We start from the raw sequence: 57,671 nt of genomic DNA, 5'->3' as shown, positions 1-57,671 counted from the left end.
AACCATATTTCTTTGTATAAATATTCGTTTTATCATTTCCGGTGGAAGCACAAGGATACTTTGCAATAGAAGCCAGTGTAGCATAAGTCAGTGCAAATCCTCCGGTTCCTTTTCCGGCAAAAGCATGAGTCAGGATCCGCAAAGCATTCGCATTCCCCTCAAAATTGATCAGATCCTGCCATTCGGCCTTACTTACCCTATCCTGATAAACCTTTCCATCCCCTGTTGTAAAATAATGAGAGATAGCAGACTCTCCGGAATGTCCGAAGGCTGGATTTCCAAGATCATGCGCCAGACAAGCTGAAGCGATGATATTACCAATTTCAGCAAGCAGTGGAATAGTCTCATCCACATTCGGATCAATTTCTTTAATCCTGTTGTAAAAGATAGTTCCTAATGAACGCCCTACACTCGCAACTTCTAAACTATGAGTCAACCTGTTATGCACAAATACACTTCCCGGCAAAGGGAATACCTGTGTTTTGTTTTGCAGCCTTCTGAAAGGAGAAGAAAAGATAATCCTGTCATAATCACGTTGAAACTCAGATCTGGCTTCTTTTTCATTGCCGGCAAAGCGATCTTCATTTCCCCACCTTTTGGCAGACAATAATTTTTTCCAATTCATAAATTGATCAAATGATTAGCTGCAATATTACAGCAAATTATATCGCAAAAAAAAGAGAGACTGTTAAAAAAAGTCCCTCTTTTATATAGTTAATGCAAAAATTGCATAATTATTATTCAATAATAGCCGATTACATTCTTTCAGGAACTTCAATTCCTAAAATACGCATACCAGATTTAAGAACATTTGCAGTTACCCAGCTTAGATTTAATCTGTGTTGTTTAAGCGCTTCATCTTCTTCCTTCACAATTGGCGGGATCTCATGATAAAACTTATTAAACATCTTAGCCACCTCATAAATATAGTTGGCTAAAGTAGCCGGACTAAACGCTTTAGCGGAAGAAGCAATTTCAGCAGGATACCTTGATAACAAAATGATCATTTCCAGTTCAGTCGCTGATAATGCAATATCTTTGGAAACATGCTGTCCATTCTTATATTCAGCTTTGCTTAACAGCGATTTAATCCTTGCATGCGTATATTGAATGAAAGGACCAGTATTTCCCTGGAAATCGATAGACTCAGCAGGATCAAATAACAAACGCTTCTTAGGCTCAACCTTTAACAGGAAGTATTTTAAAGCACCCATTCCAATCTTATAGTAAAGGCTTTCTTTCTCTTCCTCACTGAAATGATCTACTTTACCCAGTGCTTCAGTTTTCTGCTTGGCTGTAGCGATCATTTCCGCTATCAAATCATCCGCGTCTACGACAGTACCTTCACGTGATTTCATTTTACCACTTGGCAGATCTACCATTCCATAAGATAAATGATATAATCCTTTCGCCCAGCTCTTACCTAACTTATCTAAAATCAGGAATAAAACCTTAAAATGATAATCCTGCTCATTACCTACTACATAAATAGACTCATCCATTTTGAAATCATCATATTTCATTTGTGCAGTACCCAGATCCTGAGTAATATAAACTGAAGTTCCATCTGCACGAAGTACCAGTTTCTGATCCAGTCCGTCTTCCGTCAGATCGATCCAGACGGAACCGTCAGGCTTTTTAAAGAAAACTCCTTTAGCCAGACCTTCCTCAACCGTATCTTTTCCTAATAAATAGGTATTACTTTCATAATAATACTGATCAAAATCAACACCCAGGTTTTTATAACTTACAGCGAAGCCATCATAAACCCATCCGTTCATTTTCTTCCATAAAGATATAACCTCCTCATCACCAGCTTCCCAGGCTAATAACATCGCCTGAGCTTCTTTGATTAAAGGCGCATTCTTTTTGCCTTCATCCTCAGTCTGACCAGCTTCCTTCAGTGCTTCGATTTCCTTTTTATATTCTTTATCGAAAATCACATAATACTTACCAACCAGGTGATCGCCCTTTAAACCAGAGCTTTCAGGTGTTTCGCCATTGCCCCATTTCTGCCAGGCCAGCATAGACTTACAGATATGTATCCCTCTGTCATTCACTAAATTAACCTTATACACCTCTGATCCGCTTGCCTTTAACAGCTCAGAAACAGAATAACCTAATAAGTTGTTACGAACGTGTCCAAGGTGAAGTGGTTTATTAGTATTTGGCGAAGAATATTCGACCATTACTTTTTTACCATTCGATGGAATAGTACCAAAACTCTCTTTCAGCAGGTCAGTCTGGAAAAGATCAATCCAGTAAGAGCTGACGATGCTCAGGTTTAAAAACCCTTTAACTACATTAAAAGCTGTTATTTCTTCAATATGTTCCTTCAGGTATTCCCCAAGATCATTTGCAGTTGCTTCAGGTGATTTTTTAGAAAAGCGGACTACAGGAAACACAACGATGGTAATTTCGCCTTCAAACTCGCTGCGCGTATCCTGGAGGTTAATTTGTGCTTCAGGTAAATCCTGATTGTATAGTTCTTTGACCGCATTGATGGTCGCAGTAATAATATGTTGTTGGATATTCATAATTCTATTCGTTTCTAAAGGCATTCGTTGCCTTAATTAAAATTTCAAATGCGTGCTCAGCCATTTGATTCTCCCTGTCAAGGGTCGGGTTAACTTCTACTATCTCAAAACAACATACCTTTTGATAAGCAAGAAATCTGGACATCAGCCCACCAGCCTCACGCTCAGTAAGCCCCTGAGCTACGGGAGTTCCTGTACCTCTTGAAGCCGTCGGGTCCATAGAATCCACATCAAATGATACATAAATCAAATCGCACTGATCCAGATATTGCATCGTTTCAATCACGATCCTCTCTACCCCTCTTTTCCGGACTTCAGCAGTGCTGTATAACTTTACCTTATTTTTCTTTAGTAAATTCTCTTCCGGTTTCTCCATATCCCGCGCAGAAATCAGCACAAGATCGCTATAACTAATCTTCGGTGCAATTTTACCGACATTTTTTAACTGATACCAGTAATTAAGAGTTTCCTGATCAAGTTCATTAACCTTAGCGTCAAGATTGTCTTCATCAAGTACCATTGCAAGCGGCATTCCGTGCATATTTCCAGAGGGAGTAGTGTAAGGAGAGTGCATATCTGAGTGTGCATCGATCCAAATTACCCCTAATTTTGATTTAGGGAAAGCTTTTTTTATTCCTGTGATTGTTCCCGCAGCCGTACTGTGGTCACCTGCCAGCACAATTGGAAATTCATTTCTGCCTAAGGTTTCAGTCACTTCATCCGCAACTCTTTCTACCATCGTTAAAATACCAGAAATCCGCTTAGCGAATGGACTACCCGTGTTTTCAAGTAATAAATGGTTCTCATTCGGAACCTCAACAGACTTATGTTTTTTAAAAAATCTACTACCAAAATCTAGGGCGGCAATCTTTATCGCGTCTACGCCCAGGCTGGCACCGCGTGTACCTGCGCCCAACTCCGACTTAACTTCTATAATCTTTAAGCTCTTCGTCATAAAAAAAAATTACCAGTGTATTTTAAAGTGTTTATCTTTGGCACCAAAATTAACTCATTTTAATTTGTCAACCCTTTAAATAATTGTTCAAAAATATAAAAAATGCAGAGTTACTCCGAATTTCTTGATCTAAGTGTAGGTTTCCCTCAAGAAGGATACAGTGTCATCGATGACGAACTATACTTTCAGGATCTGAATTTAATGGAAATGATTGAAACTTATGGTACGCCATTACGTTTTACTTATCTTCCGATGATCACTAAAAAAATACAGCAGGCAAAACTGTTGTTTCAGACCGCGATCATCAAGAACAATTACCGTGGGGATTACAAGTATTGCTATTGTACAAAAAGCTCGCACTTCAGACACATCGTCGAAGAAGCTTTAAAAAATGGCATTCACTTAGAGACTTCGTCCGCGTTCGATATGCCGATGATTGAGGCCCTTGAGAAAAAAGGCGCACTTACCAAAGACATTACCGTTATCTGTAACGGTTTTAAGACCTATCAGTACAAACAATATATCATTGATATGTTGCACGATGGGTACAAAAACATCATCCCTGTATTAGACAACAAAGAGGAATTTAACCTTTTTGATGACGAAGTAGAGTTGGAAACACCTTGTAATTTAGGTATCCGCATTGCAGCGGAAGAGCAGCCGGACTCACAATTCTATACTTCACGTTTAGGCGTACGTATGGAGGATGTAATCGACTTCTATAACAACAAAATTTCTGCTAATCCTAACTTCAGGGTTAAACTACTGCATTTCTTTATCAATTCAGGAATCACGGATTCTCCGTACTACTGGAATGAGCTGGAGAAATACGTAACCTTATACTGTAAATTCAAGAAAATTAATCCTGAGCTGGATACTTTAGACATCGGTGGTGGTATGCCATTCAAAGATTCTTTAGTATTTGATTTCGATTATGAATATATGGTGAACGAAATCGTTAAACGTATCAAAGAAATTTGTGCTGAGCACGATGTAGTAGAACCAGATATTATTACTGAATTCGGTAAATACACAGTAGCAGAAGCTTCGGGTATCCTTTATAAAGTACTGGGACGTAAACAACAAAACGACCGTGAAAAATGGTTAATGCTGGATGGTTCTTTCATTACGAACCTTCCTGATGTATGGGCGCTAAACCAAAAATACATCCTTTTACCAATCAATAACTGGGATGCAGAATACGAAAGAGTGAATCTTGGCGGTATTACCTGCGATGGTCAGGATTACTATAACCAGGAAGCGCATATGAACTCCGTATTTATGCCGAAAACGCGTAAAGTACAATATCTTGGTTTCTTCAATACCGGAGCTTATCAGGAAGTATTGAGCGGATACGGTGGAATTCATCACTGTCTGTTACCAAGTCCTAAACATGTAATTATCCGTCGCAACCGTGATGAGACATTCAACTTTGAGGTATTTGGAGAAGAACAAAACAGTAAGCAAGTATTAAAGATCCTGGGTTACACCTAGCCCCGGATTACGATAAGAAATACCAAATCCCGTTCGCAAGAGCGGGATTTTTTTATGAGTAATTTTCACATACCGTTACAAAAAAGAATTATCAGAAACAAAATGCACGTATTTTAAAGAAATAAATTAACTTAGGAAAATATTCATTTAATAATAAAAGCCATAAACATGAAACTAACCTATTCTCTGTTAATCTTTACTTTATTTAGTTTTTATTCTTGTAAAAAAGACCCTGCCCTTCCAGCACCGTCCATACCTAAAGCCAGTTTTACAGTTAACGGAGATACAACATCCAATCTAACCCTTAAAGCAGCTATCGATTACACCCTGGATGATGCCTCTAAAGATGGGGCTACTTTTGCATGGGACCTGGGAGCAGGCACCTTCTCCACCAAAAAAAATACTTTATTTTCGATCAGCAAAGCTGGAGATTATACGCTTTCGCTCACTGTTAAAAGCACGAAAGGACAGACTGCTGTAACCAATAAAAAAATAAAAGTAATTTCTCCCTTTCTCAAGACAGTTACTTTAACTAATATAAACTGGACTACCGATCAAAACATTCCGAAATCAGATAAAGCCGATGTCTGGATGGAAATTACCAAAAGAGAAAAAGGCAAGGAATACCCAGTATTGCCAGGTGGTTCTTTTGACGCTCTTTTAATTTACAAAAGCCCCGTTTATAAAGATGCCTTGCCTAATGATAATTTCATCACTTATACTCTATCAGAAAAACTCGGGATTGATGAAGCTGCAGTGGTTGACGGAAGGTACGACATTCGGGTATTGATAAAAACCACCTCAGGAGTTTACACCCTTTTTAGCAGTAACTATGGGGGCAATGGCGCATTATTTAACGGGAAAACGACCACTAAAAAATTCAGCTGGTCTTTAAATGTTCACGAATACAGTTTAGAAATGTTTGGATATTATGAATAATTGCAACGCAACCTAAACTTCGGTGTCTTTTAGAAAACCCCGAACCAAATGAAACATGCTTTACTCCTGACAATGGTGGTCTTTACCACCATTAACTTGTTTGCGCAAAATACATTCCTACCGACAAAAACCTATCTAAACCACAACCAAAGAGCCATAAAATACAAAGACCAGAAACAATACCTAAAATCCGCCTTATCCTTTGACTCCCTTTTCAAAGAAAACAACGGCAACGGCGTAAACCGAGATAAGTACATTGCTGCAAGCTCATGGGCCTTAGCCAACAATCCCGACAAAGCTTTCCACTACTTAGCACAATACATACAAGAAATCCAAACCTTCCACCTTGAATTCCTGGAGCAGGATGAAGAATTAAAAAACCTTCATGCAGATCCCCGCTGGCAGCCTCTAATCAACCAGAGCAAAGCAAAAATCCAGCAAGCATTTCTAAAATACAAACCGCTGGACACCCTTGTCGATGTAAACACACATCAACTATTCTTCAACATCATTAAAGGCTCATCAACCGTTATCCTGTTTGAAACCGGCGGTATGGATAACTCTACCGTTTGGTCAGACATCCTGATCCCCATATACGATGCGACCGGAGCAACCCTGATCACCTACGACAGAGCTGGTTATGGCCACAGTACCCGCGATTCTATAAACTCTGATATTACAAATGAAATCAAAGGATTAGAACTTGGACTTTCAAAATTAGGCTATGCCGATGCAAACAAAATTTTAGTGTGTCACTCTTTAGGAGGCTTCTACGTCACCATGTATGCCGCAAGAAACCCGTCCAAAATAAAAGCTGCCGTTTTTATAGATGCGAGTCTTGGTAGCTTCTATACAGATGAGGCTATCAAAAGAGTACTTACAAACCCAAACGGCACACTGGAAGAGATCAAAAAGAAAAATACGAGTATATATTACATCGCCGTAGATCTTCATAAAAATGCAGCAACCCTGAGGGCTACCCCCTTCCCTGCACAAATACCAATAACAGATATTTATGCAGAAACTCCACCATGGGATGATCAAATAGATATTGAAGGATGGAAAGATGGGCATAAAAAATTCATCGCCGCCCGCCCCAACAGTAAATTAATCCTTGCAGAAGGTACTACACATTATGTCGGCGCAGACAATCCGCAATTGGTTATCAACGAGATTATCAAGTCTTATAAAGCTGCAAAAAACAAATAGCGATCTAAAAAGCACCCTAACATTAATCCAACAAGTAACCCTAATAGCAATCCAACAAGCAATCCTAATAGCAATCCAACAAGTAACCCTAATAGCAATCCAACAAGTAACCCTAATAGCAATCCAACAAGTAACCCCAATAACAATCCAACAAGTAATCCAAATAACAATCTAACAAGTAATCCTAATAGCGATCCAACAAGTAATCCTAATAGCAATCCAACAAGCAACCCTAATAGCAATCCAAATAGCAATCCAACAAGTAACCCCAATAACAATCCAACAAGCAACCCTAATAACAATCCAACAAGTAATCCAAATAACGATCCAACAAGCAAACTAATAACAATCCCAGTTTTTTACATTTCCAAGGTAAGGATTGCTCTGTGAAAAAATAAACGCCTGCGTAACAGTTTCCGGACATTGTTCATTCTTCATGAACGTCGACCGGAAACTGTTACCAGGCGTTTATTTTCTAATAACCAAGGCGTTTATATTCCAATAAAAAAAGGGGATACCTCCCGATACCCCCTTTTTCTAAACCAAAAACCAAAACTTACAATACTTTAATCTCTTTATTCTCTTCCTTCACCTCAACCTTTTTACCAATCCCAATAGTCAATATCCCATTCACATACTCAGCAGAAATCTTTTCCGCATCCACACTCTCAGGTAACGTAAACGACCTTGCAAAAGACAAATAATCAAACTCTTTTCTGCTGTAATTTTTCTTTACCTCACCATCAGCAACTTTTTTCTCTGCCCAAACAGAAAGCGTGTCTTTTTTCAAATTGATCTGAAAATCGCTTTTCTCTAAACCAGGTGCAGCCAGTTCGATCGTATATTCAGTTTCCGATTCTATAATATTTACACCGGGAACTTTACTTATTGTATAATTTTTATTTAGCGCTTCACTGAACAAAGAGTCAAAAACATTGTTAAAGTAAGGTGCGTGGCTTCTTGTACGATTGTTAAAATTTACTAATGTCATAGCTATAATCTCCTTTAATTTTTTATTTTTAAATTATATAAGCACCTATTCAACTCTCATACCAACCCAATAATCTATGATATTTAAGACATTTTGGCGTACAAAAACAAAACAGACAGACAAAAAGTCAGTAACACTGGGAACTTTAGACAGTTTTAAGTATAAAACCCAGATTGAAACCCGATTCGCAGACTTCGACATGCTTGGCCACGTAAATAACGCAGTCTACTTTACCTATCTTGAAATTGCCCGTACAAAATACTGGAATAACGCTATATCCTGGAACTGGAAAGAAACAGGCGTAGTGATTGCACAGGCCTCCATGGACTATATCAGTCCAATATTTATAGAAGATAAAGTAAGTATTTACGTGCGTACCTCCAGAATTGGAAATACCAGTTTCGACCTTGAATATACGATCGTAAAACACATCCATGGTAAAGAAGAAATTTGTACCAAAGGAAAAACCATTTGCGTATCCTTTTCACACTCCAGTAAAAAAGCCATTCCTATTCCTGAGAGCGAAAAAGCAAAAATGGTTGCCTTTGAACAACTATAAAAAAACTATTAAAAAACTATAAACGAACTATTAAAATCCTTAAATAAAGGATAGCCAGTAATCAATGACTATCCTTGTTTAAAATAACTAAAATATCTTTCCAGGATTCAATATCCCGTTCGGATCAAAAACCTGTTTAATCCCTCTCATTAAATTGAGATTGATCTCACTATATTTAATAGACATAAACTCTTTCTGAACAAGTCCGATACCATGCTCACCAGAAATCGTACCGCCTAAACCCGCCGTTAACTGGAACAACTCTACAATACCATCCTTCAGCTTATTCTTCCAATCCTCATCACTCATCCCCGCTTTGATAATATTGATATGTAAATTACCATCACCAGCATGGCCATAACACACACTTTCAAAACCATACCTGGAACCAATCTCTTTAATCCCATTAATTAATTTTGGAAGCGCTGCCCTTGGTACAACTGTATCCTCCTCCTTATAAACAGAATTGGACTTCACCGATTCAGCCATTGTTCTGCGCATACGCCACAACTCTTCCTTTTGTCCGGCAGTATCCGCAAAAAGTACTTCCGTACAGCCAAACTCCTCCAGCACAGCATTTACCTTTTCACAATCCTTAAAGATTCCATCCATATCATCCCCATCAAACTCTATCATCAGATAAGCATTTACCCCATCTTTAATATCAAATTTAATATCATCATACTGAACAACCCACTCTACCCCTCTGCGTTCCATAAACTCTAAAGCAGACGGTGTGATACCAGCTCTGAAAATCGCAGAAACCGCAGCACAAGCCTGCTCATTCTCCGCAAAAGAACCTAACATCAAAACACTATGCTGCACTTTGGGAATCAGTTTAGTTACAATTTTAGTTACTACCCCTAAAGTTCCTTCAGATCCGATCATGAGCTGTGTCAGATTATAACCCGAAGCATATTTAAGCGTATTTGCGCCAGTCCAGATCACTTCGCCAGTTGGCAAAACGATCTCCAGATTTAAGATATACTCCCTTATCGTTCCATACTTCACAACCCTTGGCCCACCAGAACCATGCGCCACATTTCCACCGATAAAGCAAGAACCCTTACTGGACGGATCAACAGGATATAACAACCCCTTTTCCGCCACCGCATGCATGAATTCTTCGGTAATTACTCCCGGTTCAACCGTAGCCTGCAGATTTTCAGTATCAATAGAGATAATAGCTTTAAAACGCTCCATAGACAGCAATACCCCACCATAAACAGGCAAAGCACCACCACTTAAACCAGTTCCACCACCTCTTGGCGTAACCGGAACATGGTGTTCATTACAAAATTTCAATAAAGCAGAAACAGCAGCCGTATCAACAGGTTTGACAACTACTTCTGGCGCATAATGAAGGTCTTCCGTTTCATCATGACTATAATCTAAAAGAGAAACATCATCAGTAAACACATTTTTCGCACCTAAAATGGTGACCAGCTGGGCTAAAAACCCCGAATCTATCTTTGTATAAGCAGGAATTGCAGACATATATATTTTATTAGTGTTTCTTATCCGATGTATAAGATAATTGAACAAAAGAATGATCAATTTCTCCTGGCATTGGCGGGTGCATTTTTTTTATTCCGGCAACAGCAGTCAAAATAAAAGGAAAAGATGAAATTGTCCTGTCCAAAATAAGTTTAACTACAGACTCCAGCATCTTTTTAGTATTTCTCATTTCTTCCAGAATAATCGTATTCAGTACTTCGTAATTAACGGTTCGCTGCAAATCTTCCGTATCGCCCGAAGGGATAAAAGTAACTTCAACGCTTACCAGAAACTCGGTTCCTGTAAGTTGCTCTTCCGGATAGTATCCATGCAGCGCAAAACACTTGACATCATTTAAAGCAACAGTTTGTAAATACATAATGATCTGATTAGTGCAACAAAATTAAATTTTTGATTGGTTTTAGCCAGCCATTAGACGAAATTATTACCTTTGAAAACAAGGCCCGGATAATAGTTATATAATAATACGAAAAGATTCGAAGCACAAAGCCAGCTCAACCAAATATAGTGTAAACCATGAACAAATCAGGAAAGAAAGACCTTTATGAAGCACCCGACTACTATCTGTTAGACGAATTATTGTCTGAAGAGCACAAACTGATCAGATCAACAGTGCGTGACTGGGTGAAGAAAGAAATCAGTCCGGTGATAGAAGATTACGCCCAAAAAGCTGAATTCCCTAAGCACTTAATTAAAGGATTGGGTGAAATTGGTGCTTTTGGCCCGACTATTCCGGTTGAATATGGTGGTGCAGGATTGGATTATACTGCTTACGGTATCATTATGCAGGAATTAGAGCGCGGAGATTCGGGTATTCGCTCTACGGCTTCAGTACAGGGATCTTTGGTGATGTACCCTATTTATGCGTATGGCACTGAGGAACAGCGCCATAAATACTTACCTAAGTTAGCTACGGGCGAAATGATGGGTTGTTTTGGTTTAACTGAACCGGATCATGGATCAAATCCAAGCGGCATGGTCACTACTATCAAAGATAAGGGTGATCATTACTTGTTAAATGGTGCTAAAATGTGGATTTCTAATGCTCCATTTGCCGACATTGCTGTAGTTTGGGCGAAGGATGAAGCTGGAAAAATCAGAGGAATGGTAGTTGAACGTGGAATGGAGGGTTTCTCAACTCCTGAAACGCATAATAAATGGAGCCTTCGTGCTTCGGCCACTGGTGAACTGGTATTTGACAATGTAAAAGTTCCTAAGGAAAATATATTCCCGGAAATCTCTGGTCTTAAAGGGCCGTTGGGCTGTTTAAATCAGGCGAGATATGGTATTGCCTGGGGAGCTTTAGGTGCGGCAATGGATTGTTATGATACTGCTTTGCGTTATGCTAAGGAGCGTATTCAGTTCGGAAAGCCTATTGGCGGATTTCAACTGCAGCAAAAAAAGCTTGCCGAAATGATTACTGAAATCACTAAGGGCCAGTTATTGGTTTGGAGACTGGGTGTGTTAAAGAGTGAGAACAGGGCGACGGCTGAACAGATTTCAATGGCGAAAAGAAATAGTGTTGAAATTGCACTGGATGTTGCCAGAAATGCAAGGCAAATGCTCGGCGGTATGGGAATTACTGGTGAGTATTCAATTATGCGCCATATGATGAACCTGGAATCGGTTGTTACTTACGAGGGTACACATGATATTCATTTGCTGATTACAGGAATGGATGTAACGGGCATCAATGCTTTTAAATAAGAAATTGGCCATGATTGTTTCATGGTCGTTATATAATAAACGATAGATTACGAATGAAGACTTTTAAAAAATACTACTATCTTCCTGCTCCGCCTGAAGAGGTTTATCTGGCAATGACCAAGGCACAAAGTATACAGTTATGGACTGGTGCTGAAGTTGAGTTTACGGATCAGCCGGATACAGAGTTCTCTTTATGGGAAGGGGATATTATCGGGAAGAACCTGGAGTTTGAGTATGGTAAAAAAATTGTACAGCAGTGGTACTTTGGTGAGGAGAATGAGCCTTCGATTGTGACGATTAAGTTTCATGCGGACAAAAAGGGGACTTCTCTGGAGTTTGTACAGACGAATATTCCTGAGGAGGATTATGAAGATTTTACAACTGGTTTGAATGAGTACTATATTGGGGGATTGCAGGATTTCTTCGAAGAAGAGTAGTTCCACTTAGAACTGTACTATAAAATAAATAAGGCATTATAAATTCCAGTCGACGTTCATGAAGAATGAACAATGTCTGGAATTTATAATGCCTTATTTATTTTACAACTTACAGATTTGCGTTACACAAGGTATTTGTTGGTGGTTAGATGTGGTCTTGGTTGGTGGTTAGAAGAGGTCTTGGTTGGTGGCTAGAAGAGGTCTTGGTTGGTGGCTAGAGGAAGTCTTGGTTGGTGGCTAGAAGAAGTCTTGGTTGGTGGCTAGAAGAGGTCTTGGTTGGTGGCTAGAGGAAGTCTTGGTTAGTGGCTAAATATAGTGAAATAGCTTTTAGGTGGAATGATTGAGAAACTGCCTGGGTCAGCTAATCAGATTATCATTTGCACATTATCATTCACGAATATTGATTGATAAATCGTTTCAATTATATCATTTATACAAAAAAAAGATATATTTTATTCAATTGAATTACAGGTAATTAACAACTATTGATTAAAATATATCTTTGTAATGGGGTAAAAGAAATAGTTTGCGGCTAATAGGCTCGAAAACGACATTATGAAAAGAATTTACTTTTGCCTGAGCCTGTTACTATGTTGCCATTGCTCTTTAAGTTATGGTTTTAGAAAAGAATTATTAACGCAGTCCGCTGCTGTCCCAGTTACGATACCGCTGACGGAAGCCCTGAAGAATTTAAGTGTTTTATATAAGGTGAATTTCTTATATGAGCAGGAAAGTATGAGTCAGAAGAAAGTGGCTTTTAATACGGCTGAATTTAAAGGGAAGAAAATCGGAGAGATTTTAAACGGATTATTAACGCCTTTGAAGTTAGGCTGGTATAAGATTGATGATAAAAACTATTCTGTTTATCCGCTGGACAAGCCGCAAAAAACTTCTGGTCTGAAAATTAGTGATCACGTTACGATTTCAAATCAATCGGCCTTAGATACTTTGATTACCAGCCAGATAACTGGCAGAGTGATAGATGAGCTACAAAAGCCGTTAGAATATGTAACCTTGACATTAAGGAGGGCAGCTGATTCGTCGTTTGTACTTAATGCACTCAGTGATTCAACAGGAAGATTTTTATTCCCGGGAATTAAATTGGGGGATTACAAGATTAAAGTAACAGCCATCGGTTATCAGCAATTCACAACACCCCTGCTGAGTTTGAATTCTCAAAATGGTTTACTTATAGAGTCAATCAGATTAAAAGCTTTAGCTGAAACCTTGCGTGAGGTTAAGATCATGGCGAGCCGCCCTTCAGTAGAGACTAAGAGCGATCGTTTTATCCTGAATGTAGAGAATAGTCCAATGGCTATTGGGAATTCATTACAGCTTTTAAAATCTGCTCCTTTTGTCAAGATTTCTGCTGATAATAGCGTAACGCTTCAGGGAAAGAAGACAATGATATTAATTGATAATAAGCCGGTGCCTGATGCTATTTTACAAAATATTCTGGAGACATTACCTTCGGGAAATATTTCAAAGGTGGAATTGATTACACAGCCGTCCTCAAAATATGATGCGAGTTATGGTGCTGTAATTAATATTACCACGAAAAAGAGTACGACTGATGGAGTAACTGCCTCGGTAAGAGCTGATGGTTCTATGGGTAGTTATGGCAGGTCTGAACTGAATGGTACGATAACTTATAAACACAAAGCGCTTACACTTTATGGAACTGCTGGAATAAACAGAAGTGATTATCTGTTTGCTGTTAGTTCGAACCGGGTACTGGGCGATCCGGAAGATCCTGATCTGTTGACTGATAACTGGAGAAGACTTTCGAACAATAAAGTTTTTAATTTCCAGTTAGGCGCTGATTTAGAGTTAACTAAGGATCAGACAATCGGAGTACTGATCAATGGTAACCCCATGAAGTTCGGTGGCCCATGGGGAACGGTTAATCAATTTGGAAAACAAGGTGCAGCAATTGATTCTACCTTATACACCAATGCTACTTTTGATCAGAAGGCATCATTTTATACTTATAATCTTAATTATCATTTGCTGACAGATTCATCGAAAAATGAATTGACTGTACTGGCTACGTTGACCCCTTTCAGACGCAATATGTTTCAATCTTTTCCTTCGGTATTGTTAAATACCTTGGGTGAAGTTATCAAAACGCCTCCTGTTTATCAAACCGTGAATATTACTAATATCAATATTTATAATGCACAGGTTGATTACAGGCGTGCGCTTAAGCAGCAGTGGACATTGGAGACTGGCATCAAGTATCAGCAAACAGATTCAAGAAGTAGCGTCGACTATGAAATCGCTAAGGATAATCAGTTTGTATCCGATCCGGCTTACTCCAACCAGAGTAAACTATCAGAGACTATAGCTGGTGCTTATCTTATTTTGAGTAAGGACTGGAAAAAAGACAAATTACAAATAGGCGTTCGGACTGAAAACACCAAAGTTGTATTTAAAGGGGTTTTCGATCAAAGTTATTTCAATGCTTTTCCTTCTTTTTTATATCAGCATAATTTCAACGAACACAATAATCTAGCTTTCTCTTTTAAAAGAACTATTTCCAGAGCAGCTTATTATGAGCTGGTTCCCTATACCGTTTTTATCAATAAGTATACTGTTGAGCAAGGTAATCCGGCCCTTAAACCTGAATACGATAATATCTATACCATAACCAGTAATATTCACAAACTAAACTTATCATTAAGTTATACTGCTGCAAGCGATGTAATTGTCTTACTCCCATCCAGTCAGGACTATATAACGAAAGTCACTTTCTTCTCCCGCCAGAACTTGAATAAATCTTCAGACTTATCACTTTTCCTTTTGTATCCCCTGCGCTTCAACAGCTGGTGGGAAACTCAAAACAGCGGTACAGTTTTAGGCTATACCAAAGCCCGCGGCCAGGTATTAGGTAATCCTTTTGAACTTAGCGCCTTCCATTCAGACTTTAAATCTTCTCATATATTCCAATTATCAAAAACCCTTAAATTACAAGTAGATGCCTATTACTGGACACGTTATAGCCAGGGATTAACCAAATACAGCGGTTATAAAAACATAGATGCTTCCTTTTTATTGGATGTCTTTTCGGGAAAAGGTCAGGTCAGACTGAGTGGTAATGAGATCGTTTTTAAAAGGAATGACTATCATCAGGACACTGATTTTGGCTCTTATCGTGCGCAGCAGATCATCAATTCTGACAGCCGGAGGATAAGCGTTGGTTTCACCTATAAATTCGGTAAAAACAAGATGAACTCACCGGAGAAAAAAGCAGGTAACGAAGAGGCACTTAAAAGACTTTAGAAATACGTAATTTAAGGGTTTCCTATTTAAATTACACGAAGTCCAATTATTACCTGATTATGAAACTTATATCCTTAAGAGAACACCCGGAATATCTAAAGAAAGCAATTCATTACCTTCAAACCTGCTGGTCTGAAGTAGAGCCAATTCTTTATGAAGATTGCTTAACAAATTGCATCAATGCAAAAGGGGCATTTCCTCAATGGTATCTGCTGGAAAAAGAGAATGAAATTATTGGCTGCGCAGGATTGGTTCCTAATGATTTTATCAGCAGAATGGATTTATACCCCTGGGTTTGCGCTTTATATGTGGATGAAAAACACCGGGGAAAAGCCTATAGCAAACTGCTGTTGGACAAAGCAAAAGAAGATACTATCCAGGCAGGATTTGATAATTTATACTTATGTACTGATCATATCGGATTATATGAAAAATATGGTTATCAATACATAGGAATGGGTTATCATCCCTGGGAAGAAGAGTCCCGGATTTATGAACTGAAACTCAAATAGCATAAAATTAATTTCTGTAAAGCGCAGAATTAGATTAACCTTGCAGATATGGCCACCAGAAATAACGAAATCTTCAGAAAGAAGCTTCACAAAATCATATTCGAATCAGACACCAAAGCAGGTAAACTATTTGATCTGATTTTGCTATGGGTTATTCTTTTAAGCATTCTGTCTGTTTTTCTGGAAAGCGTGGCTAGTTTCAGAGCTCAATATCTGCTTTACATCCGTATTGTGGAATGGATTTTCACAATATTCTTTACGGTGGAATATGCACTTCGGATTTACAGCAGTAATAAACCCTCCAAATATATTTTCAGCTTTTACGGGCTCATAGATATTATTGCTTTTTTACCGACTTATCTGAGCCTGTTTCTGGCAGGAGCGCACTACCTGGTTGTTATTCGTGCATTCAGATTACTTAGAGTTTTCCGGATCTTAAAACTGAGCCGTTTCACCAGTGAAGGAAATATATTAAGAAACGCGCTTAAAAACAGCCTGTATAAAATCACGGTATTCCTGGCAAGCGTCGTTACACTGGTCACCATTATCGGTACACTCATGTATATTATTGAAGGGGATGCAAGTGGTTTCACAAGCATCCCCGTTTCTATTTACTGGGCAATAGTTACAATTACCACCGTTGGCTACGGTGATATTTCACCACAAAGCCCTTTAGGCCAGCTTCTGGCAAGCATCCTGATGATTATCGGCTATGGTATTATTGCCGTACCTACTGGTATAGTATCTGTAGAAATGGCAAGGGCAACAGATGAAGCCAAGGAAAAATGTCCCGTATGTTATGCCCCGATTTATCCCGCAAATGCAAGGTTTTGTTCCAGATGCGGGAAAGAATTAAAAGAACCGGAGAAGGCTTAATATTTTCATATTTAAAGTATATCAAACTCCCACACCTTATTCCCGTTTAAACTCTCCACTCCATCTATCTTCCAAATCTGTCCCTTCTTCACCACCAAATATCTTTTCACAGGTGAAAAATTTTTAACCTTTTCCGTCTGAACCATCACTTCATTTTTAGACAACTCCGTACAACTTTCAATTGCCGTCCCCGCCATATAAGTACCGCCATAAAAATAGTATCCTGTACCATTCCGATGATACTGTCTATTCTTTGAAGTACAATACTTTTTATAAATCTCCTGTAAAGTTTGTCTTGCAATACTATTCTTTTGAGTTAGCTCATTCAGCTTCTCCCGATCAGCCACCACCATATTATGGCACTCCTTAGCCCATCTATTGTAAACAATTACAAATTCGGTCACCGTTTTCTCAGCTGTACGCTCAGCATCAGCAATGCTATCAAAAGTATACTTCTCTAAATCCATAATATCAGGTCAAATAATAACTAATCCTTAATTAGCTGTTGGATTATTCCCCCTGTCTACAACAACTTTGACATCACTTCCATCTAAATCAGTAGTATATATTTTGGAAACCTTAAACGGCTTCTCCATCCCACTATAAATAACCTTATCATTTCCAGTGACAAAAAGAGAAGGTATGCTCACCCCTTCCGGAGAAATTCTTTTCACCTGTTTTGAAGTAAGATCCAGCACATAAACCGCTTCACCCGGCCCGGTCAAACCCGGTAAAACATCCTTGTTACCCGCATTAAAAACCAACTTCCTTCCATCCTTACTATAAAAGAAACTATTATTGCTCGCAATTGAAAGATCCTTTCCAATCAGGTTAGAAATATTTACTGCCTCTACAACTTTTCCAGTCAAATCAAAAGTATAAAGCTTTTGAAGATCCTGAGCTACAAGCTGACTCTCATTCTTCCACGTCGGCGCATAAACATTAAGCTTCGATACACTATCCAGCATAACATAACCTGAATTATCTGTCTTAATTACCCCAACCTTCCAAAGTGCCTTTTTATTAAAAATGCTAAAAGCTATCCTATCTCCCGAAGAAGACCAAACAGCCCGGTAATAATTTTTACTACTCACATTTAACTTAGCCTGGCTTTTACTGATCATATCCGCCACCCAGATAGAGCGGTCACCCAAACTATCACTCACCGTGTAAGCTAACTTATTCCCATCCGGGGAGATTGCCGGATCAGTAGCCCCCCAAAAGAAATTTGTTTCGACGTATCCGCATTTGCCGCCACAATTTTCCCTTCCAGCTGATAAGCCAGCGAATATTTATTATCTATAACCTTAGGCGTTTCAACCTTATTGGAATTACTGTTAGAATTACAAGCCACTGCTAAAAGCGATAGCGCTGGAAATAAAAATTTAAACGATCTCATATATTGTATCTAATATTATTTATAGTGCTAAATCAAGTTTAGCACATATTTAAGTATTTAATGGATTCAAACAACCAGAAAACCCATTAACTTTCTATTGACTTTCAGCTATTGGAACCCCGGCTTCAAGATTACTGAATAATCCAATTATAGATGTAATAGAAAAAGCATTTTTATCCGGCACAAACTAAAGCCTGCCTCCCGAATATAGAGATAAGTTCGTCATCTGTTAGTTGTCGGAACAGTTCACAATATCAAACGCTTCACCTCAATGCCAATCCAATTTTTTTCTCCTCAACGCTAAACCAAACCTTTTCTCCTCAAAACAAACCAAACCCTTTCTCCTCAAAACAAACAACTCCCACTTCACAATTATTATGCTGACTTAAATGAAAGGGTGTCTTTTTAGTTATGTAAAAGTTACTCCTGAAAAATTAAGAAATAAAAAAAAGCAACAGGCCATATTTCTGACCTTGTTCCTACTTCAGGAACGTCGGCAGAAATATGGCCTGTTACTTTTTTTTTATCCTATATAGAGAAACTACTTACTAAAAACCACCCTTACATTTTCCCTCAGATTATAATGTGAACTCATCACCTCACCATACGCCCCAGTACTCCTGATCGCCACTAAATCGCCCCTCTGCGTCTCCTGTAACAGCACCTCTTTCCCAAAACAATCCGTACTCTCGCAAATCGGGCCAACCACATCATACTTCACCCCAGCATCCCCATCCTGCTTACTCAGATTCTCGATCTGGTGATAAGCCTGGTAAAGAGCCGGCCTCATTAACTCCGTCATTCCCGCGTCCAGAATGATAAAATTCTTGCTCTTCCCATTCTTCACATAAAGCACTCTGCTAACCAGCGAAGAACACTGACCAACAATCGCTCTGCCCAGTTCAAAATGAACCTCTTGATTAGGCCTTCTTTCTAAAAAGTCATTAAAAATCTTAAAATAAGCTGCAAAATCAGGGATCTGCTGCTCAGGATTCTGGTAATCAATACCCAATCCACCACCAACATTTAACACCTTTACCAAGAAACCACGCTCCTCGAACCATTTCGCAAACTCGTTGATCCTTACACAAAGATTCTTAAAAACATCTAAATTCGTGATCTGTGAACCAATATGGAAATGTATACCGATGAACTCTAAATTTGCAGAAGCCTTTAAAGCCTCCGCACAAGCAGGAAGGTCCCATGAATTTACACCGAACTTATTCTCATCCAGTCCCGTTGTAATATTATGGTGCGTATGCGCATCCACATTCGGATTGATACGGATTGCAACCTTAGCTACCTTACCCTTTTTTCCGGCAAGCTCATTGATCACCTCTAACTCCTGAACAGACTCTACATTAAAGCAGAAAATATCCAGATCCAGCGCCTCATTGATTTCCCTGTCTGACTTACCCACACCAGCAAATACGACCTGTTTCTTATCAAAACCTATTTCAATAGCCTTTTTCACCTCATTGCCACTTACACAATCAGCGCCCAAACCAGCCACTTTAATTTTGTTCAGCAGCGTATCATTAAAATTCGCTTTCATCGCATAATGTACGTGAAAATCATAAACCTTAGCCGCTTCAACACAAGCACTTAAGCTTAGTTGTAATAAACTCAGGTCATAATAATAAAAAGGCGTTTCTAAATCTGCAAACTGTGCTATATCTTTGTTCGAAAACATAATGTTTAAATATCTTATTGTATTTTGTCTAATTGGAATGCTGTTGATTTACCTGGGCAACTATTTCGATCTTCAACGTCAGAAAATCAACAAAAAAGAATACGACAGAAGAGTCAGGCTCTTTATCGTACTCATTTTTATTATTATAGCCGTCCTCACTTACCTCAAAAAGAGATAACCCGGTTTTTATTCAAAAATCCGGTTATGTAAACTTCTCAGTACCTCTGTTTTATCCCCTGTATTAACTAATAAAGAGATATTATAATTACTTCCCCCATAAGAGATCATTCTGATCGGGATATGCTTGATAGAATCCAGCACTCTTGATGCAAAACCATGTTTACTTGCTCCAAAATCACCCACTACACAAACAATCGTCTGCTCCCTGTCAATCTCTACAGAACCAAAAGCATGCAGCTCCTCTACAATTTTATCCAGGTTATCCGTGAAATCTATCGTTAAAGAAACAGCAACCTCCGAAGTTGTAATCATATCGATCGGCGTTTTATAACGCTCAAAAATCTCGAATACCCTTCTTAAGAAACCATAAGCCAAAAGCATACGGCTCGACTGCACTCGGATAGCAATCAAACCATCCTTAGCAGCGATAGACTTGATTTTACCCTTTTCACTCTCCGCAGAAATCAATGTACCCGCAGCAGAAGGCTCCATCGTATTTAATAACCTGACCGGGATTTTATATTTCTGTGCCGGGAATACCGACTGAGGATGAAGGATTTTGGCTCCGAAATAAGCAAGCTCCGCAGCCTCATCAAAAGAAAGATGAGAAATTGGTTTTGTACCCTTTACAATCCTTGGATCATTATTGTGCATTCCGTCAATATCCGTCCAGATCTGTACTTCCTCCGCTAAAATAGCAGCACCAATCAATGAAGCCGTATAATCACTTCCGCCACGGCGAAGATTATCTACCTCACCAAAGCTATTTCTGCAAATAAAACCCTGTGTAATAAATAACTTATTGCCCTTATGCTTCTCCAGTAAAGGCGTAAGGTTTGCCGTTGCAAAAGGAATATCAGGTTCATTATCCTCATCAATTTTCATGAAATCAAGCGCAGGTAATAACACCGAAGGCACGCCAATAGATTTCAAATAAATATGATAAAGCGTAGTGGACAATAATTCACCTTGCGCTAAAACTACTTTTTCTTCAACAGGAGTGAAAATATCATTGGCCAGAGAAGCTAAAAACTGAAAATGGTAATCCACCACTTCCTGCCCCTGCTCCCTGAAATCACCCTCAGGAAGAAGCTCAATAACAAATTCATTATATTTTTGATTTAGGGCGTTAATTAAAATTAACGCCCCCTGTTTATCTTCCTTTAAAAGTTTGCCCGAAATTTCTACTAAACCATTCGTTGTACCAGACACTGCTGATAAAACTACAATTTGCTCTTCAGCCGGATTGATAATATCCAGCAATTTGGTCATCCGCTCAGGGCTTCCGACAGAAGTTCCGCCAAACTTTAATATCTTCATGTTTCTAAATTGGGTTAATAATTAAACTAAAAACTCCATCCACAGTTAATTTATTTGTGGTAGATATTTTTAATTCAATTAATTTGGTATATAATTGCATTAGGGCGTGAAATTAATAAAACGCCCTTAATAATCATGCTATAAACAAAATTAAATTTGGAGGGTCAGGAATTAAAAAACAGTTCTTAAAAACATCCATACCCTTTCTTTTGTTTATAGACCAGAATAATCAAACATTAACGGAGAACATGCAATTAGAAGCAGCAATACAAAACACCATTAACGAGTGGCTTAATGGCAATTATGACCAACAAACAAAAGAAGAAATCCAAAAATTAATAGACAGTGAAGCGTCTACAGAATTAGTAGATGCCTTTTACAGAAGTCTGGAATTTGGTACAGGTGGACTCCGCGGGATTATGGGAGCTGGTTCTAACAGAATAAATAAATATACCATTGGTACAGCCACGCAAGGCTTGAGCAATTATCTGCTGAAAAAATACCCGGGAGAGCAAATTAAAGTTGCGATTGCCCATGACAGCAGAAACCAATCAGACTTTTTTGCGAAGATTACTGCTGATGTATTTTCCGCTAATGGAATTCATGTATACTTCTTCAAAGAATTGCGCCCTACTCCTGAACTTTCATTTGCTATCAGACACTTAGGGTGCCGCAGCGGTGTAATGCTTACGGCTTCGCACAATCCTAAAGAATATAACGGCTATAAAGCTTATGGCGCAGATGGCGGACAGTTTACTTCTCCTGATGATAATATGGTGATGGACGAAGTTGCCAATATCAAAAGCATTGATGAAGTTAAATTTGAACGTAACGAAAAACTTGTTGAACTGATCGGCGAGGAAATTGATACTTTATATCTGGATCAGATCACTGCGCTTTCAGTTTCTCCGGAAGCAATCGCCAGACAAAAAGACCTTAAAATAGTTTACTCTCCGATTCACGGTACAGGGATTACTTTAGTTCCTAAAGCTTTGGCACAATTTGGATTTACCAATTTGACTTTAGTTAAAGAACAAAGTACACCAGACGGAAACTTCCCTACAGTAGTTTATCCAAATCCGGAAGAAAAAGAAGCAATGACTTTAGCCTTGAATAAGGCGAAAGAAATTGATGCAGACCTGGTTCTGGCAACAGACCCTGATGCGGACCGTGTAGGTATCGCCGTTAAAAATAATGACGGAGAATTTGTATTGCTGAACGGAAACCAGACTGGAAGTTTATTAATCAATTACCTGCTTACCGCATGGCAGGAAAAAGGTAAATTAGATGGCAATCAGTATATCGTTAAAACTATTGTGACCACTAACCTGGTTGAAGAAATTGCCAAAGCTAAAAACGTTGAATACTTTAATACCCTGACCGGATTTAAACATATCGGACATCTGATCACCAGCCTGCAAGGCAAGAAAACCTTTATTGGTGGTGGCGAAGAAAGTTATGGTTACCTGATCGGTGAGTTGGTGAGAGATAAAGATGCGATCATTTCTTGCGCATTCATCGCTGAAATGACTGCTTTCTATAAAGATAAAGGCAGCAGCTTATATGATGCAATGCTGGATATGTATGTAGAATATGGCTTATATAAAGAGGAACTGGTTTCCCTGACTAAAAAAGGAAAAAGCGGTGCTGAAGAAATCAAAGCTATGATGGAGAAATTCAGAAATAACCCGCCACTGGAACTTGGAGGCTCTAAAGTGAAAACTTTAAAAGACTACGAACTGGGTGTGGAAACTGATTTAGACACGAAAGAGAAAACAAAACTTGATTTCCCTGTATCTGATGTATTGCAATTCATTACAGAAGACGGAAGTATTGTTTCTGCACGTCCTTCAGGTACAGAACCTAAGATTAAATTCTATTGCAGCGTAAATGCCCCACTTGCAGATAAAGCGGAGTTCAAAACCGTTGACGCAGCACTGGGCGTTAAAATAAAATCATTAATGGACGATTTACAAGCGTAAATATCCTTTAGAAAAAAAGGGGAAGATGATCTTCCCCTTTTTTATTTATCTTTCTATCAGTCTGGACGATAACACCACGTTATTCAATTCCTTTTTCTCAAAAGAATCTACCGAGGCCAGCTCTTTTAAAACAAAGTTAATTACGTTTTCAGCAATTTCCTCTATCGGCTGATCTACCGCACTGATTGTCGGAGAATGCAGTTTAAAAATGTCATGATCATCATAAGCAATGACCTTAAATGAGCCATTCAGCTTTTTATTCATTTCCCTGAAACTAAACAAGCCTCTTACTGCCAGGTAGTTTGTCGCAAAAAGTACGGCATCAATCTCTGGATTATCTGTAAAAAACTGAGTCAGTTCAGCAGTAGTTTCATCCGCAGTATTATTAAATGAAATCAGTTTACAAAGCTTTGGGTTGATCTTAATTTTATTAGCTTTTAATGCTTGTTCGTATCCTTTGTAACGGTCCTTGATCTGCTCAACATCCACATCAACAGTAACGAAAGCGATGTTTTTCAATCCTTTAACAATTAAGGAATCTGTAGCCATATAAGTTCCCTTAATATTGTCTACCAAAACACTGCTCACTTCCAATCCTGGTAAATGACGGTCAAATACGACTACCGGAGTACGATCAGATAGCAATTCGCGGATATCTTCTTCCATACCCACCATTGGTGCAATGATATAACCATCAACCTGTCTGGATTTAAACATTCTGATCAGGCCTTTCGCCTTGTCCAGGTTATTTTCAGTGCTGGAATAGATAATCTTATAACCATGTTTGTAAGCCTTATCCTCAATCAACCTTGCGATGGCAGCGAAAAACGGATTAGAAATATCTTCTACAATTAAACCAATTGTATTGGTATTTCCTGTACGCAGACTTCTCGCGACCTGGTTTGGCCGGAAGCCCACTTCCTTAATAATTGCCTCGACTTTTGTAATCATGTCCTGGCTAATACGCATTTTCTCTGCCTTACCATTCAATATGAAAGAGACAGTAGTAATAGATACGTTAGCCTTCTTTGCGATATCCTTTATAGAGAGGGGTTTCATTTTGTTTTTTTGTTTAGAAAGCCAAGCTAGAAAAATAAAAACTATTAATGAAACAGTCTCAACTGTCTCCCCGATATTTTATTTCATGGCAGCTAATTAAAACTTAACGCTTATGTTGTAAACGGTACTTTTATCGCGATAAAATATGTTAAAATGATCTTTACTCACCCCAACCAGTCTGTATTGATTCACTTTGTTCAATCCTTCCAGTTCACCATCAATTGTAATAATACCGTTATCATCATGGACACTACCGATAAAAAAGTTTTTCATTAATTCTTTATAGCTGTAATCACTTGAACTTCCTGCTAAACGGTATTCCTCATAAGCAGCAAAATCTGTACGGCCATTAAGTAACTTTTTAAAATCTGCCAGGCCCGGCACTACATTACTATAGGAAATACCGGTCAGGTTAGTTTCTGCTGCTGAAGCCGCAGTATATTCAGTTCCTCCTTTATTCCCTTCGGTACGCTGATTTGTGAGATAAACAATATTAGCACCCATCATAGCTGCTTGTATTTTGATTTTACGGTAAGCACGATTTTTAACTCTTTCCTGGTTAGAAAGTGCTGTTGTTCCTACCGATTTGGAACTTACATCGCCAATCTTAAACAATCCTTTGATCTCACTTTCAACTGCTGTCACTGTTACTTTATCAAAGTCCGATACCCCATTTACTGTTTTATAAGAAGAAGCCTCCGTAAAAATCTGTTCACGACCGTTCTTAAAGACAATCCGCTGTACGCTATTTTTATAGACCGTGTTGACCAGATCTTCATTCGGGTAAGAATATTTAACAGCGCTCTCTGTTACCTCTTTAACTGTACAGGATATTTTTTGATTGTTTGAGTAAAGTGTGTCTGTCTGCCCGGCCGCATTTAAGCAGATAAAAAGCAAGAAGCCTCCTGATAATATAATTTTTTTCATAAAAATATTGTTTAACCTAATCCGTAAGCAATTTATAATAAATAAATCGGTTTGTGTTAGCTCTTAGTAGATTTTAACAAAAATGTTATTCAAAATCAATTTGACGTTGTTATCTATATAAAGCGTAAATTTGCATTACTGATATTTTTACTATGGCATACATTGATTATTACAAAGTCCTGGGCGTGGATAAAAAAGCAACGCAGGATGAGATAAAGAAAGCGTACAGGAAACTTGCACGTAAATATCATCCCGATTTAAACCCTAAAGACAAAGAAGCAAATAAGCTATTTCAGCAGATCAATGAAGCAAATGAAGCATTGAGTGATCCTGATAAGCGCAAGAAATATGATGAGTACGGTGAAAACTGGAAACATGCAGACCAGGCCCAGCAGCAAGGTAACCCTTTTGGCGGTGGTGGCAGACGAGGTGGTTCAGGTGGCTTCGGAGGCGGATTTGGCGGTGGCTCAGACTTTGGGGGCGGCGATTTCTCAGATTTCTTTGAATCGATGTTTGGCGGTGGCGGCAGACAACAGAGAAATGCTGCAAAATTCAGAGGACAGGATTTACAGGCCTCTCTGCAAATCTCCTTCAGAGAAGCAGCAGAAACACATAAACCTACAATTACTGTAAATGGCAAAAACTTAAGGATTTCTATTCCTGCCGGTATTGCCAACGGTCAGGTCATTAAACTGAAAGGCCAGGGAAGTCCGGGTGCGAACAACGGGCCTGCAGGAGATCTTTTCATTACGATAACGATTACCGATGACCCTATTTTCAAGAGACTGGGCGATGATCTTTATTTAACGAACGAAATAGATCTGTATACAGCTTTACTGGGCGGAGAAGCTACGATTGACACCCTGAATGGCAAAGTAAAGCTAAAAGTACCGGAAGGCACTCAAAACGGAACAAAAATAAGACTGAAAGGCAAAGGGTTCCCTGTTTACAAGAAAGAAGGAGAATTTGGAAATCTTTTTATAACTTATACAGTTAATATACCAACAGGCCTGACAGAAAAACAAAAAGAACTTTTTAAAGAACTGCAGGGACTGTCGAAATAATGGAATAATTCAATATCCTATGGAAAACGAATTAATAACTATAAGAGATTACTGTGTTAATTATGCCATCGACCCTTCTTTCATCCAGGCATTGGAGGAGTCCGGATTAATCGTACTGACCATAATTGACGGAAACAAATTCTTACACTTTGAACAATTAATGGAAATGGACCGTTATGTCCATTTCCATTATGATTTAGAGATCAACATCGAAGGCATCGATGCCATCATGAACCTGTTACAAAAGGTGAAACACCTGCAACATGAAGTTGAGCATTTAAAAACTCATATTCATATCCACGAAGGACATTAGCCTTCCTTATAAACTTCAGGATTAACCAGAAAAGGAGGCTTCTCCCCTTTTGATACTGCAATAATATTTTCCGCAGCAAGTCTCGCCATGGCATTTCTTGTCCCCTCGGTAGCTGAGCCAATATGAGGCAATACAGCTACATTAGGCATAAACAGCAGCCTGTTATCTGGTTCCATCGGTTCGGGATTGGTTACGTCCAAACCAGCTCCCCAAATCGTTTTACTTTCCAGTGCCTCAATTAAAGCTGGCTCATTATGAATAGATCCTCTTGCAGTATTGATAAAAATAGAACCCGGTTTCATCTGTTTAAAAGCAGTATGGTCAAACTTACCCTCAGTTTCCGGTGTTAACGCGGTATGTACAGTAAGCACATCGCTTTGCGCCAGCAACTCTTCAAAAGAAACCAGTTCTGCATCCAGCAAATTTTCTGCCTCTTCATTTCTGCTCCGGTTATGGTAAATGATTTTCATGCCAAATGCTCCTGCACAGCGTTTAGCCATTTCTGTTCCTATTTTTCCTAAGCCAAAAACGCCTAAAGTACAACCGTTCAACTCCTTCCCTAAATTAGCAGTCGGTTCAAAAAAGCCCCATTCCCCATTGGTAATCTTACGGTTCATATAAAAAGCATTCCTTGCCGCAGCCATCATGAGTAGAAAAGCGGTATCGGCCGTTGCACCGCTTAAAACACCAGGAGTATTCCCCACTGGTATTTTAAGCCGTGTTGCCGTATCAATGTCTACATTATCGTAGCCAACAGAATGCAGTGCAATTACTTTTAAATGCGCACTTGCTTCCAGAAATTCCCGGTCCAGCCGCTGCCCTGCACTCAGCAAAGCATCTGCCCATTGGCATTCTGCAATTAACTCCTCGCGCGTCATATTCCTTTGCTGGGTCCATTCTTTGACTTTCAAACCTGCCGCTTCCAGCAAACGCAGACCTGATTCTGGAATTACCCTGGTTATAAATACATTCATGGACGCTATTTACCTAAAAAATTTGAACTGATCGTATCCCACACTTCTTTTCCATCACCATTCAGTGTTTGTTTCAGCATATAAATCCCAAATCCTTTAGCCTGTTCAAAATCTATTTTAGGCGGCATTGATAATTCTGCCTGATTCACCACAACATCCACTAATACCGGTCCGGGATGAGCTAATGCTGCAGCAATCGCCGCTTCAACCCCTTCAGCCTCTTCTACCCTGATTCCCCTGATCCCAATAGCTTGAGCCATTTTAGCGAAATCCGGGTTTTTAAGGTCTGTACCAAAAGGAGGCATTCCGATCACTTTCATTTCCATCGCCACAAAACCAAGAGAACTGTTGTTGTAAACGATAATTTTTATAGGCAGGTCATATTGATAGATGGTTAAAATATCACCCATCAGCATCGCAAAACCACCATCCCCGGATAGGGAAATTACTTGCCTTTCGGGAAAGGCAACCTGTGCGCCAATAGCTTGTGGCATAGCACTGGCCATTGATCCATGGTTAAAAGAGCCGATCAGCTTTCTGCCTTTTTTCATATCCACATAACGTGCCGCCCATACTGTTGGCGTACCCACATCTGCTGTAAAGATGGCGTTATCCGCGGCCTGCTCACTGAGTATACGGGTTAAATATTCCGGATGAATAGCTTTACCTGAAACCATTTGTGCATGGCCCATCAGGTTTTTCCTGTTGTCTTGATAACGCTGCTGACATTTCTCTAAAAATGTAACGTCTGTTACTTCTTCTACAAAAGGCAGTAAAGATTTAATAGTTTCTTTGACATCCCCGGTTAAGCCAAGATCAAGTTTACACCTGCGTCCCAATCTTTCTGGTCTGATGTCTATTTGTATAATTTTAGCTTTCGAAGGAAACCATTCTTTATAAGGGAAATCAGTACCCAGCATCAGCAGTAAATCACTTTCTTCGACCGCATGATAGCCTGAAGAAATACCAATTAAACCGGTCATCCCCACATCGTAAGGATTGTCATACTGCACATGCTCTTTTCCTCTGAGTGCATGTACAATTGGCGACTTGATTTTACCTGCAAGTGCCAACAATTCATCGTGTGCGTCTCTGCAGCCTGCACCACATAATAAGGTCACTTTTTTAGCCTCATTAATAAACTGTGCCAGCTTTTGCAATTCTTCATCAGCAGGACGGATCGCCGGACGACTGACAAACAAAGGATGATCTAATTCCTCATTCTCCATTTTCTCCATCGCTACATCACCCGATAAACTGATGACCGCTACCCCATTCTGTCCTATTGCATGCTGCATCGCAATTTGTAAAACTCTCGGCATCTGCCTCGAAGAAGCAATCGTTTCGCAGTAATAACTGCATTCGCGGAATAAAGATTCAGGACGCGTCTCCTGAAAATAAGAAGTACCAACCTGTTCACTTGGAATATGCGCGGCAATGGCCAGTACTGGCGCATTACTTTTATGTGCATCATATAAACCATTGATCAGGTGCATATTTCCCGGGCCGCAGCTTCCTGCACATACCGCTAATTTACCTGTTAACTGCGCCTCAGCGCCAGCAGCAAATGCCGCTGCTTCTTCATGACGGTAATGTATCCATTCAATGTCTTTAGAGTTACGGATCTCATCTACAATTCCGTTCAGAGAATCGCCAACTAAACCATGTACACGCTTAACTCCTGCCTGAATCAGTATCTCTACTAATTTCGCTGCTACTGTTTTTGCCATAATATTTTTGATAAAATAAAAGCCGTCCTATTGGGACAGCTTTCATAGGGTAATTATTTTTTTACAACTTCGTTATATCTGCGTTCTACTTCCGGCCAGTTCACTACGGTCCACCAGGCAGTAATATAGTCTGCACGTTTATTTTGATATTTCAGGTAATAAGCATGTTCCCAAACATCCAATGCTAAAATTGGGCGGCCTTTTTCAGCTACTGCATCCATCAATGGGTTATCCTGGTTAGGAGTTGTTGTGATTTTCAACTTTCCATTCTGTACAATCAACCATGCCCATCCTGAACCGAAACGCTTCGCAGCGCTATCAGCAAAAGCAGCTTTAAATTTTTCCATAGTACCGAAATTTGCATCTATTTCCTTTAAAAACTCAGGTGATGCAGGTTTTGGTTTAGGAGCCATAATCTGCCAGAATAAGGAGTGGTTATAGTGTCCGCCGGCATTGTTACGGATAGCAGCAGGGTAAGTAGAAGCCACAGCTAATATTTGTGCCAGAGTTTTACCTTCTGCAGCAGTGCCTTTTACAGCAGCATTTAAATTGGTTACATACCCCTGATGATGTTTAGTGTAATGTATTTCCATAGTCTGCTTATCTATAGCAGGTTCCAGTGCGTTGTAAGCATAGGGTAATGGCGCAAGTTTGAATTGTGCGCTCAGGGTCTGTGTGCCTGCAAATAACAGAACGATAGGTAAAAAGCTTTTGAATAATTTCATCGTAGTAAATAGGGTTATTTGAAAAAGCTGTTTAAACCTGGCAAATGATTACGCATGTTTAAACAGCTGTCTATTTAAAACGATTATTAAATTAATTTGTTTTCCCTATTTGGTTTTAATGAAGAGGATTAATCCTAAAACACTTACCACCAGGACACCAAATGCTGAAAAAGCAGTCAGAAAATCCCTGAAGTTTTTACCTGCAAAGTCTACCAGCAAAAATTTATGAAATACGGCAAAGCTTAAGCCCTCTCTTCTGTCCGAATCCTGAACTTTCGCCGCTAATCTTCCAGTGGCGGTTTCCAGATAATAGGTAAGGTGCTGTGGCGTACTTAAAGCTATTTTTACCACTGGTAAACGCTTATTGACGAAACCATAATCGTTATCAAACTTGGTCAGGTAATCTGAGGAAGAGATAATCAGCGGGGCCGATTCATCGGCTGCCGCATTCGCCATCATTTCACAACAAGCCGCTTCTCCATCTGCAGCTCCCTGAGCTACAAAATGTTTGACCAGGCTATAACTATACTCCATAATCCCGTCTGGCAGAAGTTGTCCGTTAGCGGCATCATAGTAGGCAATACCAGGTTTCGTCTTTTGAGCTTTCTCCCCAAACATGGTTTCAGCTTTGGCGACCTGCTGCTTTTTCCAGCTATCATTTTCCTTTTTAACGAGGTAAACCTGGTAATAAGTTTTATCGTTAAACCTGGCCAGTGAAACATTACTTACCTGTGCCCAGTTTACGGGTAAAGCAGAAGATGCAATCACCAGATCACGCGCTTTTACTTCAGGCTCAAAAACATAATTGATCCGGTCGTCGGGTGTAAATTTATGCGTGGCATGATAAAAACCTGAACCCATAAAAGTTAAGGTCACTAAAGAAGTCCAGATCCCGATAGCCCGGTGATATTTCCTTAAGAAACCTATCTTTTGCCCGGTCACCGGCTTTTTAAACTTCTTCCATAAGAACCCATAGATCAATAAACCGCTTAAAGTAGAAAAGATTACGATCGAGGCCAGCATTAAAATCAGCGCATATCTGGCAGTATTATTCGTGATTTTTGCGATAAATTCATAACTATGGAAGTTACTGAATACCCACAAAAAAACCTTCCTGTTGGTATCGTTGTAATTCGCTAACCTGCTTTGTGAAGTTTCCACATAAACATCCATATGATCTTTCCGCTCAAAGCTGACCTTCCATACCGGAAGCAAGCGGTTGATATACTTATATTCATCTGTAAAATTGGTGATCTGCGTGACTGATACAATTTTAGAAGTACTGTCTCCCAGAAAATACCGGCTTAGGTATTCCGCATATAAACGTTCCCCGTCTACTAGCTTTACCCCATCGGCAGCAGAAAAATACTGTATTTGGTTCTTCCGGTCTTTGATTTGATAATAGGTCTTTCCCTGAAAATCAATTAACCTGAAATTCTTCAGTAAATTGACCCCGTTTTTCTGTAACACCTCGTTTACAGACAGTTTGACCTGTTCGCTATTGATTGCTTTGGGTTTAATATACTCATGCGCGATCTGCAATTTGAACCAGTGGGCAATGATGGGATGACTTAAACCAGAGCATGTCCAGAAAATTACCGGAATGATGGTTATAATCCCAAGGATACGGTGCCAGGAATACATGTTCCTTTTCACCGTCCGGCTAAGATTTGCGGTGCTCATGTTAGTGTTTATATTCTGCCAGCAAGGTATCCATATCCTTCATCAGCTGTTCAACCTGAGCATCTACCGTTCCATCGTAAGCACCTCTGATCCTTTTGTCCTTATCTACCAGCACAAGATAACCCTGATGAATAAAACCACCCGGTGCGGCTTTGTCCTGTCCTACAGAAACCAGGTAATTACGCTCTGCCAAAGCATAAATTTCTTCTTTGGTCCCCCATAAAAACTCCCACTGTGTACCTTTAATACCTAGTTTGGTGGCATAAGCTTTCATTCTTGAAGGCGTATCATATTTCACATCAATAGTGTGTGAAGCCAATTTAACTTCTGGATTATCCAGGTACTTATGGTACACTTTCAGCAAATTACGGTGCATAGTCGGGCAGATTGTAGGGCACGAGGTAAAGAAGAAATCAGCGACGTAAATAGCGCCGTCAAAATCTTTATTGGTCACCACTGCGCTATCCTGATTCAGAAATTTAAAGGCTGGAATAGTCCGGTAAGTCGTGTCAGTTCCGGTGATGTCCTGTTGTAAAAAAGGAAGCCTTTTCGCTTTATCTTTGCAACCTGTTACTACTGCCAGCAGCAGAAACAGGTAAATTAATCTTCTTCCCATTATTTCTTGAATTGTTTCAGGTAAGCATCAGACGATTGAATTTCAGCTTTATACAGACTATCGATCTTTCCGATTTTAATCCTTTCGGCTTTAAAATATTTAATCGCGTCTTCGTTTGACTTGCCGGTTACATCTGGTTCAAATTTGTGCATCCAGTCATTCATCAAATCCTCAGCAACGTTTAGCCTGTTAAGCGTGGCTTTCATTACCTCTTTTTCTTTTAAAGTATCGGTAGAAGGAAACCTGGTTTTCAATGCCGGCATTTCTTTCAGCATAGAATCCAGTCTCATCTGATTGTTAACCAATATGCCATGGTCTTCCATCACTACATCATGAAATTTCATGACTTCATCCCTTTCTGTTTTATAATTTGGAGTTTGTGTACAGGCAACTGCTCCTGTAGCTAATACGAGTACGGCTAAAAATAATTTCATATTGTATAAGTTTGAATAGCGATGTATACGTGTTTACCGCTTATCAGGAGCTGTAAAATAAGCCTGATAGCGCAAAAAACACACATTACATCATTTGATAGCCTGTTTAATCATCAACAGACTTGTAAAAATTGAATTAAAAAGAAGGGTATTAGCAGGAGGGCTGCGGAGGATGGAAAATAGCGCTCAGACGAGCAACTGGTACTCCCGTTGTTAGGGGAATACGCAGGTTTATCGCAATAAAAGAATATTGTTTAAATATAAAAGGGGTAGAAACTATAGCTTCCTGCAACTGGATTTTCTGGAACTGATGGTCTTGTTTCTGCTCCTTTTCCTGCGCTTGTTTAAGCTTTCTCATTAGGTAACACTGCCCATTGCAATGCAATTGCGGCTTATCCTTATTGACACAAAGCTCTTTCGCGATATACCCCTGGTTCATTTCGAAACCTGCAACGACAAAAAGTCCCGACAGGCTTACCGAAGCCGAACACAGTAAAAGTAATATAGCTATAAAGCGTGTGAACATGGATTGTTACCCCCTTAATTTACCCCATTTTAAATACGTTGCTCCCCAGGAGAATCCTGCGCCAAAAGCGGTAAGCAACATATTATCATTTTCTTTGAAATCGTTTTTAAATTCCCACATACACAATGGGATTGTTGCAGCAGTCGTGTTACCGTAAAGCTGAATGTTAACCTTTACCTGCTCTTCTTTCAAGCCTAACTTATCTCCTACAGCCTGAATAATGCGCAGGTTAGCCTGATGTGGAATCAACCAGTTAATGTCTTTGATCTCCAGGTGGTTTCTTTCCATGATCTCATTACAGGTCTGCGTCATGCCTTCAATTGCAGCTTTAAAAACTATCCTTCCATTTTGAGAAATGTAATTCTGTTTTTTATCAAGCGTATCCAGTGAAGATGGATTCAGTGAACCACCAGCGGTAACGATCAAATGTTCTTTACCTATACCGTCTGTTCTGAATACATTATCTACTAATCCTGTTTCTGCTTCAGTCTGCTCGAGTAAAACTGCCCCGGCACCGTCACCAAAAAGAATACAGGTATTTCTGTCTTCGTAATTTACGATAGAACTGTTTGCATCTGCGCCAATAACAATTACATTTTTGTAACGGTTACTCTCAATTAAGCTTGCGCCCAGAGTCAGCGCGTAGAGAAAGCCACTACAAGCTGCATTGGAATCCACACCCCACGCATTTTTTAATCCTGCTTTTTCACAGACAATACTTGCGGTCGAAACCATAATATAGTCAGGGGTAGCCGTAGCTACAATTACGCATTCGATTTCATCCGGGTCGATGTGACTATCTTCCAACAGTCTTTTGACTGCCATGGTAGCTAAGTCGGAGGTTGCAAGTGAATCATCATTAAGGATTCTTCTTTCATGGATACCAGTTCTTGAAATAATCCAGTCACTATTCGTATCCACCATTTTCTCCAGATCATGATTGGTTAAAATGGTTTCCGGTACATATCCTCCCAAAGCTGTTATGGCAGCATTATATCTCTTTCTCATTAAGCATTACAATTCTTGGCGCAAAACTAATAAATATTTACAGCTGTGTTACACTTTATTTTTGCAGTAGTGTACCTTTGCCGGATCAATAAATTATATTATGAGACATCAATCCACACTTATCTGCGCTATTTTACTGACTGCCACAGTGTTTGCTTCTTCCTGTAAGGAGGAAAGAAAACTTCCAATATATGGCTTGAGAGACACTAAAACGGTTAAAAACAGCGACGGATCAGCTGGTGTTGATACCATATACCAAACTATACCTGCTTTTAAATTACTGAATCAGGATAGTGTATATATTACTAACGATCATTTTAAAGGTAAAATCTATATTGCAGATTTCTTTTTCACTTCTTGTACGAGTATCTGCCCTATTATGCACAGAAACTTGAAAATGATCTCAGAAAAGTTCAAAAATAATCCTGATGTCATGTTTTTATCACATACGATAGATTTTAAGTATGACACCCCCTCAGTGCTTAAAAAGTACGCACAGAAGCTTGGCGTGGATGGCCCGAAATGGCAATTCGTTTATGGCCCGAAAGATACTGTTTATACTTTAGCAGAGAAAAGTTACCTCGTTGCTGTGAACGTTGATAGTGCAAACAGAGACGGGTATGTACACCAGGGATTTTTGGTCTTAATTGATAAAGACAGAAGAATCCGCGGCGCTTATGACGGAACAAATCCTGAACAGGTAGCACAATTAGAGAAGGATATTCCTGTTTTACTAGCGGAAGATAAAAAATAGAAATGAGGAAATTTATAGTAATCAGTCTGGTTTCGCTTGCGCTGATCAGCATGTTTTATTCTTGCCAGACAGCCGAAACGGTACAGCAGGATGCTTATTATGTAAATGGACGGGATCTTTACATTAAACATTGCCAAAATTGCCATGGTGGAAAAGGTGAAGGTCTGGGTACTTTAACCCCTCCCCTTACCGACAGTGTTTTCATGAAAGCGAATAAAGAAAAACTCGCCTGTATCATTAAAAATGGGATTTCAACGCCGGTTACGGTGCATGGACAGGTTTATGAAGGCAAGATGCCGGAATTTAACCTGGCTAACATAGATATTGCACAATTAGTGGTTTATATTACCAATGGTTTTGGTCATAAACAGGGAATGTACAGTACTCAGCAGGTAGAAAATGATCTTAAGAACTGCAAGTAGTATTTTTTAAATCAGTTTCTGTACCTTTGCGCAAAATGCAAGCTGTTCTATCGCTGTAAGTAATGCTTTGGCATCTTAAAGAGGAAAGTCCGGGCAACACAGAGCATCTCGCTTCCTAACGGGAAGAGGTTTGGGATTGAAGACCTGAATTATGGAAAGTGCCGCAGAAAATATACCGCCGATGGCCTGCAAGGGCACAGGTAAGGTTGAAATCGTGAGGTAAGAGCTCACGAATTTTCCGGGTGACCGGAAGGGCTGGTAAACCCCGGGAGTTGAAAGACCAAATAGGCTGACGCATGTAGGGCTGCTCGTCCGATGTCAGTGGGTAGGTCGTTAGAGATAAATGGCGACGTTTATAGTAGATTAATGGTAGAAGCTTTGATTTATCAAGGTACAGAACCCGGCTTACAGGCTTGCATTTTTTTATTTTATCTGTATTATTTGATAATTAGTAAATATATTCGTATCCGACAAAAGACTAACAACCCCCTATGGCTAAATTATTAATTATTGATGATGAACGTGCGATAAGAAGCACATTACGTGAGATCTTAGAGTACGAAAATTACGAGGTAGAAGATATTGATAATGGAGTTGATGGATTAGATCTGATCAAAAAAAAGAAATACGACCTGGTTTTATGTGATATTAAAATGAATAAAATGGATGGTATGGAAGTGCTTGAACAAGCATTGGCCTACAGTCCTGATTTACCATTTATTATGATCTCTGGCCATGGTACGGTAGAGACTGCCATTGAAGCGAGCAAAAAAGGTGCTTTTGATTTTATCTCTAAACCACCCGATTTAAACCGTTTACTGATCACTGTCAGAAATGCGCTGGACAGAGGAAACCTGGTTACTGAAACTAAAGTTTTAAAACGCAGAGTAAGTAAAACAAGGGATATTCTTGGTAGTTCAGAGAATATCAATAAAATCAAAGAAACTATTGAACGTGTTGCCCCAACTGAAGCCCGTGTATTGATTACAGGTGCAAATGGTAGTGGTAAAGAATTAGTAGCCCGTTGGTTACATGAAAAATCACACCGTTCAGACAGTCCTTTAATTGAAGTAAACTGTGCAGCAATTCCATCTGAACTTATTGAAAGTGAGCTTTTCGGTCACGAAAAAGGATCATTTACCTCTGCTGTTAAACAGCGTATTGGTAAGTTCGAACTGGCCAATGGTGGTACTTTATTCCTGGATGAAATCGGGGATATGAGTCTTTCTGCACAAGCAAAAGTGCTGCGCGCTTTACAAGAACATAAAATTACACGTGTTGGTGGTGAAAAGGAATTAGAAGTTAATGTACGTGTACTTGCTGCAACGAACAAAGACCTGATGAAAGAAATCGAAGATGGTAATTTCAGAATGGATTTATACCACCGTTTAAATGTCATCAATATCCATGTCCCTCATTTAACAGAACGCCGCGAAGATATTCCTGAAATTGCCATGAGCTTTTTAGAAGATATATGTAAAGATTACGGCATGCCGGTTAAGAAGATCAGTGAAGCCGGAATGGTTGCGCTGCAAAACTTACCATGGACAGGAAACGTACGTGAGTTACACAATATGATTGAGCGTCTGATCATTTTAAGTGATAAGGTAATTTCTGAGCATGAGGTAACTGCCTTTGCCAATCCGGGTGGCGGAACCAATATTGGTGCTGCAAACCATGGTTTTAACGGTAGTAGCAACGGTTTAGTTGCAGGAACAACTAATTATGATAAATTCACAAATTTCCAGGATTATAAGGATCATGCAGAAAGAGAATTCATCAAGTTTAAACTGGAAAAGAATAACTGGAACGTCTCTAAGACTGCCGATGATATTGATATTCAACGTAGTCATTTGTATAGCAAAATTGAGAAATTTGGCTTAAAAAGAGTAACTGAATAATATTTTAACCCGCTGAAATAGCAAAAAGGGATTAGCAGTGCTAATCCCTTTTTTTGTGCTCAGGAAATTTTCTTAAAACGCATATTCACTATTTTGCTCCCGGATAATTTGAACCTGGCTGTGTTGAGCCTTATTTTTTCAAAATATAAAGATCTGCTTGTTCTCCGGTAATCTCTTTGCCATTCATGTCTAGCTGGATGATTTTATTTTCACCCACAAAATATTTATTTGGTGCGTCTTTGATGCCTTCCAATGTGATAATCCGGCCATTTTTATCCCAGCTGAATTTCCCTTTTTCCTCGAAAACCTTCGCATCGCTTTTACCCAGATATTTTGTTCTCAGCGCATAAGTCAATTCTTTACCTAAAACCAATGTGGTTTCAATTCCTTCGCAATCTGCACAGGGAACAATCCCTTTGTAAGTTCCGTCCCAATCTAAAGCGTTCTTAGAACTATGGTCTAAATCCAGTTTCAAACTATCAGTGGTTTTTCCTGCCATAGTTAAGCTGTCTTTAGTCAGACTATCTGTATTCAATTTTTCAGAAGTTTTCGAATTCCCGCAGCCCCATAAGGTGCAGGCTGTAATCGCAATTGTCAGAATTTGTTTAGTCATGGTACGTTATTTGTATGTTGTACCTCAAAGGAGCAAGAAATACGCCAACTTATAATTCAGCTGGATATACTAGCGAATCTGGAAAATGTTTTATAGCTTCATGTAAATTTAAAAAAAACCGCAATATGAAAAAGTTAATCGTTATGATGCTGTTGGCTGTAATGGCTTTTACAACCACGCAAACATTTGCTCAGACCAAAAAAGATGGTTCAAAAGATATGCGTTATAAAAAGAATAAGCAGCCTGTGAAAAAAGACGGAACACCGGATAAACGTTTTAAAAACAACAAGCCGGCTAAAAAGACAACAACAACAGTAAAAATGGCGGCACCTGCAAAAAAAGCAGCTTAAAGCTCCCTGATGAAATAGAATAAATGAATGCCCTGGATAATTTTCAGGGCATTTTACATATCTGAACTACCTATGACAACAATTAGTAAATAATTCACGTTATTTGAGTTGATAAGAAGTTTTTGAACTGATATGAAGTTATTTGAATTGATATGAAGTTAATAAAATACATGAGTACCCTGGTACTCTTCTCTTTACTAGCACTGGCTGCTTCGGCACAAGACGCTGTCGTGATTGATACTGGTAATTTTGTGCGCGGAACGATACAGGGAACCGATTTCCTGACTGTCGGCCTCAAAAAAGACGACGGGACAATGGCGCAATATAATGCGAAAGATATTAAGGAGTTTTTATGGAATGGAGAAACCTATGTCAGCAAACCTTTTGTAGCAAACAAAAAGGCCGGATACCGTTTCTTTAAACTGGTGGAAACTGGTAAACTGAACTTGTATTCTATGGGCGGCAGCACAGGTGTTGTTGAAAAACCAAGAAGAAGAGTACGTTTCTCGCCTTCTATAGGTTTAGGTATTGGAACCGGCGGTTATAGTGGTGTCGGAATTGGCGGAGGCGTAAGTTTTGGCGGCCGTGGTGATGATGATGATCGCCCGAGAAGAGAACGACGCGCGTTATATTATATAGAAAAACCAGGTTCTGGTGATATGATGGAGATTACCCCGGATAACTCAGATACCAATACACAATACATCAAGAACATTTTAATGGAGAATATGTCTGACGATCAGGATCTGACCGAACGTATTAAAGGAATAGAATATTTTGATGTGAAGTCCCTGGTTTCAATCGTAAAGAATTATAATTCTGTTCACCAATAAAGTTATCTTATAGGTGAATAGTTCATCAGTAAGATTATATTATAATACCAGTAAGACGATATTATAAGCAGAAAAGCTGTTAACCTGATCATCAGGTTAACAGCTTTTCTGCTTTAAGGCTATCCTTTGTTCTGCAGGTCATAAATTTCGTGCATCACCCCTTTTAGCTGCTCATATATCTTTTTATAAAGGCTGAAGCTGGTTTGATAACTCAGATGGTTCTTTTCATCAGGTTCAATATAAGTGATGTCCTGCTGATCAGGAAGCGGATAAGTCGCTGAAAGACCTGTCGCTTTAAAAGCAAGGTAAGCCGCCCCTACTGCCGAAGCATCTTCTACACTGTACAGCAAAAGTTTTTTACCGGTAATATCAGCCATAATCTGTAACCAGATTGCCGAGGTCACAAAACCTCCGCTTACATTGAGCTGCTTTATTTCTTGTCCGGAGGCTGTTAAAGCTAATAATACATCATTCAGTGCAAAACAAATTCCTTCAATCACTGCACGGGTGAAATGCGCAGTCTGATGGTTCAGATGTATACCGAAAAATGTACCACAACTTTTGGAATCCCATATCGGAGCACGCTCTCCTTGTAAATATGGCAGAAAAATAAGCCCTTCGGCACCCGGTTGAATAGCTTCAATTTTATTCAGTATCCCATCGTAGTCATTTTCATTAAGGTCTGCTTTTTGAAGGACATTTTTCATATGCCATTTCAAGGCAATCCCCCCATTATTGACAGGCCCGCCATTGATAAATGTTTCTTCGTCTAAACGGTAACTAAAAGTCATTGCTTTTTCATTCAGTACGGCAGTATCCCCCGCTACTCTTAAAGCTCCGCTTGTTCCTATAGTTAAAGCTGCAATCCCTGGTTTTACTGCCCCTGTCCCTAAATTAGCAAGACAGCCATCCGTTGCTCCGATCACAAAAGGTGTATCCTTATCCAAACAAGATAAAACTTCCGCAGCGTCAAAATCTCTTCTTACATAGTGCGTACTCACTAAAGCAGACAGCTGTTCTGCCTTAATTCCCGCAGCGGCTAAAGCATCGGGATGCCAAACGAGTTGCTGAACATCCATTAATCCGGTGCAGGAAGCGACGGAATGATCTACCTCAAAAGTATGGAACAAGTGATACCAGATATATTCTTTGATAGAAATGAACTTATGAACGGTTTTGAAAAACTCAGGCTGATTCTCCCTGATCCAGATGATTTTGCATAAAGGTGACATCGAATGTACTGGTGTACCTGTTGCTTTATATAATGCTGCACCCAGGGGAGTGGCTAATAAAGCAGTGGCAACCGGGGTACTTCTGCTATCGGCCCAGGTCATCATCGGTGCTAATGCCTTTCCATTTTCATCTACAGCAATCAAACTGTGCATTGCACAACTTAAACTGATAGCCTGAGGTCCAGACTTCAACTTTGAAACTACAGCAGCTATACTTTGCTGAAAAACTTTCCAGATCAATTCAGGGTCCTGTTCACTGTAACCAGGTTGAGTGACTTCAGTTGGATAAAAATATTGACTGCTATCGAAAGCTTTATGGTCAGTGCCTACGGCTACCGCTTTAGTACTTCCGGTTCCAATGTCTATTCCAAGGATGTATTGCATGATTATCGATTAAGCTGCAATTTAGGCTTTAACCTTTCTGCTGCAAAACTTTATTCCAAAAGATGGATTTTGACAGGTCATAATCAGAAAGGGCCTGCTGTGATTACAGCAGGCCCTTATTAAAGATACCAAGATGTCTTTATATAAATAACGACCGTTGAATAAGCGGTATTTGCGTTATAAGTATTGAAAGCGCTAAAATTCTTCTACATAATCCAGATCCTTAGAGAAAGTCTCTTTCATTCTGCTTAAGGCATAAAATGCAACAGCAAAACTGACAATTGCAACGGTGATTCCAGAATGAATAATATTTCCTCCGAAAGCTCCTTTTAACAGTTGAAATAGCAAGGTCAGCGGAACCACAGCGCCACGTACAAAGTTAGGAACAGTTGTCGTAACAGTTGCCCTGATATTGGTACCAAACTGTTCAGTTGCAATGGTCATAAAGATCACCCAGTAACCAACGGTCAGCCCGATACCACCACATAACCAGTAAAAATGCTGTAAACTGAGATCATATAGTGTGAAATAGGCAGTAATACCAATGGTGGCCATCCCCAGGAAAATATAAACGACTTTAATCCGGCTCTTCAGCCATTGACTAATTAATCCACCAGCAATATCACCGATCACGATCCCTCCATAACACCAGGCAACGGCTGCACCTGCACTCACTTCCCCCTGCACCCGCAATACTTTACCAAATTCAGGAGATAAAGTAATTAAGATCCCTACTACAAACCATAAAGGAATACCAATCAGAATACACCGGATATATTTAACGAATTGAACTTTATTTCTGAACAGGGCAAAGAAATCACCCCGGTTACTTGCTTCTTTAGACTGACTGAACATCCCCGACTCTGCGACCCCGATCCGGAGTAAAAGCAGGAATAAACCTAATCCTCCTCCAATGAAAAAAGAAGTACGCCAATCAAACATCTGGGCGATAAAATAGGCTACTACCGCTCCACTAACCCCAACAGAGGCAACAATGGTGGTGGCATACCCTCTCTTTTCTTTCGGCATTAATTCTGCAACAAGCGTAATTCCCGCGCCCAGCTCACCTGCAAGTCCGAGGCCGGCGATAAAGCGCCAGAACGCATAAGCATTCACCGAGTGTACCAGCCCATTGGCGATATTAGCAAGTGAGTAAAGGAATATAGACCCAAATAGTACAGATAAACGGCCTTTTTTATCGCCTAGCATTCCCCATAAGATACCTCCGATCAGCATACCGATCATCTGGGTGTTCAGCAGCATAATACCAGTATCTGTTAACTGTGTACCGCTCAGTCCCAGTGACTTCAAGCTGGGAATACGAACAATACTGAATAATAGAAGGTCATAAATATCAACAAAGTAGCCAAGAGACGCTACTAGAATAGCCGCGCTTAAGGCAGCATTAGAGGCTTTGTGTGGTTGCATCTGGTAGAATGTGTTTTTTGTATAACTAATGTAGTAATTTATGCTTGACCTAATTAACTTTCTTTAACAATTGAGTTGTAAAAAATCGAATATATTTGCTGGTAATCATTCACTAATCATCTTAAACCCTGATCTGTTATAGCCAAAACTCTACTTTAAAAATATCACACTAAGTATGAAAGGCGCTAATCACATGATTTGGGAACATCAGCAGCATTGCCAGATTTCATTGCAACTTGCAGCGGAAGAACTTTTTAATTCATTGGATGAAAGGCTTTCTCCGCGGATTTTTCTGATTGGAGTCTTGCTTAAACCCGATATGCACCTTCCTTTTGTGAGCCTGGAATGTCCGGATGCTGAATACGAAATGAAGGATTTTGTCTCTTTAAAAGCTTTGAGTATACAACATAGTTTACTGGTTAAACAAGAGAACGAAGAGGAAAAAGAGAGTCATACCGGGCAGCTTAATACTGCCTATATCACAGAAATGCAGCATATTTTAAGAACGCATGTCAATGGAAAAAACAATGCGTATTTCTTCTCTGAGCCGGTTTATATCAATGGATACCTTGTTTATACTGTACTGGAATTAAGCAGGCAGCTGCTGAGTACTTTTTACTACCTGACTAAAAATACGCTTCCAAATGGTCAGCAGATCAGCCGTTCTTTTCTGGAAAGTATTATCAAAGTATATCTCGATGCCGCTGCAGATGCACTGAAATCAAAACCGCAATCAGATTTTAATGTACTGGCGAAAAGCCGTGATGAACTGGTGAGTAAAGCTGGTCATGATTTTCTGACCACCATTTCTCTTGCCGGACAAAATTCTAGCGGCCTGCATGTGCTGTTTGATGCTTGTAATACCATTTCTTCTTTAAAATATGAGGGGGAAGAAGGGTTTGGAAAAATGGTGATTGCCCAACAGCAGCACCCGAATGTTAAAGTGACCATGCTACTGGAAAACCCTATTCATATTAAAGATTTCAGGAAGATGAGAAAGTTTCTGGAACTGGCAGATAACAAGCAGATGATGCTCTCAGATTCAGTCTGGATTTATGGTTTAGGGCAGTTAACAGGGAAATATAATTACCATGATGAATCTTTGTTTATTGTCCACTTCACGAAACATTTTCACTGGGAAGTTTTACACCATGATCATATTATGATGTCCGTTTCTTTCAGGATGCCAGCGCTGCACAATGAAAAGATCAACAAAGAAAAGTTCTATTCCAGCCTGAAAAGAGTGTTTCATGGAATTGATAAGTCAAAATTAAATGCACTGTGGGAGGTAACCATGGAGGCGACCAAACAAAAACACGGTACTATCCTGGCTATTTCTTCCGAAGCAGATCAGGAAGCTGTCCGGCTGAGCAGCCAGTGTTTTAAGATTAAACCGATGCGGATCAATAAAGATATTATTCACCAGATCACTTCTATTGATGGCGCGGTATTAATTGATATTGACTGTACTTGTCATGCTATAGGTGTAATATTAGATGGCATAGCCACGGCCAATGGGGATTCCTCCAGAGGGGCGCGCTATAATTCAGCAATCAGGTATTATGAGCATATGATCAATAAGGCGCAGACAGTTTTAGTGGTGATTTCAGAAGATGGCCTGATTGATCTGATTCCTGACCTTAAAGCACAGATCAAACATTCAGTCATCGTAGCACAGATCAGGGAACTCACTAAACTGAGTCAGTCTGATAAATATTTAAGAAGAAATTTCAACCGTTTGATGGAGTTCTTCCAGGAAAATGATTTTTACCTGTCTCCAAAAGAATGTACAACGGTAAATAAGTTACGCAGGACGATTGAAGTTAAATATAAAGACAGTGAGGACGGCGTAAGGATGATCTGGAATAATTTAGTACCCAATAGTGCGATGAATATCGGGTATTATGTAAGGGAATAATCTTAAATATGACCGGGAACAGATTAAATGCAATAAAGTTGCTTCTATATTTGCAATTCAATATTTAATATTATGTCCCTTTCAAAAACTACACAACGCCTTGACCGGCTTGGAATGACCGCTTCTACTTTATGTGCAGTTCATTGTGCTTTAGTTCCTATATTTCTGACCACCCTGCCCCTTCTGGGCCTTGAATTTTTAAGCAATGAGTGGGTGGAAATTTCTATGATCGTTGTCTCTGTATTGCTGGGAACACTTTCTTTAAGCATGTCTTATCGGAAACAGCACCATAAACTATTACCTTTTATGGTGCTGTTCAGTGGATTTGCACTGATCACCATTGGTCATTTTTCTAGTATGGCAAGCCTGGAGCCTATTTTAATTCCTTTAGGCGGGTTCACGGTGGCGGCTGCACACCTGGTAAACTGGAGATTAAACAGGGCATGTACGCATCATGATAAATAGCTGCTGCTGATAAAATCTGAATCGCTTTTTATAATTGTCTAAAACAATATGTCTATTTTGCCGGTATGAAACCTTTAGCTACGAAAACCTATATCTTATCAGCTGCAGTCTCTATGTTATCATTTGGTGCGCTGGCCCAAAAACCAGCACCAAGTCTGGATGATGCGATCTATATTACTGCACATTATACGAAAATTGAAAAACTGATTCCAATGCGGGATGGTGTAAAGCTGTTTACAATCCTCTATGTTCCAAAAGATAAAACAAAAACATATCCGATTCTTTATAACCGCACTCCTTACTCTGCAGGGCCATACGGAGCAGATCTCTATAAAACAAGCTTAGGCCCGTCCATGGTGTTTGCAAGGGACGGCTATATATTCGCTTATCAGGACGTAAGAGGCAGATACATGTCCGAAGGGGAATTTGTAGCTACCCGCCCTTATATTCCCAATAAAAAGGGAAAAACAGCTGTGGATGAAAGTTCTGACAGTTATGATACGATAGACTGGCTGGTTAAAAATGTAGCAGGAAATAACGGTAAGGTGGGCACCTGGGGGATTTCTGCTCCTGGTTTTTATACCACAATGACCACTATAGATGCGCACCCTGCATTGAAAGCAGCTTCTCCGCAAGCCCCGGTAACGGATTGGTTTATGGGGGATGACCGCCACCATAACGGCGCATTTTTTTTGATGGGTACATTCTCATTTTTAGCTTATTACGGCGCGCCAAGACCTGAGCCTACCCCAAATCATGCAGATAGATTTACAGCTTATGGCACACCAGATGCTTATGAGTTTTACAAAAACCTCGGTCCTTTAAAGAATGCCAATGAGCGTTATTTTAAAGGAAAAAATCTGATCTGGAATGAAATGATGGACCATGAAAACTATACTGATTTCTGGAAGTCACGTACACCTGTTCCACATCTTAAAAACATTAAACCAGCAGTAATGACTGTTGGCGGGTGGTTTGATCAGGAGGACTTATATGGGCCTTTAAAAACATTTGCAGGTATAGAAAAAAATAAACCAGCCGCACCAAACTATTTAGTAATGGGCCCATGGACACATGGAAGCTGGACAACTGGCAAAAATGAATCTCTTGGCAATGTGCGTTTTCATTCCGAAACAGGCCCTTATTACAGGGCGCAGATTGAACTGGCCTTTTTTAACCACTATCTTAAAGGAACTGCAAATCCTGAATTGCCAAAAGCTACTATATTTGAAACAGGCTCCAATCAGTGGAAAAAATACACGGCATGGCCTCCTGCTGAAGCAAAAGAAGAGCGTCTTTATTTTCATGCTGGCGGGAAACTTTCTTTTGAAGCCCCGCTGGAAGATGCAAAACAATATGATGAATTTATCAGCGATCCAGCAAATCCTGTTCCCTATACCAATGAAATAAGAATTGACAGAGGTACTGATTTTATGTACGAAGACCAGCGCTTTGCAGCAAGAAGGCCAGATGTGCTGGTTTATCAAACACCAGTTTTAGAACATGATGTAGTAATCTCCGGACATCTTTTAGCCGATTTATTCGTTTCTACAACAGGTACAGATGCCGATTTTGTAGTGAAATTAATAGATGTATATCCTGGTGATGCGCCTGATGACAGCCCAATACCAGGTACAAAAATGGGTGGTTTTCAGCAACTGGTTCGTGGTGAGGTGATGCGTTCTAAATTTAGAAACAGTTTTTCAGCACCAGAAGCAATGGTTCCTGGAGAAGTAACCGAAGTTAAATTTGATATGCAGGATGCGGCACATTGCTTTAAGAAAGGACATCAGATTATGGTACAGGTCCAAAGCTCCTGGTTTCCGTTAGTAGACCTCAATCCGCAAAAGTTCGTGAATATATATAAAGCTACGGAGGCTGACTTTCAAAAAGCAACCCACCGTGTATATTTTAAAAATGGCCAGGCATCAAGCCTGAAAGTCAGTGTGTTGAAAGCTGATTAAAAGACTTCAACTTCCCAGCTCCTTTTCCAGTCAAGCCCCGGCGATAAAGTTTGTATTCCTTCTTTATCGCTAAGCTGCTGGTTATGGTGAATACCGTCGGCAATACCGCACCAGGGCTCTAAACATACAAAATCTGCATCCTTTGCCGACCAGATCCCAAAGAAAGGAAAATCTATAAAACGGAAGTTAAGGCCATGCTGATTTTTAGTATTCTTTAATTGGATAGACTTACTGTTCAGGTCTTTGATCACCAGTGCATCGTTGTAAAACAACTCATGCTGGAGGTGGAGTTTACGGTCGCTGAGCTGTAAGATGGCCACCTGATCACCAATCAGGTTATCTTCAATCTGGTGAATATTTAAAGACTCGTCCTGAGAAAACCCGAGGTAATAATCTTCATAGAGGGTATCCGCCGTTAATGGAACGGCAAAAGCAGGATGAGCACCTACAGAAAACAGCAAATCTTTGATTCCCGGATTATTCACTTCATAGGTGCAGGAAACAGCTGCTCCGGAAAGGCTGTATCTTAAACTGAATTTGAATTCAAAGGGATAAACCTTTAAAGTTTCTGCGTTGTGTGAAAGTGTAAATAAAGCTTCCTCCTCATTAATTTGCTGAGCCTCAAAGGTAAGGTCCCTTGCAAAGCCATGACGGGGAAGCTGATAAGATTGTTCACCAATACAATAGGTGTTATTTTTGAGTGCCCCTACGATTGGAAAAAGTACCGGACTGAATTTTCCCCAAAAAGCAGGGTCACCTTTCCATAAATATTCCAGGTTGTCCTTTTTGCTTTTGATACTTTGTAACTCCGCTCCTTTTGCCGAAATAGTTACTTTGATATTTTCGTTTTCCAGTAAAATCATCATTTTTTATATTTAGGCAAACAGGGGGCTTTTAAGACCTTATTTAACCAATAATCTTTCTATTCTTTTCACAACATAATCAAGATCAAATGGTTTACTGATATAGGCATCAGCCTGTGCAGTAACGCTTTTCTCTTTACTTTCAGGATTTGCTGACATCACAATCACAGGAATATGTTTAGTGAACATATCAGTTTTCAAATCATCACAAATTTCAATTCCGTTTCCGTCAGGCAGCATCACATCAATGATGAACAAATCTGGCAACGCATCGTTTAGTTTACTTTTTAGTTCTGCAAAAGTGGAGGATAGTTGTAATTCATATCCTTCATCTTTTAATAAAAATTCAATAATGTATCTTATATCCTGGTCATCTTCTAAAACGTGTATTCTTTTCTTCATAATATGTTTTGGTGTGAATCTAAATTTTCACACAATATGCAAACATTGTTCCGAATTTCACTGTTTAAGAACATTTTCTGTTAACTATCTTTTCTTAAGACTTCTAAAGGTGGATACTTTAATATTCCTGCACTGCTGCTCATTCCTGTAATTACTACAATCAAGGTCACTGCACTAAATAATGACACTACGGGTAAAAGTCCCGGCGTAAAAACTGCATCGAAAATATACGTTGCCAATGCCCAGCTCCCTGCCATGGCAATGACCATTCCCGCAGCCGCAGAAAGTACACCCAGGAACAAATATTCAATAGCTGTAATGGCAAGAATCTGTGTTCCTTTTGCACCAATGGTCCTCAGCAGTACAATTTCGCGTAGTCTTTGGTTTTTACTGCTGCGCACGGCAGAAATCAATACTATCCATCCTGTAATAATGCTGAATGAGGCCATGAAACGAATGACGAAACTGATTTTACCCAGTAAGGTATCCAAAACCTGCAGTACCAGCCCAAGGTCAATGACTGAAATGTTCGGAAAACTCCGGACTATAGCTGCCTGGAATTTCGCGGAAGCCTGTGCATCAGGTATTTTAGTCATCAGCACATGAAATTTAGGCGCTTCTTCTAAAACACCAGCAGGAAATAAAACACGAAAATTGGTTTGTACCTTCCCCCACTCCACTTTCCGAAGGCTTCCAATAACGGTAGGAATCATCATTCCCTGGACATTAAATAGCATTTTATCGCCGACTTTCACCCCAATCCTTTCTGCGTAACGTTCATCAAGCGAGATATAAACGATGTCCTTCGGGTAGTTAACTTTCCCAACCCACTTTCCGGCTGTAACTTTCTCTGCACTGGTCAGTTCTGTTTGAAAGGTAGCCCTGATCTCATTCTTAAAAGCAGAAGAAGAGCTTTCCCGCTTTTGATTCTTCTCACTTTCAGGCTGTTTCTTTTTTAAACTATCAGCCACTGCTAATTGTGCAGCTGTTTTGCCATTGATTTCTTCCAGCCGCATAGTGACTACAGCAACCTGATTCATTAAAGGCAAATGATACTGTTCAGCCATTGCATTTACGGCTTTCACCTGATCGTCCTGAATATCAAAAAGAGCCATATTAGGCTGATCTTTTCCGGAGGAAATAGTTACTTTATTGATCAGTATTCCCTGAACGAAATACAGTGTAGCAATCAGCGTGGTTGATAAACCAATAGCCACAATGAGCATAAGCGTCAGGTTATTTGGCCGGTAAAGGTTAGAGAATCCCTGTCTCCAGGTGTAGGCAATACCTTTGGGGATCGTTTTTTTAACCAGCGCTAATAATAGAATTGATAGCCCATAAAATATTAATATCGTGAGCACCAGTGCGACTGAAAAGATAAGTGCTTGCAGCCAACTGTTCATCTGGAGATAAGTAAAACCCAGTATGAATAGGAAAATGATCAGATAAACTATAATTTTCAGCGGGTCTGCTTTTAATTTAACTTCCTCAAAAGATAGTCTTATAGCATTGAGCGGAGATATACGGCGAACCGATAACAGCGAGGGTAAAGCAAAAAGTATAGCAATCACCACTCCTGTTATAATGCCCTGAAATATAGCCATCCAGGAAACCTGCATATTGAAATCTACCGGCAGAAAATCTTTCAGCACATAAGGTAATAAAAACTGCAGTCCGGAACCAATTATTGCCCCTGCAACTGCGCCTGCAAAGCCTATAAAAGTCAATTGAATGAGGTAAATAAAGAAGGCTTCCCAGGCACTTACCCCCAGGCAGCGTAAGGTCGCAATCGCAGCGAGTTTTTCACTGATGTAAACGTGAATTGCACTTCCTACGCCAATACAGCCTAATAATAAAGCAATAAATCCTGCAAGTGAAAGAAATTGAGTCAGATCTTGAAAGGAACGGCCTGTACTTTGTTTTTTAGAAGCAATGGTTTCGTGGTCAAGCCCCTCTTTATCCAAAACAGGCTTGATCTTTTTTAACAAAAGAGGGATGGCTGCTGATTGATTGAATTTATAATAGAAGGAATAGTGGATCCTGCTGCCAAACTGGGCAAGTCCGGTCTGTTTTAAATATCGGAAAGGAATATAAACAACGGGTGAAATCGAAGCCATAATCCCCGATTGTCCGGGTGCCTGTTCTAAATAACCTGCAATCGCGAAGTTAAGTTTACCAATTTGGACGGAGTCACCAGGTTTAGCATTAAATTGAAGCATCACGGTTTTATCCACGAGCGCGTTTCTTCCCTGATCGAATTGTTTAGCAGCGGCTTTGGGACTTGTTTCGATAGTTCCATAAAAGGGATACAGACCTTCGAGTGCCTTAATTTGAACTAAACGGCTCCCCTGTCCTTTGATAAAATAAAGCATCGAAGGGAAACTCTGTTCTTTTGCACGCTGATCCCCTAAAGTATCCAGCACCGCCAATACTGGTGCGCTGATCTCTTTGCGGCTATCAATAATCAGATCTGCCCCGGTTAATGTTTTAGCTTGTTCATCAATATCCCGCTGCAGGTTATCGCTGAAAGAATAGACAGCCACCAAAGCTGCAATCCCCAAAATAATAGAGGACGTAAAAAGAAATAGCCTGGAACGGTTTTTACGGCTATCCCGCCATGCCATTTTAAATAACCAGGAAACAGGGACAGTTTTTCGGAAAACAGGTAGTTGATCAGGCATAAGTTTTTTGTTCGTCAGCTATTATTACTCCACTTTTCAACTTGATAATCCTGTCGGTCCGCGAGGCCAGTTCCAGATCATGGGTAACGATTACAAGAGTTGTTCCTGCTTCTTTATTCAGATCGAAAAGAAGACGGATTACTTTTTCACTGGTTTCTCCATCCAGATTTCCTGTGGGTTCATCGGCAAATAAGATTGCCGGGGTATTAGAAAAGGCTCTTGCTAAAGACACGCGTTGTTGTTCTCCTCCGGAAAGTTGCACAGGGTAATGGTTGGCACGATCCGTTAAGCCTACTTTGTCTAATAATTCCATTGCCCGCGGACGGATATTTTTCTCGCCTCTGAGTTCAAGCGGAACCATAATATTCTCTATGGCAGTTAATGTTGGCAGCAACTGAAAGTTTTGAAAAATGAAGCCTACATAACGGTTACGGACTGCAGCTCTTTCGTCTTCGGAAAGCTGATCTAGTACCACATTGTTTAATTCTACACTACCGGAAGTAGCCCGGTCTAATCCGGCACATAAACCTAAAAGTGTAGTTTTTCCGCTGCCTGAAGGTCCTGTTATTGATACAGTAGAGCCTTTTTGGATAGAAAAATTGATATGATCAAGTATAGTCAGTGAGGAAGCTGCACTTTTATATTGTTTACTGACTTCTTTTATATTTAAGATGGTTTCCAAAGAAATAAGGTTAAATGATGATATTTATTGATATTTGACGCAACAGATGGTATTTTGTTACCGTTAATATATCAAAAACCAATCCTTTTATATGATGAAGAGCATTAAGTTACGTTATAATTACATCGTTTTAATAATAGTTGCCGCGATGCTGTCCAGTTGTGGTGACATGGATAAAAAAACTGATCAAACTGCAACGGCTCAGGTTAAAGATTCTGTTCAGGCCAGTCATTTACCAGCGCAGGACTCCGTTAAACATATCCTGTTTTTCGGAACCAGTTTGACGGCTGGCCTGGGTATAAATCCTGAGCAGGCTTTTCCTGCACTGATCCAGCAAAAAATTGATTCTCTGCATTTACCATATAAAGTAATTAATGGCGGTTTAAGCGGGGAGACTTCTGCGGCAGGAAAAAGCCGGATCAACTGGCTGCTGAAACAACCAATAGATATTTTCGTGTTGGAATTAGGTGCTAATGATGGTTTAAGAGGTGTTCCTGTAGCAGAAACAGCAGCAAATTTACAGGCCGTTGTGGATCAGGTCAAAAAGAAATATCCAAAAGCAAAATTATTGCTTACCGGAATGCAGATGCCGCCAAGTATGGGCGAAAAATACACCAAAGCTTTTGCGGCAATTTTCCCTGCACTTGCTAAAAAGAACAACATGGAATTCTTGCCTTTCTTATTGAAAAATGTAGGTGGCATCCCACGTTTAAATCAGAAAGACGGAATTCATCCGACACCGGAAGGCCACAAAATAGTTGCAGAGAATGTATGGACAAAATTGAAGCCTGAGTTGTAATTTACTGGCCTTATGAATCCTGAACAAATGATCAGCCAGCTGGCCGGATTTTATAACCATGATCAGTTTTCTGAAATCTATTTGCTGCATGCTGATGAATTTAAGCAGCATGTTGCTGAAAAGACGGTCATGGACTTTTATAAGTATGATTTAAAGCGAGGTCTTGGAGAGATTATTTCGTGGGAATTTCTAGAGACTGAGCAAGAAGTATCGGCGTATCTTATAAATTTCAAATATGGGGAGCTCTCTTTAAAGATAACTTTAACAGCGGATAATCTGCTTGCTTTAGTAAATTGGGAACCGGTTCATGAGGAAGAGGAAATTTTAAACAGCAGAGATCCGCTCACAATTTTATCCACCAATTTATTAGAGACTCCTCTACAGCGTTTTGTTGATCAGCTGGCTATCAAATATCTTCAGGACCCCAATAACCGGAGCCTGAGCATCGGGTTGATCCATGGAACACATACTGAAAAGTTCTTTTATGGTGAAATACAACAGGAAAACGGCACTTTGCCAGACAGTCATTCTCTTTATGAAATCGGCTCAGTTTCCAAGACTTTTACAGCTATTATACTTGCGCATGCGATCAATCAGGGCAAAATCAAATTAAATGATGATATAAGAAAATACTTATCAGGAGGTTATCAAAATCTGCAATTTGAAGGAACACCTATCAGGGTTATAGATCTTTGTAACCATACTTCTGGTTTACCCGGACTTCCTGAGAATTTTGAAGATCATAAAGGTTATGAGGAGAACAATCCTTATCTGAATTATTCGAAGGAAATGATTGTTGAATACCTGGAAGGTTTCGTGCTGGATGAGCCTCCGGGTACAAGGGCAGAATATTCAAATCTTGGTTTTGCTATTCTGGGGATGATACTGGAAGACCTTTATCAGCTTCCGCTAAAAAAGTTGCTTGAGGAAGTGATTACTGTTCCATTGGGAATGAAAAATACAACTTATGAAGTTCCTGCAAGTCATCAGGATTCTTTTGTTGCCGGCTACGATCACGAAAGTGGTGAAGCTGCAGGTTATTGGGATTTAGGGGCTTTTAAGGCTGCCGGCGGATTAAAGTCTGATCTGGATGATATGCTAATTTATCTTCGTGCAAATATCAATGATTATACTAAAGATTTTTCGTTAACCCATCACCAGACTGATGTTCAGGCTGGCTATGGACGCGGACTCGCCTGGGTCACTCAGTTTTTTAACGATGATACTATTATCTGGCATAATGGAGGAACTGCAGGTTTCAGAAGTTACTGTGCTTTTATAAAGGAAAAGCAAGCTGGTTTGGTTGTTTTGAGTAATTCAAGCAAAGATGTGGATGATATGGCGCTGGAAATATTATTATATAGTATGGAAGGACCAGGCTAGATTTTTAGAATACTCTTGGACAGATGGATGATTTAGGAGCTTTTCCAAAGGCTATCCCTACAGTAATTTCATGTGTTCCTGATTGGTATCCGTTGAGTTTGGATAGTGCGTAATCATAGGAATAACCTATCCTGAAGCGTTCATTTACATAAAACTGAGCAATTGCAATCAGTGCGGCCTGACTGGTTACATCGGTATTTTGATATTCTTTTTTAAATGCTTTGATACTTGTGCGATACCCTCCGCCAAGCCAGATTTTATCATTAAATATAGCCATGATATTAAAATCCGCATTGGTGGGCCCTTTAAAATCTTCTCTGATCATTATACTTGGTCTGAAGCGCAGGTCTGTAGAGGCATTAATCAGTGCGCCTGCCACAAAGTACATATGCCTGGTCCGGACAATGTTATCAGCAATGTTAGTACCTCTGCGGTAATCATCCACAGCTTTACTATTGGATAACAGGTTAAGTGCTGAGATACCGGCATACCAATAAGGGGTAGTATAGTAAATACCAGCGCGGAAGTCTGGGGTAAGTTTACTGGAACCTCCTGTTGGGACTGAGCCGTCTCCTCCGTCAACTGTGGTCAGCGCAGTGCCGTCCAATCCGTATTGTGCTGCTCCTACGCCTAAGCCAAAACTCAAACGACGTGTATCTGCTCCATCGAGTTGTATCCTGAAGGCATAATTCAGGGTAATTGAGTTGGAAGTCTGGGGGCCTAATTTATCGGACGTGATTTGCACGCCAACTCCATGTTTGGTGGTCTGCGGGTCCAGAATTCCATCAATAGAGATTTGCCCGGTTTTAGGTGCGCCTTGAATTCCCACCCATTGGTTACGCAGTGCCATTTGAGCGAACCATTCTTCTTTATAGCCTGCATATGCAGGATTTACGCTCAGGGTATTAAATATATACTGGGAGAACTGAATATTTTGCTGCGCAGAAGCATGACCGGTAAATAAACCGATTGAGCAAATGAGCAGTAATATTTTATACAGTTTCTTCATTATCTTTTTATAAGTATCCAGCCATTTTTATTGACCTTGCTTCCAGCTTTTTTCAAAGTGATGATATAGTAATAGGTTCCTTCGGTTAATCCAGATCCATCCCATTCATCGAGGTAATTGTTATTTCTATAAACTTCGTTCCCCCAACGGTTAAAGACCATCAGTTCAATTCCATCAAAGCTTTCTCTTCCAATAATTTTGAAAGTATCATTTTTACCGTCTCCGTTTGGAGTGATCGTATTTGGAATAAATAAGCCGATTGGAATGACATTTATGGTTACGGTAGCTCTGTTACTTCTGTTGGGCGTTCCTGCTTTATGGTCATAGATGTAATAGGTGAATTCGTCTTGCCCTGAGTATCCTTTATTTGGAGTATAAGTAATGGTCCCGTCATTGTGTCTTTCCACTTTTCCATTTGATGTTTGTGTATGTTCAATACTTGCTTTATCCAGTCCGCTAAGTGAGGCTATATCATTTCCTGCAATATTGATCACCACGGTTTGATTAATCTGAACTTCCGCTTTATCATCTATCGCCTGTGGTGCATCTACGATAATATGAACTGTTGGCTCATCATTATTTGCTTGTGTACCTGATATATCGGACACAGGATCACCTGCTGGCGTATTTCCTTTAACAGTCGCGCTATTGATAACCCTCCCGTCTCTTTTTTCTTCATCTGAAATTTTATAGGTTGCGGTAACAGTGATAGATGCTCCTGCAGCAAGTTCATTGATTCCGAGGTTTATTTGTCCACCAATTTTAGTGTCCATCAGATTCAGGTTATAAAGTTTTACTCTTCCGTTATTCGTTATTTTGAAAGTATAAATGATAGTAGAGAAGTCACTGCTGATCACGCCTGTTTTCACCAGTACAATTGATCCATTAGTCACAATATCAACTGTAGCAACTGCTGTTAAAGGGGCAGACATTTCTGCTGTAGTTAAACTTGCTGTGTTAATGATTTTACCCGATTTCGCATTTGGCTTCCCGTTTTCATCGATGTCTGTTTGGGTAACGCGATAGGTTCCTGTATACACCCAGGATTCATTAGCTTCAAGAATTCCATTTCCATTATCTCCATAGGCCGGGTCTCTTAATATACCGCCTAAAAATGGGTCTGTTACCTGAACGTTGGTATGGTTGGCTGTACCTGTATTTTTTACTGTGATCGTATATTGTATCTGATCTCCTGCTGTTGAAACCAAGGTTACATTCGCAGTTTTTGTAAGGGTCAGGCTGTTACATACTGGCACGTTAACGGTAATGGTAAAAGTATTTCCCGGACAGCCTCCTGTAATCGAAGTCGGTGTTACGGTATAGATAACCTGTTGAGGGGTATGACTTGTATTGATTAAGGTGGCGTTAATGTTGTTTCCAGAACCGCTGTTCAGGCCTTTAACGTTATTATTCGGGGCAACTGTCCATGAAAATACGGAAGGAATTGAATTGCCGCCGTTAATTGTATTGTTCACATTGTCTTGCAGATTGTATTGAATACTATTATTTGTACAGGTCAGATTACTGATTACATCATTAAAGCCAATTGGATTAGGAGTTACGATTATTGTTCCGCTAAGTTGCTGGGTTTGACATAAACCGGTAGTATTGACGGTATAGTTGAATGTTCCTGATTGTGCTGGGATTCCGCTTATTTTAATTTGATTATTGTCGTATTTACTTATTAATCCCGTTGGTAAGCCTGTGACTGTAGCTGCTGTTGCATTTGTAGTTTGATAGGTAATGGTCTGCAGGTTATTACTATTTACACATATTGTCTGATTTGCAGTTGAGGATGCAGAGGTTAATTGCAGGGTTGTATTTGGATTTACTTTAATTATACCGGTAAGTGTTACTGATGCGCAACCTCCGGTAGTGGTTATGGTATAAGGGAAAGCTCCGGATATTGAAGGTGTACCGCTGATGGTAAATTCTTTGGTATCAGGATTATAGTTTCCTGTCAGGCCTGATGGCAGTGCCGATGTGTTTGCACTTGTAGCATTTGTTATTTTATAAACTATCGGATTAAGCGGTGTATTGATACATAATACAGGTTCATTGCTTTCTGCAGGAGAAGTAAGCTCCATGATTGCGTTTGGATATACGTTGATTTGTGCGTGAAGTTCTTTAGTGCCGCAGTTTCCTGTAGCGGTAACTGTGTAAAGGAATGTACCTGCTTGTGAAGGAATTCCGCTGATAGTCAATAAGCCGTCTGCAAAGTTCTGGGTTAAACCGGGAGGTAGGTTAGTTGCAGCTGCTGTTCCATTGGTTACGGTGTAAGTAGTGTTTGAGATCGGTGTATTGATACAGGATGATTGGTTGTTGCTACCGGTTGTTAACACGAGTTCAACGTTAGGTTTGACGGTAATTGTACCAGTGATATTTGCCGGTTTGCAGTCTCCGGTTGCAGTGATTGTATAGGTAATCAGACCGGCAGTAGCAGGTGTACCAGTAATAGTAAACTTGTTGGTTGTATTATTATAAACTCCTGTCAGCTCTGCGGGTAAACCAGTTATTGTAGCATTATTTCCATGGGTTACTAAATATTCGATTTGGGTAATTGCATGGTTGATACATAGTTCTTGTTGGTCTGTATTTACCGCTGATGTTAAAGTGATTGTGACATCCGGTTTAACATTGATTGTACCATGAGTGATGGCAGGCTCACAATCACCGCTTGCTATAACTGTGTAAGAAATCAGACCAGCGGCTAATGGCGTACCTGTAATTGTAAACTTGCCCGTTGCAGGATCATAAACCCCGCGCAGCTCCGCCGGTAAACCGGTTACCGTCACAGTATTTCCATGGATGACCTGGTATTCAATTGGGCTAATCGCATGGTTGATACATGGCTGCTGCTGATCTGTGTTTACCGCTGATGTTAAAGCAATTGTGACATCCGGTTTAACATTGATTGTTCCATGAGTGATGGCAGGCTC

Annotated in this window: 53 protein-coding genes and 1 other RNA gene (1 of these 54 only partly in view); 23 read left to right on the top strand and 31 right to left on the bottom strand. The window is 39.8% G+C overall.

The genetic code is table 11. The annotated features are described in order from the left end of the window. From LY11_RS22660 to rocF, 3 genes are all read right to left on the bottom strand, one after another. Window positions 1-625, bottom strand: the 5' portion of a protein-coding gene (locus tag LY11_RS22660) for a deoxyguanosinetriphosphate triphosphohydrolase (RefSeq protein WP_111635900.1). 716 nt of this gene lie to the left of the window's left edge; the window shows 625 of its 1,341 coding nt (coding positions 1-625); it begins with the start codon at window positions 623-625; its stop codon lies off the left edge, out of view. Between the two features lie 130 nt (window positions 626-755). Further along, on the bottom strand, window positions 756-2,537 hold the full coding sequence (argS, locus tag LY11_RS22655; RefSeq protein ID WP_111635909.1) for an arginine--tRNA ligase: 1,782 nt from the start codon (window positions 2,535-2,537) through the stop codon (window positions 756-758). Window positions 2,538-2,541: 4 nt separating this feature from the next. Beyond that, window positions 2,542-3,492 (bottom strand): arginase, encoded by a 951-nt coding sequence (rocF, locus tag LY11_RS22650; RefSeq protein WP_111635899.1) that lies wholly within the window; start codon window positions 3,490-3,492, stop codon window positions 2,542-2,544. A 102-nt stretch (window positions 3,493-3,594) separates the two neighbouring features. Between rocF and LY11_RS22645 the strand changes: the two genes are divergently transcribed. The 3 genes from LY11_RS22645 (at window position 3,595) to LY11_RS22635 (ending at window position 7,134) form a co-directional block, all read left to right on the top strand. Further along, window positions 3,595-4,986, top strand: a complete 1,392-nt coding sequence (locus tag LY11_RS22645) for an arginine decarboxylase (RefSeq protein ID WP_111635898.1) — start codon at window positions 3,595-3,597, stop codon at window positions 4,984-4,986. A 168-nt stretch (window positions 4,987-5,154) separates the two neighbouring features. Next, a complete protein-coding gene (locus tag LY11_RS22640; RefSeq protein ID WP_111635897.1) occupies window positions 5,155-5,925 on the top strand; it encodes a PKD domain-containing protein in 771 nt (256 codons plus the stop codon). A gap of 48 nt (window positions 5,926-5,973) precedes the next feature. Next, complete coding sequence (locus tag LY11_RS22635) at window positions 5,974-7,134, top strand: alpha/beta fold hydrolase (protein ID WP_111635896.1); 1,161 nt, start codon at window positions 5,974-5,976, stop codon at window positions 7,132-7,134. Here LY11_RS22635 and LY11_RS22630 read toward each other — a convergent pair. Further along, window positions 7,110-7,472 carry a hypothetical protein gene (locus tag LY11_RS22630; protein WP_146610898.1) on the bottom strand — a complete coding sequence of 121 codons (363 nt, stop codon included), beginning with the start codon at window positions 7,470-7,472 and terminating at the stop codon, window positions 7,110-7,112. The genes LY11_RS22635 and LY11_RS22630 overlap by 25 nt on opposite strands. A 218-nt stretch (window positions 7,473-7,690) precedes the next feature. Then, on the bottom strand, window positions 7,691-8,125 hold the full coding sequence (locus LY11_RS22625) for an Hsp20/alpha crystallin family protein (RefSeq protein WP_111635894.1): 435 nt from the start codon (window positions 8,123-8,125) through the stop codon (window positions 7,691-7,693). Between the two features lie 76 nt (window positions 8,126-8,201). Here LY11_RS22625 and LY11_RS22620 point away from each other — a divergent pair, with 76 nt between their 5' ends. Continuing rightward, a complete protein-coding gene (locus tag LY11_RS22620) occupies window positions 8,202-8,684 on the top strand; it encodes an acyl-CoA thioesterase (RefSeq protein WP_111635893.1) in 483 nt (160 codons plus the stop codon). 87 nt (window positions 8,685-8,771) lie between these two features. Here LY11_RS22620 and LY11_RS22615 read toward each other — a convergent pair whose 3' ends face one another. Beyond that, window positions 8,772-10,181: an FAD-binding oxidoreductase gene (locus LY11_RS22615; protein WP_111635892.1), complete on the bottom strand. Its 1,410-nt coding sequence runs from the start codon at window positions 10,179-10,181 to the stop codon at window positions 8,772-8,774. Between the two features lie 10 nt (window positions 10,182-10,191). Continuing rightward, window positions 10,192-10,560 (bottom strand): dihydroneopterin aldolase, encoded by a 369-nt coding sequence (locus LY11_RS22610; protein WP_111635891.1) that lies wholly within the window; start codon window positions 10,558-10,560, stop codon window positions 10,192-10,194. Between the two features lie 158 nt (window positions 10,561-10,718). Here LY11_RS22610 and LY11_RS22605 point away from each other — a divergent pair, with 158 nt between their 5' ends. From LY11_RS22605 to LY11_RS22585, 5 genes are all read left to right on the top strand, one after another. Beyond that, on the top strand, window positions 10,719-11,909 hold the full coding sequence (locus tag LY11_RS22605; protein ID WP_111635890.1) for an acyl-CoA dehydrogenase family protein: 1,191 nt from the start codon (window positions 10,719-10,721) through the stop codon (window positions 11,907-11,909). 53 nt (window positions 11,910-11,962) lie between these two features. Continuing rightward, a complete protein-coding gene (locus LY11_RS22600) occupies window positions 11,963-12,346 on the top strand; it encodes an SRPBCC domain-containing protein (protein ID WP_111635889.1) in 384 nt (127 codons plus the stop codon). 555 nt (window positions 12,347-12,901) lie between these two features. After that, window positions 12,902-15,628: an outer membrane beta-barrel family protein gene (locus tag LY11_RS22595; protein WP_111635888.1), complete on the top strand. Its 2,727-nt coding sequence runs from the start codon at window positions 12,902-12,904 to the stop codon at window positions 15,626-15,628. Between the two features lie 59 nt (window positions 15,629-15,687). Continuing rightward, entirely contained in the window at window positions 15,688-16,140 is a 453-nt protein-coding gene (locus tag LY11_RS22590) for a GNAT family N-acetyltransferase (protein WP_111635887.1), read from the top strand. Window positions 16,141-16,188: 48 nt separating this feature from the next. After that, window positions 16,189-17,016, top strand: coding sequence for an ion transporter (locus tag LY11_RS22585; protein WP_111635886.1), 828 nt, complete (start codon window positions 16,189-16,191; stop codon window positions 17,014-17,016). Between the two features lie 11 nt (window positions 17,017-17,027). On the opposite strand, the gene LY11_RS22580 is transcribed toward LY11_RS22585, so the two are convergent. The 5 genes from LY11_RS22580 to LY11_RS22565 all read right to left on the bottom strand — a co-directional run bounded on the left by LY11_RS22580 (window position 17,028) and on the right by LY11_RS22565 (window position 21,608). Further along, window positions 17,028-17,483, bottom strand: coding sequence for an NTF2 fold immunity protein (locus LY11_RS22580; RefSeq protein ID WP_111635885.1), 456 nt, complete (start codon window positions 17,481-17,483; stop codon window positions 17,028-17,030). A 27-nt stretch (window positions 17,484-17,510) separates the two neighbouring features. Beyond that, window positions 17,511-18,182, bottom strand: coding sequence for a TolB-like translocation protein (locus tag LY11_RS22575; protein ID WP_245952864.1), 672 nt, complete (start codon window positions 18,180-18,182; stop codon window positions 17,511-17,513). Between the two features lie 8 nt (window positions 18,183-18,190). Further along, window positions 18,191-18,415, bottom strand: a complete 225-nt coding sequence (locus LY11_RS27130) for a hypothetical protein (RefSeq protein ID WP_245952863.1) — start codon at window positions 18,413-18,415, stop codon at window positions 18,191-18,193. A 541-nt stretch (window positions 18,416-18,956) separates the two neighbouring features. Continuing rightward, the gene (gene lysA / locus LY11_RS22570; protein ID WP_111635883.1) at window positions 18,957-20,108 is read right to left on the bottom strand and encodes a diaminopimelate decarboxylase; all 1,152 of its coding nucleotides are present in this window, start codon (window positions 20,106-20,108) and stop codon (window positions 18,957-18,959) included. Between the two features lie 186 nt (window positions 20,109-20,294). Further along, a complete protein-coding gene (locus LY11_RS22565) occupies window positions 20,295-21,608 on the bottom strand; it encodes an aspartate kinase (protein ID WP_111635882.1) in 1,314 nt (437 codons plus the stop codon). Between the two features lie 248 nt (window positions 21,609-21,856). On the opposite strand from LY11_RS22565, the gene LY11_RS22560 reads away from it, so the two are divergent. Next, a complete protein-coding gene (locus tag LY11_RS22560) occupies window positions 21,857-23,590 on the top strand; it encodes a phospho-sugar mutase (protein ID WP_111635881.1) in 1,734 nt (577 codons plus the stop codon). Between the two features lie 45 nt (window positions 23,591-23,635). On the opposite strand, the gene LY11_RS22555 is transcribed toward LY11_RS22560, so the two are convergent. Beyond that, window positions 23,636-24,649, bottom strand: coding sequence for a LacI family DNA-binding transcriptional regulator (locus LY11_RS22555; RefSeq protein WP_111635880.1), 1,014 nt, complete (start codon window positions 24,647-24,649; stop codon window positions 23,636-23,638). 96 nt (window positions 24,650-24,745) lie between these two features. Continuing rightward, window positions 24,746-25,576 carry a hypothetical protein gene (locus LY11_RS22550; protein ID WP_111635879.1) on the bottom strand — a complete coding sequence of 277 codons (831 nt, stop codon included), beginning with the start codon at window positions 25,574-25,576 and terminating at the stop codon, window positions 24,746-24,748. Window positions 25,577-25,728: 152 nt separating this feature from the next. Between LY11_RS22550 and LY11_RS22545 the strand changes: the two genes are divergently transcribed. Next, a complete protein-coding gene (locus LY11_RS22545) occupies window positions 25,729-26,640 on the top strand; it encodes a DnaJ C-terminal domain-containing protein (protein WP_111635878.1) in 912 nt (303 codons plus the stop codon). A 19-nt stretch (window positions 26,641-26,659) separates the two neighbouring features. Continuing rightward, window positions 26,660-26,953, top strand: a complete 294-nt coding sequence (locus LY11_RS22540) for a chaperone modulator CbpM (protein ID WP_111635877.1) — start codon at window positions 26,660-26,662, stop codon at window positions 26,951-26,953. Here LY11_RS22540 and LY11_RS22535 read toward each other — a convergent pair. The 8 genes from LY11_RS22535 to LY11_RS22500 form a co-directional block, all read right to left on the bottom strand. Then, the gene (locus LY11_RS22535) at window positions 26,950-27,927 is read right to left on the bottom strand and encodes a 2-hydroxyacid dehydrogenase (RefSeq protein ID WP_111635876.1); all 978 of its coding nucleotides are present in this window, start codon (window positions 27,925-27,927) and stop codon (window positions 26,950-26,952) included. The genes LY11_RS22540 and LY11_RS22535 overlap by 4 nt on opposite strands. A 5-nt stretch (window positions 27,928-27,932) precedes the next feature. Continuing rightward, window positions 27,933-29,657: a ubiquinone-dependent pyruvate dehydrogenase gene (gene poxB, locus LY11_RS22530; RefSeq protein ID WP_111635875.1), complete on the bottom strand. Its 1,725-nt coding sequence runs from the start codon at window positions 29,655-29,657 to the stop codon at window positions 27,933-27,935. 53 nt (window positions 29,658-29,710) lie between these two features. Further along, entirely contained in the window at window positions 29,711-30,382 is a 672-nt protein-coding gene (locus tag LY11_RS22525) for a superoxide dismutase (RefSeq protein ID WP_111635874.1), read from the bottom strand. Between the two features lie 105 nt (window positions 30,383-30,487). Beyond that, complete coding sequence (locus LY11_RS22520) at window positions 30,488-32,065, bottom strand: PepSY-associated TM helix domain-containing protein (RefSeq protein ID WP_111635873.1); 1,578 nt, start codon at window positions 32,063-32,065, stop codon at window positions 30,488-30,490. A 1-nt stretch (window position 32,066) separates the two neighbouring features. After that, the gene (locus LY11_RS22515; protein WP_111635872.1) at window positions 32,067-32,681 is read right to left on the bottom strand and encodes an SCO family protein; all 615 of its coding nucleotides are present in this window, start codon (window positions 32,679-32,681) and stop codon (window positions 32,067-32,069) included. Continuing rightward, on the bottom strand, window positions 32,681-33,115 hold the full coding sequence (locus LY11_RS22510) for a hypothetical protein (RefSeq protein WP_111635871.1): 435 nt from the start codon (window positions 33,113-33,115) through the stop codon (window positions 32,681-32,683). The genes LY11_RS22515 and LY11_RS22510 overlap by 1 nt, the downstream gene beginning before the upstream one ends. 151 nt (window positions 33,116-33,266) lie before the next feature. After that, a complete protein-coding gene (locus tag LY11_RS22505; RefSeq protein WP_111635870.1) occupies window positions 33,267-33,641 on the bottom strand; it encodes a hypothetical protein in 375 nt (124 codons plus the stop codon). Window positions 33,642-33,647: 6 nt separating this feature from the next. After that, window positions 33,648-34,649 carry a beta-ketoacyl-ACP synthase III gene (locus tag LY11_RS22500; RefSeq protein ID WP_111635869.1) on the bottom strand — a complete coding sequence of 334 codons (1,002 nt, stop codon included), beginning with the start codon at window positions 34,647-34,649 and terminating at the stop codon, window positions 33,648-33,650. A gap of 100 nt (window positions 34,650-34,749) precedes the next feature. On the opposite strand from LY11_RS22500, the gene LY11_RS22495 reads away from it, so the two are divergent. The 4 genes from LY11_RS22495 to LY11_RS22480 all read left to right on the top strand — a co-directional run bounded on the left by LY11_RS22495 (window position 34,750) and on the right by LY11_RS22480 (window position 37,726). Beyond that, a complete protein-coding gene (locus LY11_RS22495; protein WP_111635868.1) occupies window positions 34,750-35,403 on the top strand; it encodes an SCO family protein in 654 nt (217 codons plus the stop codon). A 2-nt stretch (window positions 35,404-35,405) separates the two neighbouring features. After that, the gene (locus LY11_RS22490) at window positions 35,406-35,825 is read left to right on the top strand and encodes a c-type cytochrome (RefSeq protein ID WP_111635867.1); all 420 of its coding nucleotides are present in this window, start codon (window positions 35,406-35,408) and stop codon (window positions 35,823-35,825) included. 34 nt (window positions 35,826-35,859) lie between these two features. Further along, an RNA gene (gene rnpB / locus LY11_RS22485) (RNase P RNA component class A) lies at window positions 35,860-36,249 on the top strand. 67 nt (window positions 36,250-36,316) lie between these two features. Continuing rightward, window positions 36,317-37,726, top strand: coding sequence for a sigma-54-dependent transcriptional regulator (locus LY11_RS22480; protein WP_111635866.1), 1,410 nt, complete (start codon window positions 36,317-36,319; stop codon window positions 37,724-37,726). Window positions 37,727-37,856: 130 nt separating this feature from the next. Here LY11_RS22480 and LY11_RS22475 read toward each other — a convergent pair whose 3' ends face one another. Beyond that, the gene (locus LY11_RS22475; protein ID WP_111635865.1) at window positions 37,857-38,339 is read right to left on the bottom strand and encodes a copper resistance protein NlpE; all 483 of its coding nucleotides are present in this window, start codon (window positions 38,337-38,339) and stop codon (window positions 37,857-37,859) included. A gap of 125 nt (window positions 38,340-38,464) precedes the next feature. Between LY11_RS22475 and LY11_RS22470 the strand changes: the two genes are divergently transcribed. Both LY11_RS22470 and LY11_RS22465 read left to right on the top strand, forming a co-directional pair. Further along, the gene (locus LY11_RS22470; RefSeq protein ID WP_111635908.1) at window positions 38,465-38,689 is read left to right on the top strand and encodes a hypothetical protein; all 225 of its coding nucleotides are present in this window, start codon (window positions 38,465-38,467) and stop codon (window positions 38,687-38,689) included. A 152-nt stretch (window positions 38,690-38,841) separates the two neighbouring features. Further along, complete coding sequence (locus LY11_RS22465) at window positions 38,842-39,522, top strand: hypothetical protein (protein WP_111635864.1); 681 nt, start codon at window positions 38,842-38,844, stop codon at window positions 39,520-39,522. A gap of 119 nt (window positions 39,523-39,641) precedes the next feature. Here the strand turns inward: LY11_RS22465 and LY11_RS22460 are convergent, their stop codons facing one another. Both LY11_RS22460 and LY11_RS22455 read right to left on the bottom strand, forming a co-directional pair. Continuing rightward, window positions 39,642-41,138: a gluconokinase gene (locus LY11_RS22460; protein ID WP_111635863.1), complete on the bottom strand. Its 1,497-nt coding sequence runs from the start codon at window positions 41,136-41,138 to the stop codon at window positions 39,642-39,644. A 195-nt stretch (window positions 41,139-41,333) separates the two neighbouring features. Continuing rightward, complete coding sequence (locus tag LY11_RS22455; protein WP_111635862.1) at window positions 41,334-42,566, bottom strand: MFS transporter; 1,233 nt, start codon at window positions 42,564-42,566, stop codon at window positions 41,334-41,336. 175 nt (window positions 42,567-42,741) lie between these two features. Here LY11_RS22455 and LY11_RS22450 point away from each other — a divergent pair, with 175 nt between their 5' ends. From LY11_RS22450 to LY11_RS22440, 3 genes are all read left to right on the top strand, one after another. Further along, complete coding sequence (locus tag LY11_RS22450; protein WP_111635861.1) at window positions 42,742-44,484, top strand: diadenylate cyclase; 1,743 nt, start codon at window positions 42,742-42,744, stop codon at window positions 44,482-44,484. 72 nt (window positions 44,485-44,556) lie between these two features. Beyond that, window positions 44,557-44,949, top strand: coding sequence for a MerC domain-containing protein (locus LY11_RS22445; protein ID WP_111635860.1), 393 nt, complete (start codon window positions 44,557-44,559; stop codon window positions 44,947-44,949). Window positions 44,950-45,014: 65 nt separating this feature from the next. Continuing rightward, complete coding sequence (locus tag LY11_RS22440; RefSeq protein WP_111635859.1) at window positions 45,015-46,913, top strand: CocE/NonD family hydrolase; 1,899 nt, start codon at window positions 45,015-45,017, stop codon at window positions 46,911-46,913. Here the strand turns inward: LY11_RS22440 and LY11_RS22435 are convergent. The 4 genes from LY11_RS22435 to LY11_RS22420 form a co-directional block, all read right to left on the bottom strand. After that, on the bottom strand, window positions 46,910-47,779 hold the full coding sequence (locus tag LY11_RS22435) for an aldose 1-epimerase family protein (RefSeq protein ID WP_245952862.1): 870 nt from the start codon (window positions 47,777-47,779) through the stop codon (window positions 46,910-46,912). The genes LY11_RS22440 and LY11_RS22435 overlap by 4 nt on opposite strands. A gap of 36 nt (window positions 47,780-47,815) precedes the next feature. After that, window positions 47,816-48,178 (bottom strand): response regulator transcription factor, encoded by a 363-nt coding sequence (locus LY11_RS22430; RefSeq protein WP_068400803.1) that lies wholly within the window; start codon window positions 48,176-48,178, stop codon window positions 47,816-47,818. 80 nt (window positions 48,179-48,258) lie between these two features. Then, window positions 48,259-50,859, bottom strand: a complete 2,601-nt coding sequence (locus tag LY11_RS22425; protein ID WP_111635858.1) for an ABC transporter permease — start codon at window positions 50,857-50,859, stop codon at window positions 48,259-48,261. Continuing rightward, window positions 50,852-51,541 (bottom strand): ABC transporter ATP-binding protein, encoded by a 690-nt coding sequence (locus tag LY11_RS22420; protein ID WP_111635857.1) that lies wholly within the window; start codon window positions 51,539-51,541, stop codon window positions 50,852-50,854. Before LY11_RS22420 ends, LY11_RS22425 begins: the two co-directional genes overlap by 8 nt. 91 nt (window positions 51,542-51,632) lie before the next feature. Between LY11_RS22420 and LY11_RS22415 the strand changes: the two genes are divergently transcribed. Together LY11_RS22415 and LY11_RS22410 are read left to right on the top strand one after the other, a co-directional pair. Further along, a complete protein-coding gene (locus LY11_RS22415) occupies window positions 51,633-52,340 on the top strand; it encodes an arylesterase (protein ID WP_245952861.1) in 708 nt (235 codons plus the stop codon). A 12-nt stretch (window positions 52,341-52,352) separates the two neighbouring features. Then, window positions 52,353-53,723, top strand: coding sequence for a serine hydrolase domain-containing protein (locus LY11_RS22410; RefSeq protein ID WP_111635856.1), 1,371 nt, complete (start codon window positions 52,353-52,355; stop codon window positions 53,721-53,723). Between the two features lie 4 nt (window positions 53,724-53,727). Here the strand turns inward: LY11_RS22410 and LY11_RS22405 are convergent, their stop codons facing one another. After that, window positions 53,728-54,732 (bottom strand): PorP/SprF family type IX secretion system membrane protein, encoded by a 1,005-nt coding sequence (locus LY11_RS22405; protein ID WP_111635855.1) that lies wholly within the window; start codon window positions 54,730-54,732, stop codon window positions 53,728-53,730. After that, a partial coding sequence (locus tag LY11_RS22400) for a DUF7507 domain-containing protein (protein ID WP_170132756.1) occupies window positions 54,732-57,671 on the bottom strand: 2,940 nt, incomplete at its 5' end. The genes LY11_RS22400 and LY11_RS22405, both read right to left, overlap by 1 nt.

Source organism: Pedobacter cryoconitis, assembly GCF_003259615.1.
GTDB classification, from domain to species: Bacteria; Bacteroidota; Bacteroidia; order Sphingobacteriales; family Sphingobacteriaceae; genus Pedobacter; species Pedobacter cryoconitis.
The sequence above is the reverse complement of the archived record's forward strand: the minus strand, read 5'-3'. Positions and strand labels throughout refer to the sequence as shown.

Coding starts and splice junctions, on each gene's coding strand:
- LY11_RS27130 (WP_245952863.1), bottom strand. CDS start 18,415: ATGAGATCGTTTAAATTTTTATTTCCAGCGCTATCGCTTTTAGCAGTG.
- LY11_RS22440 (WP_111635859.1), top strand. CDS start 45,015: ATGAAACCTTTAGCTACGAAAACCTATATCTTATCAGCTGCAGTCTCT.
- LY11_RS22525 (WP_111635874.1), bottom strand. CDS start 30,382: ATGAAATTATTCAAAAGCTTTTTACCTATCGTTCTGTTATTTGCAGGC.
- LY11_RS22540 (WP_111635877.1), top strand. CDS start 26,660: ATGGAAAACGAATTAATAACTATAAGAGATTACTGTGTTAATTATGCC.
- LY11_RS22625 (WP_111635894.1), bottom strand. CDS start 8,125: ATGACATTAGTAAATTTTAACAATCGTACAAGAAGCCACGCACCTTAC.
- LY11_RS22510 (WP_111635871.1), bottom strand. CDS start 33,115: ATGAAATTATTTTTAGCCGTACTCGTATTAGCTACAGGAGCAGTTGCC.
- LY11_RS22455 (WP_111635862.1), bottom strand. CDS start 42,566: ATGCAACCACACAAAGCCTCTAATGCTGCCTTAAGCGCGGCTATTCTA.
- LY11_RS22505 (WP_111635870.1), bottom strand. CDS start 33,641: ATGTTCACACGCTTTATAGCTATATTACTTTTACTGTGTTCGGCTTCG.
- lysA (WP_111635883.1), bottom strand. CDS start 20,108: ATGTTTTCGAACAAAGATATAGCACAGTTTGCAGATTTAGAAACGCCT.
- poxB (WP_111635875.1), bottom strand. CDS start 29,657: ATGGCAAAAACAGTAGCAGCGAAATTAGTAGAGATACTGATTCAGGCA.
- LY11_RS22610 (WP_111635891.1), bottom strand. CDS start 10,560: ATGTATTTACAAACTGTTGCTTTAAATGATGTCAAGTGTTTTGCGCTG.
- LY11_RS22620 (WP_111635893.1), top strand. CDS start 8,202: ATGATATTTAAGACATTTTGGCGTACAAAAACAAAACAGACAGACAAA.
- LY11_RS22550 (WP_111635879.1), bottom strand. CDS start 25,576: ATGAAAAAAATTATATTATCAGGAGGCTTCTTGCTTTTTATCTGCTTA.
- LY11_RS22410 (WP_111635856.1), top strand. CDS start 52,353: ATGAATCCTGAACAAATGATCAGCCAGCTGGCCGGATTTTATAACCAT.
- LY11_RS22590 (WP_111635887.1), top strand. CDS start 15,688: ATGAAACTTATATCCTTAAGAGAACACCCGGAATATCTAAAGAAAGCA.
- LY11_RS22535 (WP_111635876.1), bottom strand. CDS start 27,927: ATGAATGTATTTATAACCAGGGTAATTCCAGAATCAGGTCTGCGTTTG.
- LY11_RS22565 (WP_111635882.1), bottom strand. CDS start 21,608: ATGAAGATATTAAAGTTTGGCGGAACTTCTGTCGGAAGCCCTGAGCGG.
- LY11_RS22595 (WP_111635888.1), top strand. CDS start 12,902: ATGAAAAGAATTTACTTTTGCCTGAGCCTGTTACTATGTTGCCATTGC.
- argS (WP_111635909.1), bottom strand. CDS start 2,537: ATGAATATCCAACAACATATTATTACTGCGACCATCAATGCGGTCAAA.
- LY11_RS22480 (WP_111635866.1), top strand. CDS start 36,317: ATGGCTAAATTATTAATTATTGATGATGAACGTGCGATAAGAAGCACA.
- LY11_RS22425 (WP_111635858.1), bottom strand. CDS start 50,859: ATGCCTGATCAACTACCTGTTTTCCGAAAAACTGTCCCTGTTTCCTGG.
- rocF (WP_111635899.1), bottom strand. CDS start 3,492: ATGACGAAGAGCTTAAAGATTATAGAAGTTAAGTCGGAGTTGGGCGCA.
- LY11_RS22600 (WP_111635889.1), top strand. CDS start 11,963: ATGAAGACTTTTAAAAAATACTACTATCTTCCTGCTCCGCCTGAAGAG.
- LY11_RS22475 (WP_111635865.1), bottom strand. CDS start 38,339: ATGACTAAACAAATTCTGACAATTGCGATTACAGCCTGCACCTTATGG.
- LY11_RS22585 (WP_111635886.1), top strand. CDS start 16,189: ATGGCCACCAGAAATAACGAAATCTTCAGAAAGAAGCTTCACAAAATC.
- LY11_RS22605 (WP_111635890.1), top strand. CDS start 10,719: ATGAACAAATCAGGAAAGAAAGACCTTTATGAAGCACCCGACTACTAT.
- LY11_RS22640 (WP_111635897.1), top strand. CDS start 5,155: ATGAAACTAACCTATTCTCTGTTAATCTTTACTTTATTTAGTTTTTAT.
- LY11_RS22435 (WP_245952862.1), bottom strand. CDS start 47,779: ATGATGATTTTACTGGAAAACGAAAATATCAAAGTAACTATTTCGGCA.
- LY11_RS22560 (WP_111635881.1), top strand. CDS start 21,857: ATGCAATTAGAAGCAGCAATACAAAACACCATTAACGAGTGGCTTAAT.
- LY11_RS22405 (WP_111635855.1), bottom strand. CDS start 54,732: ATGAAGAAACTGTATAAAATATTACTGCTCATTTGCTCAATCGGTTTA.
- LY11_RS22520 (WP_111635873.1), bottom strand. CDS start 32,065: ATGAGCACCGCAAATCTTAGCCGGACGGTGAAAAGGAACATGTATTCC.
- LY11_RS22615 (WP_111635892.1), bottom strand. CDS start 10,181: ATGTCTGCAATTCCTGCTTATACAAAGATAGATTCGGGGTTTTTAGCC.
- LY11_RS22545 (WP_111635878.1), top strand. CDS start 25,729: ATGGCATACATTGATTATTACAAAGTCCTGGGCGTGGATAAAAAAGCA.
- LY11_RS22445 (WP_111635860.1), top strand. CDS start 44,557: ATGTCCCTTTCAAAAACTACACAACGCCTTGACCGGCTTGGAATGACC.
- LY11_RS22580 (WP_111635885.1), bottom strand. CDS start 17,483: ATGGATTTAGAGAAGTATACTTTTGATAGCATTGCTGATGCTGAGCGT.
- LY11_RS22495 (WP_111635868.1), top strand. CDS start 34,750: ATGAGACATCAATCCACACTTATCTGCGCTATTTTACTGACTGCCACA.
- LY11_RS22500 (WP_111635869.1), bottom strand. CDS start 34,649: ATGAGAAAGAGATATAATGCTGCCATAACAGCTTTGGGAGGATATGTA.
- LY11_RS22645 (WP_111635898.1), top strand. CDS start 3,595: ATGCAGAGTTACTCCGAATTTCTTGATCTAAGTGTAGGTTTCCCTCAA.
- LY11_RS22430 (WP_068400803.1), bottom strand. CDS start 48,178: ATGAAGAAAAGAATACACGTTTTAGAAGATGACCAGGATATAAGATAC.
- LY11_RS22490 (WP_111635867.1), top strand. CDS start 35,406: ATGAGGAAATTTATAGTAATCAGTCTGGTTTCGCTTGCGCTGATCAGC.
- LY11_RS22635 (WP_111635896.1), top strand. CDS start 5,974: ATGAAACATGCTTTACTCCTGACAATGGTGGTCTTTACCACCATTAAC.
- LY11_RS22515 (WP_111635872.1), bottom strand. CDS start 32,681: ATGGGAAGAAGATTAATTTACCTGTTTCTGCTGCTGGCAGTAGTAACA.
- LY11_RS22460 (WP_111635863.1), bottom strand. CDS start 41,138: ATGCAATACATCCTTGGAATAGACATTGGAACCGGAAGTACTAAAGCG.
- LY11_RS22555 (WP_111635880.1), bottom strand. CDS start 24,649: ATGAAACCCCTCTCTATAAAGGATATCGCAAAGAAGGCTAACGTATCT.
- LY11_RS22415 (WP_245952861.1), top strand. CDS start 51,633: ATGATGAAGAGCATTAAGTTACGTTATAATTACATCGTTTTAATAATA.
- LY11_RS22450 (WP_111635861.1), top strand. CDS start 42,742: ATGAAAGGCGCTAATCACATGATTTGGGAACATCAGCAGCATTGCCAG.
- LY11_RS22470 (WP_111635908.1), top strand. CDS start 38,465: ATGAAAAAGTTAATCGTTATGATGCTGTTGGCTGTAATGGCTTTTACA.
- LY11_RS22465 (WP_111635864.1), top strand. CDS start 38,842: ATGAAGTTAATAAAATACATGAGTACCCTGGTACTCTTCTCTTTACTA.